The sequence below is a fragment of the Haoranjiania flava genome, from assembly GCF_025631005.1.
GTDB lineage: Bacteria > Bacteroidota > Bacteroidia > Chitinophagales > Chitinophagaceae > Haoranjiania > Haoranjiania flava.
Genome location: NZ_JAOTPL010000020.1, coordinates 1 through 51,062, shown reverse-complemented (window position 1 = coordinate 51,062; position 51,062 = coordinate 1). Strand labels below are relative to the sequence as shown.

Sequence of the window (51,062 nt, the reverse complement as noted above, 5' to 3'; positions counted from 1 at the left end):
CTTTACAGGTCATGTTCAATCCAGTTTAGCCTGGAAGTATCATAGCCCACAGACTGTGCCTTGTTGAGAAATCTTTTTATGTATTCGTCCGGCATAACTTGCTCTCTGGATAAAAGCCACAAATAATCCAGTGTTTCTCCTGCTACCAGCACATGTTTATAATCATCATCAATATCTATCACATTGTAGCCGGAATAAAATGGCCCGAAAAAAGTGACCTGTAGTTTGCCTTCATCTTTTGCACCGGCAAATTTGGCCTTGCCCTGTGCACTTTCCCATTTTCCCGTTTTTTCATTGTAACCGCTATTCACCACCGATACCATACCATTTTCTTGTAAAGCATATTCAGCAGTGGTATTGCTGAGGTTTCTTTCATGGATAAAATCGATCCTGGCAATCTCATACCATTTGCCGAGGTATTTGTGGATGTCGAATGGTTTTACGGCAACGGCATTCTTAGGAATAGTCCTCCTGGTTTTAAAATAAATGGCTGCGCCGGCAGCAATGGCTGCAAGGCTGCCTCCTGCAAGCAAGGCTATTTTTTTGTTCATATTCATTATTTGTATTTTGTTATGAAAGGTATTCAAAAATGCTATCAATAACTATGCTGCTTTCGTAGTTTCTAAACGCTATGCAGGTCTCAAATAGTTTTTTCACAACTTCTGCTCTTGGAGATACACAATCCGACCTTTGCTTCAGATATTCTTCAAACACAATCTGCACGTAGAATACATTAAGTTCGCAAGAATAGTTCTTCGTGTGTTGTGTCTGGCTTAATAGTGTTCGTTTTGTAAACGCTTTAGCCCTGTGGTTATAAATTCCATGTGCTCAAAGCAGATGCAAAGTTTCAAAAAGAAAACCTTGTGTGTTCGTGGCAAATAGTAATCTATGGTGCTTGTGTTTCAGAAGATTTATTTACCACTATGTTCACCAACAACACACTAAGCGCACAAGAATCTTCGTGCCTCGTGGCAAACTATGGCAGAGAATCCCAGTCGCTGCGCCGGTACACACCAGGAACGGCATGGTCGGCTTCTACAAAATCGTAAGAAACAAAGTTGATGCCTTTCATCTCCGTAAAAAGGTAGGTTGCTGCTTTCAGGTAAAAATCTGCTCCGGCGGAGCCCATGCCTGTTGTCAGATGTCTGCTGTCAGGTATTCTGGCATAGAGGGTATCGTTGGAAATCCTATCCATATGAATTACCACACCAGGATAATTGTCATTAAGAAAATTCACTACGGTAGATGCCTGTAAAGTATCGCGGTTAAACATTTTCAGCGCATGTATCTTCATGTCGTTGCTTGCAGAGTCATATACAATTCCCCATACAGCACGGCTTTCAGTATTTGCTGCTAATGAATCCCGGCTATCTGTACTATCTGTATTGCTGCAGGAGTTGAGGCTGCACCCCCACAGGGCACCTACAACAAACCAATAGAATAAACGTTTCATATCAAAAAATTAATAAGCTCTTGCAAACAATACACGTTCCTTGCTCGGATTGCCTGTCAACACACACTTCCCGTCTTCCTGCGGATTGTTTAAGGGTATGCACCGGATGGTAGCTTTTGTAAGCTCTTTTATTTTTTCTTCCGTCTCTGCAGTGCCATCCCAATGTGCAGCAATAAACCCGGCTTTTTCATCCAGCAACCGCACAAACTCATCCCAGTTATCGGCATTGGAAATATTCTGTTCACGGAAAGCCAGGGCTTTATCAAACATATGCTGCTGAATATTTTCCAACAGCGCTTCAATGGTTGCTACCGCATTATCCAGGCTGTAAGTTTGTTTTTCTTTGGTATCGCGCCTGGCAATCTCTATTACATTATTCTCCAGGTCGCGCACACCCAGCGCCAGCCTTACCGGCACGCCTTTTTTTTCATATTCTGCAAATTTCCAACCTGGGCGGTTGTTGTCGCTGTCGTCGTATTTTACACGAATATTTTTTGTTTTAAGCCCATGGAGTATATGATTTACTTTGGCATCGATCAGGCTTTTTTGTTCTTCATTTTTATAAATAGGAACGATCACTACCTGTAGCGGAGCTATCTTCGGAGGCAATATCAGGCCGTCATCATCACTGTGCGCCATTACCAATGCACCGATCAGGCGGGTAGAAACGCCCCAGCTGGTAGCCCATACATAATCCAGTTGATTGTTCTTGTCGCTATATTTCACATCAAAAGCTTTGGCGAAATTTTGCCCGAGGAAATGCGAGGTGCCTGCCTGCAAGGCCTTGCCATCCTGCATCAGAGCTTCAATGCAATAGGTATCTTCAGCGCCTGCAAACCTTTCACTGGCAGTTTTCACGCCTTTGATCACCGGCACGGCCATATATTTTTCTGCAAATTCAGCATAGACATCCAGCATTTTTAAAGTTTCTTCCAGCGCCTCTTCCTTTGTTGCATGCGCTGTGTGTCCTTCCTGCCATAAAAATTCTGCCGTTCTCAGGAACAGCCTTGTGCGCATTTCCCAGCGTACTACGTTGGCCCATTGGTTTACCAGGATGGGCAGGTCGCGGTAAGATTGTATCCAGCCTTTGTAAGTATTCCAGATAATGGCTTCGGAAGTAGGGCGTACCACCAGCTCTTCTTCCAGCTTTGCTTCCGGATCAACAATTAGTTTGCCTTTATTTTCGGGATCATTTTTCAAACGGTAATGAGTAACAATGGCACATTCTTTAGCAAAGCCTTCAGCATTTTTTTCTTCTGCTTCAAACAAGCTTTTGGGTACAAACAGCGGAAAATAAGCATTCACATGGCCGGTGTCTTTAAACATCTTGTCGAGCGCATCGCGCATATTTTCCCACAGCCCGAATCCGTACGGCTTGATGACCATACAACCCCTCACAGCAGAATAGTCTGCCAATTCCCCTTTGATAATTAAATCGTTATACCATTGAGAATAATCCACTTGCCGCGATGTAATTTCTTTACTCATTTTGCGTATATTTGTTGTAATATTGTATTGTAGCGTTTGCAATTATTTAACAAATAATTAATGGTTTGAAATAAATTTACCATTTCTTTTATAGTCAAATAAATGCACGCAAAAGTAATAACTTTGAGAATAATTAAAAATTTTATCAATCAACAATAAAAATTTAATACAAACGCGATATGAAAACTAAATTATTAACTTTAGGTATTGCTGCTCTTCTTTTAGGCGGATGTACTGTAACCTACCAGGCGCCTCCCGATGTAGCACAGGAGAGGAGGGATTCCCGTTATTATGACGATGAGGAATACGCAAGGGAAGATTACGATGCAGAAGACCTGAACCAGGAAGAGCCTACAATAACCTTCAACGACGGATACTACAATAATAGTTATGTATACAATCCATACTACTACGGTTCCAGCTTTTACGCTGGCAATCCTTTCTGGGGACTGGGACTATACTCCGGCTGGGGCTGGGGTTGGGGCGGATTTTCTCCCTGGAGCGTGGGCATAGGCTACGGCTGGGGCGGCTACTATGGTTTCGGCAGCCTGTACTACGGCTGGGGCGGCGGATTCGGATGGCCAGGCTACTATGGTTATAACCCTTACGGTTACGGATACTATCCTTATGGCGGCTATGGCGGCTATTATTATCCTTATGTGATCAATAATTACGGCCCCAGAACTTACAGAGGCACTTCAGGCAGGACTTACACACCCAGCAGAAGCTACAGTGACGATGTGAATGTAAGAAACCTGCGCGGCGCTACTACCAGCAGTTCAAGAAACTATACGCCTTCAAGGACTTATGAATCTGCTAACAACAATGCACCTTCCAGGAGCTACACACCATCAAGAAGTTATACCCCTGCAAGCAGCAACGCGCCTTCCAGAAGCTATACGCCATCCAGGAGCTACACGCCTTCTACCAACAGCAGCGCGCCTTCCAGGAGCTATACACCTTCAAGAAGCTACACCCCTTCAACTTCATCCTCTTCATCAGGAGGTGGCTACTCAGGGGGCAGCAGCGGCGGTTCCAGGAGCTATACACCAAGCAGATAAATTATTTTACAAAATTCAAAAAATCTGTCGTCTTACAAGATGGCAGATTTTTTTATGTCTTTGCGGGCAAAATACAACTCCCTGCGGATATGCTCCACGGGCACGTTCCGTATCTTGCTTTCCAGCCAGGATTTTATATCCAGGTACATAAACGACCTGGTTTCCAGCTTATCATTTTCCAGCGCTTCCAGCTTTTCCTTCAGTTCCCCGAATGCTGCAATGATATTGCTGCGCGGAATATTAAATGACTGTTTCAGGAAAAAGAAGATCTCTTTTTCCACCATGCTCAGGTTATTCATTTTATACATAAACCTGTATACTGATTTAAGCAGGTATTCTATCAGCCTGTAATTACCCAGTTCAAAATGCGCTATCAGGTGCAGCAACCGCGCATAACATTGCAGGTCGGTTCGGAGGTCATAATTTTCATTGATGATCTTATTGAGGTAAAGTATGGCATTTTCATTATCGCCGCTGCCAAAATACAGGCAGGCTATTTTATAATAAAATACAAGGATCCGGTGCTTATCAAGGTGAAGTTTAAACCTGTTGAGTTTGCGGTTGATCTCCGGCACCATTTCCACACCCTGCAAAAACGTGCCTTCCAGGAAATGCTTGTTTATCCTGGCTGTATACAGGTACACAAAAGTCTTTACTTTAAGATTGATGTTGGATCGAGGGATTTTGTTGCTGCTGAATTCTTCAAAGACGTTGAGTATTTCTATGAATTTATGGTAGTTATTTGTATCAAAATGGGCGTTCAGCAGGTTATGAAAAGCCTTCAGGTAATGATCAGGCTCCGCAAGCTGCATCGCGGGCTCATCCTGGAATAAGTTGAACCATTTCTGCGAATAGCGGTAAAACATAGGCAGATGCTGCAGTATAAAGTAGTACCAGCCATGTGCCTGGTAGTAATACATTTTTTCATAGAAATTAAGTTCTGCTTCAGAGCTTACGGGAAGATTGTTTTTAAAAAACTCTTCTAACGATGCAACATCTGCCGCATTGCGTGCATGCCCTCTTTTGATATACCAGCTGTACATGTTCAAAGCAAGGTTGGATAGTGCACCCTGCAAATGAATATGCCTGGCAGTCTCGGTCACTTCACGCGTAAGCATATCGGCCCTGTGTTCCATACTCCGGGTAATATGCAGCGACTCAATATTTTTTTCAAAATTAAGTATTTGTATCAGGTCGAAACTAAGATGATAACTGATAGCAATAGTTTTGGCCTTGTTCAGGACCTTCAGGCTTTGGATGTACAATCCTTTGTTGTAGTAGATATGTGCATTGTGTATTAATTCTGTTACGGATACGGAAATGTCATTATCCTCATTTAATATACGCAAAGATGCCAGTACCTGTTTGGTGAGGTGTGCTTTAAGATTAGAGAGCTGGTGCTTTTTTATATTGCTATTTTTCCTGATCAGCGCAGCCTCATCGTAGTTCTCCATTTTGTCAATAGCATCAAAAAGTTGCATAATGATGAAGTGCTCACTGCCTGAAACACGCTTCATATACAGCTTAAAATTGCGTTTTTCACTTTTCTCCAATGATTTTATGAGGTGGAAAAGATCATCGTTTTTGGCGTTGGGCATCGTAGTTTAATTTCGATAAAAGTACGATAAATAGTACGTTTGAAAAAATTATACCTGTCTTTTAAACGGAAAGTTTGTAAATTTTCGGTTTTACGGCTATGTTTTATTTATCTATATTTGACATTGAACAAAACTATCGGAATGAATACGGAGAAAATTTACATTTTTGACACTACACTGAGAGATGGAGAGCAGGTACCCGGTTGTAAACTTAACAAGGATGAAAAAATCCGCCTGGCATTGCATTTAGAGGCTCTGGGTGTAGACATAATCGAAGCAGGCTTTCCGATCTCCAGCCCAGGTGACTTTGATTCTGTGGAATCAATCTCCCGGGTAGTAAAAGAAACGACGGTTTGCGGCTTGACACGCGCTGTGCAAAAAGATATAGAAGTTGCCGCAGAGGCCCTCAAACATGCCAAACGCCCAAGGATACATACCGGTATCGGTTCTTCTGACAATCATATCAAATACAAATTCAACACCACGCGGGAAGATATTTTAGAGCGCGCAGTAAAAGCCACCGTACTTGCCAGGAATTTTGTACCCGATGTAGAATTCTATGCAGAAGATGCAGGCCGGGCTGATCTGGCGTTTCTTGCAAAACTTATTGAAGCGGTAATTAATGCAGGTGCAACGGTGGTAAATATCCCGGATACTACCGGTTATTGCCTTCCGCACCAATATGCAAATAAAATATCTTACCTGGTAAATAATGTACCAAACATTGATAAGGCAATTATTTCCTGCCATTGCCACAACGATCTGGGCCTTGCTACAGCCAATTCACTGGCAGGCATTATTGCAGGCGCCAGGCAGATTGAGTGTACTATTAACGGTATCGGTGAGCGTGCAGGCAATACTTCACTCGAAGAAGTAGTGATGGCCATCAAAAAACATAAAGAGCTTAATTTCCACACTTCCATACAGCATACAAAACTCTATGAAATGAGCAGGGAAGTGTCCGAGACCATGCGTATGGTGGTGCAGCCCAACAAGGCAATCGTAGGCGATAATGCCTTCGCACATTCATCAGGCATTCACCAGGATGGTTTCCTGAAAGAAGCCTCCACCTATGAAGTAATTGCTCCTGAAGAAGTAGGCGCTGACACTTCCAAAATAGTTTTAACTGCCCGCAGCGGCAGAAGTGCACTGGCATACCGGTTTAAAAAGATCGGCTATGACTTTGACAGGGACCAGGTAGATGCATTGTATAAAAAGTTCCTGGAAGTTGCAGACAGCAAGAAAGAAGTGCAGGACGAGGATTTAAAGTTAATGGCAGAAGAGATTACTGAAAGCATTGCATACAAGAATTGAGAGCTATTTAAAATAAAACTTTATTGAATGACGTTATTTGATAAGATCTGGGAAAAACATGTAATAAAAGAAATTGAAGGAGGACCGTCAGTCCTATACATTGACAGGCATTTTATTCATGAAGTTACCAGCCCGCAGGCATTCAAAGGGCTGGAGAAAAGAGGCCTGCCTGTATTCAGGCCGCAGCAGGTGGTAGCAACCGCCGACCACAATGTACCTACGCTCCACCAGGAATTGCCCATCAGGGAAGAACTGAGCCGTATACAGGTTGAGACGCTGAAGGAAAATTGCGCCAAGTTTGGCATAGAACTATATGGGCTGGGGCATCCTTTCCAGGGAATTGTACATGTAATAGGGCCTGAACTGGGAGTAACACAGCCCGGCTGCACCTATGTTTGCGGCGACAGCCACACCAGTACCCACGGAGCATTTGGCAGCATTGCATTTGGTATAGGCACAAGCGAAGTGGAGATGGTACTGGCAACGCAATGCCTTCTTCAGAGCCGTCCGAAACTGATGCGCATAAATGTTGACGGCGAGTTGGGAAAAGGAGTTACTTCAAAAGACATTATTCTCTACATCATTTCAAAAATATCTGCAAGCGGTGCCACCGGTTATTTTGTTGAGTTTGCAGGATCTTCCATACGTAACTTAAGCATGGAAGCACGGATGACCATTTGCAACATGAGCATAGAAATGGGCGCACGCGGCGGTATGATAGCGCCGGATGAAGTCACTTTTGATTATATCAAAGGAAGGAAATTTGCACCATCCGGAGAAGCGTGGGAAAAGAAACTGGCTGAATGGAAGGAGCTTTATTCAGATGAAGATGCCCGGTTCGATAAGGAATATTTCTTCAAGGCCGAAGACATAGAACCCATGATCACTTACGGAACAAATCCCGGCATGGGCGTTGGCATCACAGGAAGCGTACCGGCTATCAACGAGGTTGAAGAAAAAGACAGGACTTCTTTTGAAAAATCCATAGCATATATGGGTTTCCATGCGGGTGAAACATTAAAAGACCACCCTATAGATTACGTGTTCATAGGCAGTTGCACCAACAGCCGTATTGAAGATCTGCGCACAGTAGCGGAGTTTGTAAAAGGCAGAAAGAAGGCAGCGCATGTCACCGTTTGGGTAGTGCCGGGCAGCAAGCAGGTGGAAGCACAGGCAAAAGCAGAAGGCATTGATGAAATACTTGAGGCGGCAGGTTTCCAGTTTCGCCAACCCGGTTGCAGTGCCTGCCTGGGCATGAATGAAGATAAAATACCGGCCGGTAAATATTGCGTATCTACCAGCAACAGGAATTTTGAAGGGAGGCAGGGGCAGAATGCCAGAACAATGCTTGCAAGCCCTTTAACAGCAGCAGCTGCGGCTATTACTGGTAAGGTTACAGATGTAAGAGAGCTGGTATAATGTTTCCAGATTAGTAAATAATAACATTTGTAGGCGTATAATTAAAAAAGAGGCGTATCTTTATAAAAATGATAAGTAATGACCACAAAATTAAACCTTACTATACAAGAAGATACAGCAATGCGCATTAAACAATATGCGGCAAAAAGAAAAACATCTGTATCGAAAATAGCCGAAGAATATTTTTCTTCACTGATCAGGAAAGAAGCAAAGTATAGGTCGGGCAAGAAATCTTTTGTGGAGAAATATGGCGGATGCATTAATGATATTTCCATTGTTGATATCAACAGAGCGCACGAGGATTATTTAAAAGAAAAGTATGGCGTATAATCTATTTTTAGATATAAATATCATTGTGGATGCTTACCTCGCAGAAAGGCAGGGGAATAACGATGCGTGGACAATCATTTCGGCAGGTGAAGTAGGAGTATTCAATTTATTTTTATCTGAATCAGTGATTAATACTACGGCATATCTTACAAGTAAAAGCATAAAAGCAGATATGTTTAAAAAAGGAATCAACGAAATGCTTTCCTTTATTACAGTGCTTCCCTGCTCAAACGAAACAGTCATCAAAGCATATCACACTGCAAAAAATGATCTGGAAAAGGCGGTATTATACCAAATAGCATTGGACAATAAGATGGATTATTTCGTTACTTCTGATTTAAAAGATTATAAAAAAATAGCACACCCGCTGTTGCCGGTGATCAGCGCAAAAAAGATGGTGGAATTGTTGGAGAATTAATTAAAGTAAAATATTGTATGGGAATTATTTTGAATAAGCAGGAAGAAAGCAAGGGAGGCACCAGCGTGCAATACAATCAAAGAAAAACTATCAGGTCTGGTGCAGTTCCTATTGAACTGGAAAACATTGATACAGACCAGATCATACCGGCGCGCTTCCTGAAAGCTACAAGCAGAGAGGGCTTCGGTAAAAACCTTTTTCGCGACTGGCGTTATGAAAATGATGATGAGTCTCAACAGGTAGCTTCATTTCCTTTAAACAACAAAATCTATTCAGGAAAAATATTGATAGCCGGAAAGAATTTCGGCTGCGGATCTTCGCGCGAGCATGCTGCATGGGCTATAAAAGATTATGGTTTTGATGTGGTAGTGAGCAGCTTCTTCGCCGATATTTTTAAAAATAATGCTCTGAACAATTTTATAGTGCCGGTAACCGTTTCAGAAGAATTTTTACAGCATATCTTTGAGGAGCTGAAAAAAGATCCGGCTACTGAAATTGAGGTGGATATTAAAAAACAAACTATCACGGTGATCCCTACCGGCAAACAGGAGTTTTTCGAGATCAATGAATATAAAAAAACCTGCCTGATCAACGGCTTCGACGATATAGACTATTTACTGAATATGCGGGATGAGATTGAGGAGTTTGAAAAGAAATATAATAATCAGTGATTTGCGCCGAATCTATAACACTAAAAGCAGGCGAAGAATATCTGCTGCAGAATGTTTCTTTCCGGTTAAATGACAGAGAACATTTAATCATAACAGGCAGCTCCGGAAGCGGAAAAACAATACTGGCAAAGGTTTTAGCAGGTAAAATATTTGCATCAGGCTCTTTGAAATTGGTATTTTCGGGCAATAAGAAAAAAGTTTTTGTTGAGCAGAGGATGACATTAAAAAACAAAAGCAATACCACCGATGGTTACTACCAGCAGCGTTACAACAGTTATGATAATGAGGATAGTGATACTGTTTCAGAATCGCTGGTGAAAGTGAAAAATGATAAGCCAAGAATTAATTTTCTTTCAGATCAATTCAATGTGCAGTATATTCTTGACAAGCCATTACTGCAACTATCAAGTGGTGAACACAAACGTTTCCAGTTAATGAAAGCTTTGCTTGAAGAGGCACAGTTGCTTATTTTTGATGAACCTTTCACCGGCCTGGATGTAGAGAGCAGAAAAAATTTAGGCGCAATTTTGAAGCAAATAGGCAAATATGCCCAGCTCATCATTATAGCAGGCGCTCACTTCGAATACCTGGATGTGTTTACACATGTGTTGGAGTTAAAAGGAGGAAAAGTAAATTTTTTCAGGCGTAAGGAAGATTATACTTTTAAAACGCACATCAGTGAAAAATCACGCTTTGATCTTTCAGAACTGCCATTATCTAAAAACAGTAAAGAATTTGCTATAGCTGTACAAATGACAAATGTAAGTGTGAAGTATGGTGAAAAACAAATCCTGGATTCTATTCACTGGTTGGTGAAGAAAGGCGAACGTTGGCTGGTGAGCGGAAGGAATGGTTCAGGGAAATCTACTTTACTGAGTCTGATCAATGGCGATAACCCACAGGCTTATGCAAATGATATTATTTTGTTTGACAGGAAAAGAGGCACAGGAGAAAGCATTTGGGATATAAAAAAGAATATCGGTTTTATGTCATCGGAGTTATACGCCTACTTTGACAAAAGTATCACGTGTTTTGAAACTGTTGCATCCGGGTTCTTTGACACCATTGGCTTATATAGAAAATTAACTGAAGAACAAATTGGTTTAGTTCATAAATGGCTCAATATTTTGTATATGCAGCATGATGCCTTAAAAACATTGTCTTCAGTATCTCAGGGTAAACAAAGACTGCTTTTATTAGCGAGAGCTTTAGTAAAAGACCCGCCTTTGTTAATGCTGGATGAACCATGCCAGGGACTGGACAGCCGGCAAACCAAAGCCTTTGTGAACCTGGTTGATGAGATAGCCGGAAATACTGATAAAACAATTATTTACGTGAGCCACTACGATGAGGAAATACCTGATTGTATAAAATATACATTAAGCTTAAATTAAAAAAATAGCTGCTTTGTGCAGCAATTATATGGAAAAGAAAATAACAGTCATCTGCGGAGACGGAATCGGTCCGGAGGTTACCAAGCAATCAATAAAAGTGTTGAATGCTGTTGCTGAGCAGTTCAACCATAAATTTAATTACGATCAGCAGATAATGGGCGCCTGCGCTATTGATAAAACCGGCGATCCGCTTCCACAGGCCACAATAGACAGTTGCAAAAACAGCGATGCCGTATTGTTTGGCGCCATAGGCCATCCTAAATACGATAATGACCCCCATGCAAAAGTGAGGCCTGAACAGGGTTTGCTGCGCATCAGGAAGGAGCTGCAGCTTTATGCAAACATACGCCCCATAAGCACGTACCCTACATTGCAACACTTATCGCCATTGAAACCTGACAGGCTTCAAGATGTTGACCTTGTTATATACCGCGAGCTTACGGGAGGAATTTATTTTGGCGAGAAAACATTGAGTGATGATAAAAATACAGCTTCAGACCTCTGTTTGTATACCAAAGCTGAAATAGAGCGGGTAGCTCACCTGGCGTTTAACCACGCTATGAACAGAAAGAAAAAAATAACACTGGTTGATAAGGCAAATGTTTTGGAAACATCGCGCTTGTGGAGAAAAGTAGTGCAGGAAATTGCACAGCAATATCCTGAAGTAGCTGTTGATTATATGTTTGTTGACAATGCATCTATGCAGCTGATCATTAAGCCCAAACAATTTGATGTAATTCTTACAGAAAATATGTTCGGAGATATTATCAGCGATGAAGCAAGTGTGCTCAGCGGTTCTATTGGCCTGCTGCCCTCATCTTCAATAGGTTCGGGCACCGCTTTGTTTGAGCCCATCCACGGATCATATCCGCAGGGTGCAGGCAAGGATATTGCCAACCCCGTAGGATCGGTTTTATCTGCAGCTATGATGCTGGATTATTTTGAGATGTATGAAGAAGCGGCGCTTGTGAGAAGAGCAGTAAGCTGGGCATTGGAACATGGCTTTGTAAGCCAGGATATTGACTCGGTAAATTATTACTCCACTTCTGTGATCGGTGACCTCATGAAGGATTTTATAGAGCAGAAAGCGCCATCAGAGATCAATAAAAAGTACGTGGTACTGGGCAAATCAACCATCATTTAAATTAATAAGCAGAACAAATATTTTCATGTCAGAATTAAACAAATATTCCAAAACATTCACACAGGACGAAACACAGCCCGCAACATTGGCACAGCTATATGGCATAGGCCTTACAGATGAAGATTTACAAAAGGCGCAGGTAGGCATCGTAAGCATGGGCTACGACGGCAACACCTGCAACATGCACCTGAATGATCTTGCCAAAGTGATCAAAGATGGTGTGTGGAAGAATGATCTCGTGGGCCTGATATTCCATACAATAGGCGTAAGCGATGGTATGAGCAACGGAACACCCGGCATGCGCTACTCGCTCATCAGCCGCGATGTGATCGCAGACAGTATTGAAGCCGTATGCGGCGCGCAATATTATGATGGGCTGATAGCTGTACCGGGCTGCGATAAAAACATGCCGGGCTCCCTGATCGCGATGGGGAGGCTCAACCGCCCGTCCATCATGGTTTACGGCGGCACAATTGCTCCCGGGCATTACCAGGGCCAGGACCTTAATATTGTTTCTGCGTTTGAAGCGCTGGGACAAAAGATTGCGGGCGACATTACACCGGAAGATTTTATTCAGATAGTAAAACATTCCTGCCCGGGCGCAGGAGCATGTGGCGGTATGTATACCGCTAACACTATGGCCGCTGCCATTGAAGCTTTAGGCATGTCATTGCCTTACTCATCTTCCAACCCGGCCATCAGCGAAGAAAAAAGAAGGGAATGTGAAGATGCAGGAAGAGCCATAAAATTATTACTCGAAAAGGATATAAAACCGCGCGACATCATGACCAGGGCTGCATTTGAAAATGCACTGGTAACGATCATGGTTTTGGGCGGAAGTACCAACGCTGTGCTGCACCTGATAGCTATGGCTAAAGCGGTAGACATTGTTTTAACGCAGGACGATGTGCAAAATGTAAGCAACCGCATCCCCGTGCTGGCTGACTTTAAACCCAGCGGAAAATATTTAATGCAGGACCTGCACAATAGCGGCGGCCTGCCGGTAGTGATGAAATATTTATTGGGCAAAGGCTTGCTGGATGGCTCCTGCCTGACGGTTACAGGAAAAACATTGGCAGATAACCTGGCAGAAGTACCCGATCTTGACTTTGAAAAGCAAGACATTATTTATCCCCTGGAAAAGCCCATCAAAGCTACGGGCCACCTGCAGATACTATACGGCAACCTTGCGGAAAACGGCAGTGTAGCCAAAATATCCGGTAAAGAAGGCGAACGATTTGAAGGTACGGCAAGAGTTTTTGACGGCGAACAGAACCTGATCAAAGGCATTGAAAGCGGGCGTGTAAGAAAAGGCGATGTGGTAGTGATCATCAACGAAGGTCCCAAAGGCGCACCGGGTATGCCGGAAATGCTGAAGCCCACAAGCGCCATTATCGGTGCAGGCTTGGGCAAGTCTGTTGCTTTGATTACCGACGGAAGGTTCAGCGGCGGCACACATGGTTTCGTTGTAGGCCATATTACACCAGAAGCTTTCGAGGGCGGCCTGATAGGACTTGTACAGGATGATGACATCATTGAAATAGATGCAGTGAATAATACGATCACTTTGAAAGTTAGCGAAGAAGAAATTGCTAAACGCAAAGCTGCATGGCAGCAACCCGAACTGAAAGTTAAAAGCGGTCTTTTATATAAATACGCGAAAACAGTGGCGCCGGCTGATAAAGGATGCGTTACTGATGATTTTTAAATAAACAAAATGAGTGAAACAAATCTGCAATACCCGATCGGCACATTTGAGCCAAAGCCTTTTTCAAATACATTGAAAGAGAAAATGCTTTCGGACCTGGCGGCATTGCCCGCGTTGATGGAAATGGCTGTCAAAGACCTGGATGAGTACCAGCTAAACACACCATACAGGCATGGCGGATGGTCGCCTGCTCAGTTCGTGCATCACATGGCAGACAGCAGCATTAATTATTATACAAGGTGTAAATTTGCTCTGGCACAGGACAACCCCACAATTACCCCGTTTGACCAGGATGCATGGATAACGCTGAACGATGCCGCCGTACCCGTAAATGTCTCGCTCACATTATTGCATGCCTTACACAATAAATGGGAAAAGCTGTTAACCGGTCTGAGTGATAAGGATTGGATGCGTACCGTAGTTTATCCAGACCGGGAAAAGCCTGTAAAGCTTTGGAACCTTGTATCAGTGAGCGTTTGGCATGGCAAACATCATACACAACAGATAGTTGCATTCAGAGAGAGTAAAAATTGGTAATTAAAAAAAATAAAATAAAATAAAAAATGGCAGAGTTAAGCGGTTCACAGGCAGTTCTTGAAGCATTACTTGCCGAAGATATAAGTACAATCTTCGGTTACCCGGGAGGTGCAATCATGCCTATTTATGATGCGTTGTATGATTACAACACAAAGATCAAACATATTTTAGTCCGTCATGAACAGGGCGCTATTCATGCAGCCCAGGGTTATGCAAGAGCTTCCGGCAAGGTAGGCGTAGTGTTTGCCACCAGCGGACCTGGCGCAACCAACCTGGTCACAGGTATTGCAGACGCTATGATTGACAGTACACCTCTTGTCTGTATTACAGGCCAGGTATTTGCCAGCCTGCTGGGCACCGATGCCTTCCAGGAGACTGATGTGGTAAACATTACAACGCCTATTACAAAATGGAATCACCAGATAACCCAGGCAGATGAGATACCTTCCGTTTTAGCGAAAGCGTTTCACATTGCTCAAACAGGGCGCCCCGGGCCGGTGCTGATTGATATTACCAAAAATGCACAGATAGAAAAATTTGAATGCCCGCCTTACGAGAGATGTAGCCGCATAAGAAGCTACAGGCCCAAACCATTGGTGCGCAAAGAATATATAGAGCGTGCTGCACAGGTGATCAACGAAGCTAAAAAACCATTTGTGATCTTCGGGCAGGGAGTAATTTTGGGTGAGGCAGAAAAAGAATTTAAAGAGTTTATTGAAAAAGCAGATATTCCTGCCGGCTGGACGATCCTGGGTGAGAGCGCTTTACCATCAGACCACAAGCTCAATGTAGGCATGCTGGGTATGCATGGCAACTATGCGCCGAATGTGCAAACCAATTCCTGCGATGTGTTGATAGCAGTGGGTATGCGTTTCGATGACCGCGTTACCGGCAGGCTGGATAAATATGCCAAACAGGCACAAATCATTCACCTGGATATTGATCCTGCTGAAATTGATAAGAATGTAAAAACAACCGTACCGGTGTGGGGAGATTGTAAAGAAACATTGCCCATGCTTACGGAGCTGATTGTGAAAAGAGATCATAGCGCCTGGCTGAATGAATTCCGTGAACTGGAAAAAGAAGAGATAAAAGAAGTGATACACCCGGAAATGAACCCGTCAACCGAGATCATGTCTATGGGTGAGGTGATCAAGGAACTTAACAACCTTACAAACGGGGATGCTATATTGGTTACAGACGTTGGCCAGCACCAGATGGTTACCTGCCGGTACGCAAAATATACACAATCAAGAAGCAATATTACATCAGGCGGATTGGGCACCATGGGCTTTGGATTGCCGGCTGCTATCGGCGCCGCAGTAGGCGCGCCGGACAGAACCGTGATAGGTATTGTAGGCGATGGAGGTATACAGATGACCATACAGGAATTCGGCACCATCATGCAGGAAAAAATAAAAGTAAAAATCCTGATATTGAACAATGAATTCCTGGGAATGGTACGCCAGTGGCAACAACTTTTCAACGATAGAAGATATTCTTTCGTTGACATTCAAAGCCCCAATTACCAGACAGTTGCCGAAGGCTACGGCATTGCTTCCAGGAAAATCAGCGACAGGAAAGATTTGCGTGAAGGTTTACAGGAAATGCTGGATGCGGAAGATGCTTACGTGCTGGAAGTGATGGTAGGGAAGGAAAACAATGTATTCCCGATGGTTCCGCAAGGCAACAGCGTAAGCGAAATCAGGTTGAAATAAATTAATTTAAGATGTAAGGATTTATGAATGATGAACAGATCAGACTTGCATAACAGAACAAAAAAATTTCACTTAGAGGTTATTAATTTGTTGAAACGCTACCCGAAAATGCTGTTGCATGAATTAGCGGGGCAGTTGTTAGCTTCAGCAGGAGTAAGAGCAGAGCCACAGCGTGTGCTAAATCCATTGATGATTTTATGAATAGCCATAGCGTCCTTCACCTAAAACAGAAGCAAATGAACTGACAGCTATCTTGGCACAGATCAGTAAAACAGCAAAATATAAGCGCAAAAACTCGTAAATTAAATCATACATTACAAATCATACATCATACATCACAAATCATAACTCACAAATAAAATGGGCACTAAAAAAGAATATACAATCACGATATTTACTGAAAACCAGATCGGATTGTTGAGCCGTATCTCCATCATGTTTTCAAGGAGAAAAATAAACGTGGAAAGCCTGAACGTATCTCCCACAGAGATTGAAGGCATTTCAAGGTTTACCATTGTAATTGAAGAAACAGAAGACCTCATCCGCAAGATATGCCGGCAGATAGAAAAGCAGGTAGAAGTGCTGAAGGCTTATTACAATACCAATGATGAGATCGTTTGGCAGGAACTGGCCCTGTACAAAGTACCAACCAGCGTGATCGCTGAAAAAGCTACGGTAGAAAGGTTACTGCGCGAATGTGGCGCACAGGCAGTAGTGATCCGCAACGACTATACTGTTTTTGAAAACGTAGGCCACCATGAAGAAATAGACAAACTGCTGAAAGCTTTAGCGCCATTCGGCCTGATAGAATTTGTAAGAAGCGCCAGGGTTGCCATCATTAAAAACAGCGAAGGCTTCCATGCCAAATTGAAAGAATTTGAAGCGGAGGCCCCATCACCGGAAGTAATTGAAAACGAATTCCTCGATCAGAACGAAGAAGTATTCACCATGTAAAAAAATCATCATGATGCATACTTTACAATTGATCAGAGTACTGAGAAAGAGTTTTACTGCGCTGATAAACGAACTAACCATTGAGCAATTAAACACCGTTCCTGCCGGTTTTACTAACAACATTGCCTGGAACTACGGGCACATTGCCATAGCAACAGAAGCTATTTTTTATATACGCACCGGCGTGCAGCCGGATAGGCAAATAGTATTTTCCGAAAAATATAAAAACGGCAGCAGGCCCGATGCATTTATAGGCCGCGAAGAGATTGAGCAGCTTAAAACACTGATGAATACTTTACCTGACCAGGTAGAGCAGGACTATCGCCAGGGTTTGTTTTCGCATATAAGTCTTTGTAAGTTCACTACGTTCGCTACGGAGGCTGCTAATTTTGAGGAACTCACACAGGTGATTTTAATGCACGAAACATTGCATTACGGATATTGTAAAGCTATAAAAAGATTAGTGTAAAATCAGATAACATCATCTATTAACAAAAACAAGAACACAATATGGCAAAATTAAATTTCGGCGGCGTTGAAGAAAATGTAGTAACCCGCGAAGAATTCCCGCTCTCAAAAGCACAGGAAGTACTGAAAGGTGAAACTGTAGCCGTGATCGGCTACGGCGTTCAGGGTCCGGGTCAGGCGCTGAATCAGAAAGACAATGGCATCAACGTTATCGTGGGCCAGCGTAAAAACTCAAAAAGTTGGGATAAAGCCGTGGCCGACGGCTTTGTACCGGGCGAAACACTTTTTGAAATAGAAGAAGCTTTGGAAAGAGGCACCATCATCTGCTACCTGCTGAGCGATGCTGCGCAGATAGAACTATGGCCCACTGTACAAAAGCACCTGACTGCCGGTAAAGCCTTGTATTTCTCACACGGCTTCGGCATTACATTTAATGAGCAGACAGGCATTGTACCACCCGCTGATGTAGACGTGATACTTGTAGCCCCTAAAGGTTCAGGCACATCTCTTCGCCGCATGTTCCTGCAGGGACGCGGGCTAAACAGCAGCTTTGCTATATACCAGGACGCTACCGGCAGAGCTAAAGAAAGAGCCATCGCTTTAGGTATTGCTGTAGGTAGCGGATATTTATTTGAAACAGATTTCAAAAGAGAGGTGTACAGCGACCTTACAGGCGAGCGCGGCACGCTGATGGGCGCTATACAGGGTATCTTTGCTGCGCAATATGAAGTGTTACGCTCAAAAGGTCATACTCCTTCCGAAGCGTTCAACGAAACTGTAGAAGAACTGACGCAATCGCTGATGCCGTTAGTAGCCGAAAACGGCATGGACTGGATGTACGCCAACTGCTCTACCACTGCACAGCGCGGCGCACTGGACTGGTGGAAAAAATTCAAGGATGCAACCCAGCCTGTTTTTGAAGAGCTTTACGAAAGCGTGGCCAGCGGCAAAGAATCACAGCGCTCCATAGACAGCAACTCACAGGCAGACTACCGCGATAAACTCAATGCAGAATTACAGGAGCTGCAGCAGAGTGAAATGTGGCAGGCCGGGAAAACAGTAAGAAGTTTAAGGCCGGAAAATAATTAATTTCTATAGAATGTTTTGAATTACCTTTAAAATTCAAAACATTCTTTTTTAAAATAGTCCGAGATAACATGTTTGATACGTTAATGGAATTAAATGTAAACATTGCAGATGCGGCAGTACGGTTGAAAGATGTGGTAAGGCATACACCGCTGCAATTCAACAGGAATCTTTCAACGAGGTACGAGTGTAAGGTTTATTTAAAAAGAGAAGACTTGCAGGTTGTGCGCTCTTATAAATTGCGCGGTGCTTACAACATGATGCGCTCCCTGCCGGAAGGCGCAACCAGGAACGGCGTTGTATGCGCAAGCGCAGGCAACCACGCCCAGGGTTTTGCTTACAGCTGCAAAGCGTTAGGCATCAAAGGTGTGGTATTTATGCCCGGCATTACTCCCAAACAAAAGATCAACCAGACAAAAATGTTTGGCGGTGAAAATATTGAAGTGATCCTGCACGGGGAAAATTTCGACGATTGCGCCATTGCTGCCAAGAAATACACCATAGAACACCAGATGAGTTTTATACCGCCGTTTGACCATGAAAAAGTTATAGAAGGGCAGGGTACAATTGGCAAGGAAATACTGGAAGACATAGAACACGTAGACTATATTTTTATTCCTGTAGGCGGCGGAGGCCTGCTGGCAGGGGTTGGCTCGTATGTAAAGCAGCATTCACGCGATACACAGATCATAGCGGTGGAGCCTTCCGGCGCTCCTTCACTTACCGCTGCCTTTAAAGCCGGCGGCCCGATAACATTGGATCAGGTCGACAGTTTTGTAGATGGCGCAGCCGTAAAAAGAGTAGGAGACCTCAACTACATTGTAGCTAAAGAAGTAACGGATGAAATACAGCTGGTGCAGGAAGGCAAAGTATGCTCAACCATTCTTGAACTATACAATAAGGACGCAATTGTAGCTGAGCCTGCCGGGGCTTTGTCAATAGCAGCTCTGGACGATTTCCGCGACAGGATCAAAGGTAAAAATGTAGTTTGTATTGTCAGCGGCAGCAACAACGATATTGACCGCATGCCTGAGATCAAGGAGCGCTCGCTGCAATTTGAAGGGCTGAAACATTATTTTCTCATACGTTTTGCACAAAAACCCGGATCCCTGCGCCAGTTTTTAAATGATGTCTTAGGGCCGAATGATGATATTGCACGCTTTGAATACATCCACAAAGTGAATAAAGAATACGGCCCGGCACTGGTTGGCCTCGAACTGCTCAACAAAGCTGATTATCCGCCACTCATCGAGCGGATGCTGAAATACAATTTAGACTTTACAGAGCTTAACAAAAGCGATATGCTGTTTGAATATTTGGTGTAAGTTATTCTTTTTCGCTCATCAAATAAGCCTTGATAAAGCCATCCAGCTCGCCATCCATGACAGGTTGTATATTTCCTGTTTCAAAATCTGTACGGTGGTCTTTGATCATTTTGTATGGATGAAAGACATAGGATCGTATCTGGCTGCCCCATTCAATTTTTTTCTTCGACGAATTAGCCTCTTCTTTCAGCGCTTCACGCTTGCGCAGCTCCTCTTCGTATAACCGGCTTTTAAGCATGATCATTGCCTTTTCCCGGTTGCCCAACTGTGTTCTTTCTGTCTGGCATATCACTACAATTCCTGTAGGAATGTGTGTAAGCATTACTTTGGTTTCTACTTTGTTTACATTTTGCCCGCCGGCGCCGCCGCTGCGTGCGGTTTCCATTTTAATGTCGTTTTCATGGATGTTGATTTCAATGGAATCATCTACCAACGGGTAAACAAATACTGAAGCAAAAGATGTGTGCCTTCTGGCATTGCTGTCAAAAGGAGAGATGCGCACCAGGCGGTGCACACCGCTTTCAGATTTTAAGAAGCCATAAGCAAACGGGCCATCAAATTGTAAGGTGGCAGATTTAATGCCTGCTTCATCACCACCCTGGTATTCAAGCTCTGTGACTTTCCATCCCTGTTTTTCACCATACATGCGGTACATACGCAAGAGCATTTCCGCCCAATCCTGGCTCTCAGTTCCGCCTGCTCCCGGCGTGATCTGCAATACGGCCGGCATTTCATCTTCCGGCTGGTTCAGCGTGCTTTTAAACTCTGCATCTTCCAGTTTTTCCAAAGCTGTTCGGTAAGCCGCAGCAGTCTCTTCTTCTGTAGCTTCATTTTCCTTCCAGAACTCAAAGAGTGTGGCAAAATCTTCTACAGCCGTTTGTGTTTCCGTGTACAGCTTCAGCCAGTTTTCATTGGTCTGAATATCTTTCATGGTTTGGGTAGCCCGTTCATTATCGTCCCAAAAACCGGCAGACAAAGAGAGCTGCCTGTCTATTTGTATTTTTGACTGTCTGTTATCGACGTCAAAGAAACCTCCTCAGGACACTCAAACGGTCCTTTATATCATTTAAATGCTCAATAGTCATAATGCTGCGAAATTAAGGAGTTATAGGGAATATCAATACAGTATCAACAATTATGTTTTATTAAAGCATCTTCAGAATTATAGCTGACTATACATTCAGGGAATTACTGTGGATGCGCAATTGTGGTGTTCCGGGAAATATTTCCTTGCAACAGTTATTCCATATAAAAAGTGTAGAAGGCTGCCGCTTTCTACACTTGTATACTGCTATGTGTTGAATTTATTTCAACGCAGCCTTTACTTTCTCTGCTTCTGCAAGATGATGCTCAAGTACAGGAATTTTTCCGGCAGCAAAAGCCTTCAGATCAGCGTCTTTTCCTTTCTGCGCCTGGTCCTTAAAATCTTCAATATCTTCCTTATGGTCTTCTACCATTAAAGCCATATAGTCGCGGTCAAATTCCGCACCTTTCTTTTTAGCAAATTCATCATATTTTCTTTGCTTATCATCATCCAAAGCCTGAGGAAGCGTGATATTCTTTTTTTGCGCAAGAGCTTTTAATTCTTCATTGGCTTTGGTATGGTCTGTTACCATCATTGCACCGAAATCCTTTACTGCTTGTGATGAGGCATTGGTTTTAGCCAATTCACCAAACTTCACTTCCATAAGTCCGCCGAGCGCTGCATCTACGGCGAAGTCTGAGTCATCTTCCATTGCTGTATTGTCTAACGCCACTTCATTCTGTTCTGTTGCAGAATCTTTGCTATCATTATCATTATTGTTGGCAGCATTATCACAAGCGGCAAACATGCCTGCCATGGTAATCACAAAAAATAGTTTTTTCATAGTATTTGAGTTTTAGTTATTCTAACTGCATCAATTTATAAGCCAAGAGTTCGGACCAATTGTATTTGTATCTGTTTTACTTACCAGCCTCACGCAACAATTCATCAATCTTAACAAAGCGGTAACCTTTATTTTTCAGATAGGTAATAAGCTTTGGCAGGTACGTATAAAATTTATCGGTTCTTTGAGGATTGCTGCCAATATGTGAGAGTAAAATAAAGCCATTCATTTTATTCGCATTTTCATAGGCTATAATATTGTCAAATATAACTGCTGAGCTACGGTAGTTTTTAGCATCCGGTGTGGTGTAATCCGCATGGGACAAGGTTCCCGGGGTAAAGTTGACCAGGGTCAAACCCATTTCATCCGTCCAGCCTGCGATGGCCCGGTTGTACCATTCATAAGGCGGCAGAAAATACAATGCTTCTTTTTTTTCTATGCCGAATGCTTTCATCTTAGCATAATTAGCCAAAAGGTCTTTTGTAAATTCTTCTTTGGTCACCAGCAGGCTGTCTCTATTTTGCCAGTCGTTGTACAGCAAATGTTTATCAGAATGTGCGCCAAGATAATGGCCCTGCAATTTTAATTTTTTTATGGCGGGGGCAAATGCAGGATTTGCATAGAAATTACCCGTTAAAAAGAACGAAGCTTTTATTTCTGCTTTTTGTAAAGTGTTTATGATAGGCTGTGCCCCGTCTGCAAATTCATCGCCCGTGAATACCAGCGCTATTTGTTTGGTAGCAGTGTCGCCGCGTATGATGGCGCCATGCTTATCTATGGCTTTTTTTTTACAGGTTGGTTTTGATTTTCCATGGCAGCCAGCAGGTAGATCAGTGAGGCGGTACCATCCATGGTAGGCTCATTTGTACTGTAATCGCCATAGTCATCATGGTAAACAGCCAGGTCGCTTTGAAAATCTGCATACTCATCTTCATCAACCAGCCTGATGCCTATCAGGTTCTTATAGATGTTGGTATACACAGGCCCGTCAACAAGGCCCCCGTCTACAGGCATATTCCCGATCTTTGAAAAAGCTGCATGCGGATCTACCGGCGTATCACCCCATGCTGGTAAACCATACACCATGCTGGTGCCCCAGGGATTGCAGCCAAAGAGCCAGTCAAGGTTTGCCTGCATCAGTTCATCATATGCCGTGTCGTTTGTAAGATCTTTGTACCACAGGCATTGGATGGCAAATGAGGTAGTAAGGTTATTGCTGCACCAGATAAATGGAATGCCCCTGTAGAATGCATTGTTTTTAGCTTTCTTCCAAACCAGCTCTATGCCTTGCCTGTAGTAGCCTGCCATTTCTTTTTTATTGGCGGCATTGTATTTCCCCAGCGCATAATGCCCTACGTTAATAAAAGGATACCATTGGTAATGTTTAGCTGTGTCTTTGCCCAGCCAGGGTGTAATTTTTTCCTGCCTGCCGAAGTGCAATGATTCGTTTTTATACCGTGCTTGCTTTGTAAGCGAATACAGTTCTGCGGCAGCCAGGTGCATGTCATCAACATAATTGTCCTCTGCATAAATGTAGGGCGATACTACGGAGGCTGTCTGGTGCACACCCGGTTGCTTCACGCCCATTTCGTAAGCCGTAAAAGCCTTGTTGTATAAGGATTTGGCGTAATCCGGGTCAATATCTTTGAATACCTTATAGCCCAATGCAAAGGCGCCGGTAAACTTACCGGCCGTTGATGCCACACCTTTGGTTTCATTCAAAAGGTCTTTACGCATCTGTGGCTTGCCTGAACAGAAATACACCGGCCTTTCAAAGCCCCTTCCATAAAAAGTATCTTCTTTGGGAATGCGCATACCGCGGTGGTCGCGGTCATCAGCGATCTGGTTGAATAACCAGTCATCTTTAGGATGCATTTTTTTCAGCCAGTCCATGCCCCACCTGGCAGCATCTAACACATCGGGGATATTGTTTTTTCCTTCCAGGCCGTTTGCCTGGTGCGCATCACCGAATACATTGGGAAAATCTCGGTAGGCTGCCAGCAGGTGAAACGCAGCATTGGCGGAAGTTGTGGAATATTGCAGGTAATCAGAGGCATCGTGCCAGCCGCCCACAACATCTATGCGTGTACTATCCGGCATAGGGCCGTACAAAGTGTAGCCGTCATGTGTATGGCAGGAATCTTTGGTGTAAGGATTAAAGCCGCATTGCTGTTGCCGCATGTACCTGAGCGTAAAGTCTGCAGTGCCTTTGTATACATCTTTATGAATTTTAAAGCTTGGCGACACCGCATTGCCTGCTCTCAGGAAATAAACACCGGAAGTTTTATACTTAGTAAAGTCTAACCGCAGTGTATGTGCAAAAGGCCCGTATGCGCCGAATTTCTTACCGGTACTGTGTCTAAAAACTACTTTCTTTGTTGCCGAGTCAATCAGCTCAAACGCAGCAGGCACCACGTTTTCCTTAGTTCCCCATACAGCTACTTTGATACCATTTGGCTGATAACCCAATTGGTTGATACGAATTACAGACTGAGAAAAAACTGTTGCAGATAACAGCAGCAGAATGCAGGTGAGCGCTCTTTTTAAACACATGATGCAGGTATTTGTTGTAAGTAATAATTTTGTGTTTAAAGATAGTCAAAACTTACTTTAAAAACTATAGGTATTATTCCGTACAACTTCATCGTTTTGCACTGTAAAATTTTTCTACAATATATGGGTAAAAAAAATAGTAATTAATTACAATTCTTCACATCGCTGAGCAGTAACCGCTGGCTCGATTCGTTTGCAGGCACAGCTACGTCATTAGACGGTATATAGTTTACGGTGCCTTTATCCGCCGGTACAAAGATGCGTACTTTCATCTGGCTGTAACCAGATGGCAGATAAGCTATCCAGAAGCCGCCGGGATGCAGGCCCCATGTGCCATAGTTAATGGTAGACCTTTGGGTGTTCACACCCGCAAGCATGGCAAATCTTTCCAGCTCATTGTAATTATAACTTGCTGAATTAAAGAATTGCCGCATTTTATTTTCTGCTTCCAACACCAGTTGTACGGGCTTTGGCAGATTCATTTTTACTTCAGACATTACATTGTCAGGAACAAAGTCAAGCCCCATATTGCTCAGGCTCAATATTTCTTTAGGGGAAAGTAATTGCGCTGCCACCAGCTTTAATTCAGGGCTGATATTTTTGAAATTAGCTTTAGATATAATTGCCCACAGCAGCATTTGCACATCTGCCTGGGAGATATTCTGCTTTTTATACCAGTTTTTTACAATTTTATCTACAATATCTTTTTTAGGCCCTTTCAACGGAGCATATAAATATCCATCGCCTTTTCCGGGGGCGTAAGTGCCTGCCTGGAGACAAAAGCTTTTTACCCTGAGCTCATAATAACCGGGACGCAGTACAAAACCATTTTCTGAAAATTCCGCATGGCAAAGATCAGTGTATTGTTCATCTGCGCCGAAGCCCGGATCTTTGATATTGCGCACATCGCAATCGCCGAAGTTGGTAGTGATGGCCTGGGTTGTAATGAGATTATTTACCTTATTGCCTGCCAGCGAGGTGGCTGTTTCCACCGCTTTGTCTTTTACCCTGCCTTTAAGCATGTCTAAAATCTGTGCATCGGACCGAAGAAAAAACAGTGATAGGCATAGCACTGCCAGTAATTTTCTCATAAGAAATAGTTTGGGTAAAAATATACATTTTTGATAATTGGTCAAAAAAAATAATATTAAAAAAATAATGAAATTTAATACTTATCGCTTAGAATAGCCAAGAAGCTGAATTGCTTATCCACTTGAATGCTGAATTTTTGTAGCATACCGTGAAACGTTGCTGTTTGTCTTAATTACACAAGTAACAGTTTAAAACAATAGCGGCTAACTTGATAGCGTTGATGTGTGTATTTTGTATTTGTTTTTTAGTTGCCACAACTATACAAATCATGTCACCTACACAACCCTTGCTCTCGGGTCTATCCAACCGTAGAGAATGTCTGCCAGGATGTTGATCACCACGAAGAAAGTGGCTGTGAACAATACGCTGCCCATTACTACCGGGAAGTCAAGGTTTTCCAAGGCGTCCACAGTGATTTTGCCAATACCTTTCCAGTTAAAAATATACTCTATAAAAAAAGCGCCGGCAAGCAGTTCGGCAAACCAGCCTGTAATAGCCGTTACAACTGGGTTTAAGGCATTGGGCAACGCATGCTTCACAATCACATCTCTCTTGCTCAGTCCCTTGGCATAGGCCGTACGGATATAATCTTTGCTTAAGACATCCAGCATGGAACTCCTGGTGAGCTGCACAATGATCGCCAGCGGCCTTATGCCCAGTGTGACAGCGGGCAGTACCAGGTTTTTTAACTGTAACTGCCTGCCATGTATCGGGTGGTATTCATACAAGCTTCCCGTCATAAACAAGCCGGTATATTCATTCAGCAAAAAACCGAAAATGTAGGCTATGACAATGCCTATAAAAAATGAAGGTGCCGAAATGCCCAGCACACTTGTAAACACTGCGCTCGTGTCCAGCCAGGTGCCATGCTTTACTGCCGACAGCACGCCCAGCGACACGCCGACAATCGTGGCGAACAGCATGGCGGATAAAGCAAGCACCACAGTGCCGGGCAAAGCTTCAAACAACAGATCAATCACCGGCCTTTTGGTCTGGTAAGACCTGCGCAGGTAAGGCACCTTGATGCCAACTTTTGTTTCCTTACCCATAAAAATGCCTTTGATCTGCTTGGTTTTGATATCTTCTTCTGAATGAATACCGATAGGAGAAACATCGTTGAGATACATAGCCAGTTGCTGCCACTTAGGCTTATCGAGTCCCAGCTCTTTGCGCACATGCTGAATCGTGGCGCTGTCGCCGGTCTGGCCAAGTACAAGACGCGCCGGATCGCCGAATCCCTGAAACAGGAAAAACACGATCACTACTACGCCCAGCAGTACGAGTATGCCGTAAAATATCTTATTGAATAAGAAGGTGAGCACAGTATTAGTTTTTACAATCTACTGAAATGTTCACATCAACCAGGTCGCTGATGTAGTACAACAGTTCATCATTCATCTCCACGCCCCCTTTGGCTGTAAACAGGTCAACTTCGCAATCACTCTTTTCGTCATAGACCTTGAATTTTAAAGCAGCTTTGCCGGGATAGCGCGTTATATTCTCTTCCATAAAATCTATAAATTCCCGGCTGATGGCTTCTGCTTTCATCTGCAATTCTACTGAGTTGGTGAACTGGTTTTTTACAGACTCCAGCAACATGATGTTGTTGATCTTAAATTCATATTGCCCGGTGTTGAACCGCTGTTTAAAATGCCCGCAAATGTAGAGCGTTTGTCCTTTTTCAACATAATGCTTAAATTTTACATAGTCATCGCTCCACAGCATCAACTCTGTATTGCCGGTATAGTCTTCTAAGGTTATTGATCCAAACTCCCGTCCTGTGCGGGTTACGCGATGCTGGGCATCAGTTACCAGGCCTGCAAGGCGCAAGGTAGCATTGGTGTTGGGAATGGTTTCCGTATCGTCTTTTATCTTTTTAAATTCATCTATAGGAAGTATATTAAAATGGTTGAGCTCAAACTTAAATTTATCAAGCGGATGCCCGCTGATGTAAATGCCGGTCACTTCTTTCTCGTAATCCAGCTTTTCCATAAGGCTCCAGGGCGTGCAGGGCAATATTTTGGGCAATGCCACTTCAGGCATACCTAAATCACCGAACAGTGAATTAGACACCTGTTCCAGGCTTGACTGGTACACATTTCCAAACCGCACAATGCGCTCAATATTGTTGCTGTTTTCATTGGGCTGGGTGGAAAAATACTGTGCCCTGTGGTATTCGGGAAAACAATCAAAAGCGCCGGAATAGATGAGGCTTTCAATAGATTTCTTGTTGACCGTACGCTGGTTTACCCTTTTTATAAAATCAAAAATATCTTTGTACGGGCCGTTCTTTTTTCTTTCTTCCAAAATGCTGTCAATGGCGGCATCACCCACGCCTTTTACCCCGCCGAAGCCAAAGCGTATCTCTCCCTTTTTATTTACGGAAAACCCTTTATGCGATTCATTGATATCGCAGCTCAAAACCCGGATGCCCATTCGCTTACACTCTTCCATGTAGAAAGTGATCTTATCAATTGCGCCGGCATGATTGAGCACGGCAGCCATGTATTCAGAAGGGTAGTGTGCTTTTAAATATCCTGTCTGGTAAGCTACGTAGGCATAACAGGTGGCATGCGACTTGTTAAACGCGTATTGTGCAAACTCCTTCCAGTCATCCCATATCTTTTTCAGGATTTTTTCCGGATGACCTTTGGCTTTCGCCCCTTCAATAAACTGGGTCTCCATCTTGTTCAGCACGTCTATCTGTTTTTTACCCATAGCCTTGCGAAGTACGTCTGCATTGCCTTTGGTAAATCCTGCAAGCTTCTGCGACAGCAGCATCACCTGTTCCTGGTACACAGTGATACCGTAAGTATCATTGAGGTATTCCTCCATTTCAGGCAGGTCATATTGTACCTTTTCCAGGCCGTTTTTTCGTTTGATAAAATTTGGGATGTACTTCAGCGGGCCGGGGCGGTATAAAGCGTTCATCGCAATCAGGTCGCCGAATACGTCTGGCTTAAGATCGCGCAGGTGTTTCTGCATGCCGGGGCTTTCAAACTGAAATGTAGCATTGGTTTCGCCGCGCTGGTAGAGTTCATAGGTTTTCTGGTCATCCAACGGTATTGCATCAATATCAATTTCCACGCCGTGGTTTTCTTTGATCAGCGCCAATGCAGTTTTCAGGATAGATAAATTCTTCAAACCCAGGAAATCCATCTTGATTACGCCTGCATCTTCTATGGTGCTACCCTCAAACTGGGTCACCCAAAGATCGGAATCTTTGGCTGTAGCTACCGGAATAAGCCCTGTAAGGTCTTCCGGTGCAATGATGATGCCTGCCGCGTGTATGCCGGTGTTCCTCACTTTCCCTTCCAGCCTTTCAGCTTCGTGCAATACATCGGACTGCAAACCGGGTGTTTTATAAATTTCCCTTATTTTTTTAATTCTCTCTATCTCATCTGCCTGGTAGCCTTCTTTAGATTCAAGAGATTTCTCGCCGTCTTTTTCTTCGCTTTTATAAATAGGAGCGTGCAACACCCGGCGCAGTTTTGTGCCTGGCCTTTCAGGAACCAGCTTAGCCAGTGCGTTAGAGTCTGGCAGCGGCAGATCCATTACCCGTGCCACATCTTTAATGCTCATTTTGGCAGCCATAGTACCGTAGGTGATGATCTGTGCCACCTGTTGCTTGGAATATTTATCTATCACATACTCTATGACCCGCTGCCTGCCTTCATCATCAAAATCGGTATCAATATCCGGCATGGACAAACGGTCGGGATTGAGGAAGCGCTCAAACAGCAGGTTGTATTTGATGGGATCAATATTGGTAATGCCAATGCAATAAGCCACCACACTGCCCGCTGCGGAGCCGCGCCCCGGACCTACGAAAACACCCATATCTTTACCGGCTTTGATGAAATCCATCACAATAAGGAAGTAGCCTGCAAAGCCCATATTCCTGATCACATCCAGCTCAAAGTCAATACGCTCGCGTATTTCAGGGGTTATTTCCGAATAACGTGTTTTAGCGCCTTCAAAAGTAAGGTAATGCAGGTAGCTCCACTGGTTCAGTTTAGTGTCGGCGGTAGTCTGAAAATCTTTGGGAATAGGGAAGTTGGGCAGCAGGATATCTTTTTTCAATTGCAGCGGTTTTATCCTGTCTACGATCATCTGGGTGTTGTCGAGCGATTGCGGTATATCTTTAAAAAGCTGCTCCATTTCACGCTTTGTTTTAAAATAAAACTGGTCGTTGGGAAATTTAAACCGCCTTGCTTTGAGTTGAATATCATCATTCACAAAATCGTCATATCCGGGGGTGGATTGCTTTTCACCGGTATTGATGCAGAGCAGGATATCATGCGCATTGGCGTCTTCCTGGTCTGTATAGTGGCTGTCATTGGAGCAGATCACAGGCACATTGTACTTCTTAGAAAACTCCAGCAATACATTATTGATCTTTTCCTGCTCGGGAATGTTGTGGCGCTGTAATTCTATAAAATAATCCTCACCAAAAAGATCGAGCCACCATTTAAATTCCTTTTCCGCTTCTTCAAGGCTTTTGTATAAAATAGCCTGTGGCACGTACGCACCGATACAGCAGGTAGTAGCTATGAGGCCTTCATGGTATTTTTCTATCAGTTGCTTATCTACACGCGGGTATTTGCTGTACATGCCTTCGATATAGCCCAGCGAGGTAAGCTTTACCAGGTTGTGATAGCCGGTTTCATCCTTGGCAAGCATCACCTGGTGGTAACGTTTATCTTTCTGATCTTTAGAAAATGTCTTCTGAAAACGGTTTTCCACCACATACAATTCACAGCCTACAATAGGCTTGATTAAGGGTTCTTTTATTTCTTTGCCTTCGGGGGTTTTACCAATCACTTTTGTGCGTTTCCAGGCTTCGGCTACAAAGTTAAATGCGCCAAACATATTGCCGTGGTCAGTAAGCGCAAGCGCAGGCATGCCGTCTTTTTCAGCCTTTTTGAAAAGGCTTGTAATAGACGCTGCTCCGTCGAGTAAAGAATATTCTGTATGAACGTGTAGGTGTGAAAACTGCATAATTATCCTCTTGAAATATGTTTCTCAAAGCAAACGAAAATACGAAATTAGAAAGTATTGGCGGTAAGTTTATTGTTGAATGATATATTGATAAATTTTCTACATGTAACGTTTTAAGTTATTGCTACGAAGGTGCCATTCATTTTCAATTCGTTTTTACCCTACATTTGTAAGTAAACAAACGACCTTGCAGGAAATATCAGGAAAAACTATCTGGATCACGGGAGCTTCATCCGGCATCGGTGAAGCCACTGCCTATCAAATGGCTGAGGAAGGTGTAAAGCTTATTCTCACAGCCACCAATACACAAAAATTACTGGCAGTACAGCACAGGTGTACAAAGCTGGGCGCTGACTGTGCCATACTTCCACATGACTTGTCCAATACAGATAATATTCATATGCTTGCAACGCAGGCAATGGCTTTGTTTGGCAGCATTGATATTTTGTTTCTGAATGCAGGCATCAGCCAGCGCGCTAAGGCGCTGGATACTGATGATGTAGTAGACCAGAAAATCATGCAGGTAAATTATTTTGCACCCGTAAAGATCGCAAAGACGATACTGCCGGCAATGATTGCGCATGGTGGCGGCACCATAGCGGTAACCACCAGTATTTCGGGTAAATTCGGCTTTCCGCTGCGCTCATCCTATGCAGCTTCCAAGTTTGCGCTGTATGGATTTTTTGAAACGGTGCAGGCAGAATATTACGACAACAATATCCGTGTAGTATTTATCTGCCCGGGAAGGGTGCGTACCAATATTTCTTACAATGCCCTCGAAGCAAACGGCACAAAGCATGCACAATTAGATGAAGGACAGGCATCAGGCATAACTGCAGAGAAAGCTGCCAGGCAAATTGTTTCAGCCATCAGGCATCAGAAACGCGAAGTCCTGATAGGCGGCAAAGAACTGCTGATGGTGTACATCAAGCGTTTTTTCCCTGCTTGGGCGTCCAGGCTGGTAAGAAAGATCAGGGCTACCTGACAACAAGGGCGTGTTAAAATAAGAGTTTCCTTTTTTATTGTAAAATACATTACTTTTAACGCGCATTACAACTAAAAACAGCAGAACTTTTTTTCACGCATCATGAAGGATTATATAATCAGTGGAATACAGCAGATAGGTATTGGCGTTGAGGACCTCAAAGAAGCATGGAAATATTACATTGACGTATTCAACATGGACATCCGTGTGCTGGAAGATAATACGGTAGCTGAATTGATGCTTCCCTACACGGGCAATGTGCCGCAAAAACGCCATGCCGTGATAGCCATCAACATGCAAGGCGGCGGCGGCTTTGAAGTATGGCAATACTCCGAACGCAAGCCGCAGAAAGCAGCATTCGATATTCAAACAGGAGACCTCGGAATATTTGCTGCAAAGATCAAGAGCCGAGATGTAGCAAAATCCTTTGAAGAATTCTCTAAAAACAAACAGGTGAAAATTGCCGGGAGCATTTGCAAATCCATAGACGGGAATAACACTTTTTTTCTTCAAGACCCTTTCGGGAACTTTTTCCAGGTAGTGCAGGATGACTATATTTTTCGTGATGAAAAACATACTACCGGCGGTGTAGCAGGCGCCATCATTGGCGTTACAGATATTGACAAAGCCGTAAAGGTGTATACCGGCATACTGGGCTATGATAAAATACTGGCCGATGAAACAGGCGTCTTTGACGACATCAAAGCTTTGCCATCCGGCAGCCAGAAGTACCGCAGAAGGTTACTGACGCATAGCCAGCCCAGAAAAGGAGCTTTGAGTAAATTGATGGGGCCGTCTTACATTGAATTGATAGAAGCAAAAGACCGTAAGCCGCAAAGCATCTATGCAGGCCGCTTCTGGGGCGATCCCGGCTTTATCCATCTCTGCTTTGATATAACTAACATGGATGCGCTGCGTGAAAAATGCAAAAGTCATGGCTACGCTTTCACGGCAGACAGCGCCAGCAACTTTAAAAACGGTGAGTCTTTTGACATGGGTGAAGCTGCCGGGCAGTTTGCCTACATAGAAGATACTGACGGCACGTTGATAGAGTTGGTAGAAACCCACAAAATTCCTATCTCTAAAAAATTAGGCTTAAGCTTAAACCTGAAAAAGAGAGATGCTCTCAAACCATTGCCCGGATGGATGCTGAAAGCTTTGCGCTTCGGACGCGTGAAAGCAGAGCAGCTATAATCTGATCATTCATTGCTTGGCGCAATAAACCTCCTACTTAAGTTATTTTGTTGCAACCGGGTTATCTCAAAACATTTATCAGGCTTTCCTTCATCTTTAGGATTGTTACAAGCCTGCTTCCACAAGCATTTGTATATGGAGTGTAAGAATGCAGTATAAAAAAAAACAACTTGCCTGTATTGCCATAGTTGTTTATGCCTTAGCTATATATATTAAGTATTTTTCTATATACGTTCCGAAGACGGATAACTGTAATGGCAAGAATTTGCCAGAAGTAATAATATTGGGATGTTGTTGCTGGTTAAATCCGCCATGAGCACATAAATCACCTAACCTGCCGCGCCTGTTGCATTATTTTGTACACAATCAATGTCCTTGTCTGTATCAATTTGAACCGGCAACATCATCCGTTACAATGGTAAAGCGTGCAGCAATGAAGATTTTAGAAATTTGATTATTAAATGGATCAGATAGGGGTTTTTAAATTTTGTACCATTCTGAATAATTTTCTGTATTGTTATTATTAAAAATAATATTTGAATAAATTTGTTACTTTTATCCAATAAATTGAAATAAAAATTTAATTTTGTTAAATTAAATTAATTATAATATTACTTTATGAAAACGAAATTACCTTTTTTACTCTTGTTTATTTTTTGCCTGGTTGCAGCCATTATCCCGATACATACAAACGGGAATGGCGCAGACATTGTTGCTTCTGATGTAGCGTGGCTGCTATCTGCAACGGGACTTGTATTTTTAATGACCCCCGGGTTATCATTTTTTTATGGGGGTATGGTGCGCAGAAAAAATATTATTTCTACCATGCTACAAAGCTTCATCTGTTTGGGAGTAATTACTATTATCTATTTTATTGTAGGATTCAGCCTGTGTTTCGGAGACAGCTTTAAAGGGATTATTGGAAATCCGCTTACTTTTATGTTTCTGAGAAATGTTGGTCTTGATGTACATCCAGTATTGGCGCCTACTATACCATTCTTGCTTTTTGCATTGTTCCAGTTAAAATTTGCCATCATCACACCTGCACTTATCACCGGCAGTTTTGCAGAAAGAGTGAACTTTAAGGCGTATGTTTTATTCATCTCTTTATTTACCATATTTATCTATACTCCTCTGGCACATGCTACCTGGCACCCGGAAGGTATATTCCGTAAATGGGGAGTGCTGGATTTTGCAGGCGGTACTGTAGTACATATGAGCGCCGGCTATGCTGCTCTGGTAGGCGCTATGTTTTTAGGCAGACGGAAAGAATTTGAGAAGAACAGGCATTATGAGCCGGTAAATATTCCGTATGTATTGTTGGGAACGGGCATGTTGTGGTTCGGATGGTTCGGCTTTAACGGCGGCTCTGCATTAGGTGCTAATGCAACTGCCGTGCAGGCTTTTGCCACAACTATGGCTGCTTCCGCTGCAGCCATGATGGGCTGGGTAGCTTTAGAAATGTTCAAAGGAAATAAGCCCTCTGCCATGGGAGCCTGCATAGCTGCTGTGGTAGGCTTAGTAGCCATCACTCCGGGCTGTGCATACGTGACGGTGCCGCAGGCATTGTTCATTGGTTTTATAACGGCGGTTATCAGCAACTTTGCGGTAAAGTTTAAAAATAAATCCAACCTCGATGATACGCTGGATGTATTTCCCTGTCATGGTTTAGGAGGCATAATAGGCATGCTGCTTACTGCTGTATTTGCCAAAGATGTAGGCTTAATATATGGGGAGACTACCACTTTTTTATATCACCTGCTGGCGCTGGCAATAGCTTCTTTATTTGCATTTTTTGGTTCTTATCTCTTGTTTAAGGTAACTGACTTCTTCATCCCGGTGCGTGTTTCGCTTGATGCTGAAGAAGACGGGCTGGATTTTTCCCAGCATGGAGAAAGATACAAACCCAAAAGGAGGCTGGATGCTTATTTGTAAACCAACTATTTATTCATCTCCTCTTCAAGCAGTGTAAGGCATTTAGCTATATCAACACCTTTGCCCATAACGCCGCGGAAAATATCTCCTTTCATTTTTACACGCTCACAAGCATTGTGTATATGAAAGTCTGTGGGGGATAAACCTTTCCTTACTTCCCCCCATTCAAGCGGCATAGAAACCGAAGCCCCGGGCTTCGGCCGTACGCTGTAAATGCTTGCGATCGTTTGGCCGCTGCGGTTCTGAAGATAATCGATATAGATTTTGTTGTTGCCGCGCTTCTTCAGGTTTCTTTCCAATGTTGTAAATTTCGGTAAACGCTTTTGCACCAGGTCTGCAATAATGTGTGCGAAGTCTTTTACCTGGTCATAAGTATATTTAGCGCCCATAGGCACAAACACATGCAAGCCTGTGCTGCCAGAAGTTTTGCAGTAAGCATCAACTTTACAGATATCCAGTATTTCCTTGGTTGCCTGCGCAGTTTCTATCACCTGCTCAAACGTATTTTTATCCGCAGGATCAATATCTATGATCATGTAATCCGGATGATCAATCTTCTTTATGCGGCTGTTCCAGGGATTTAGTTCAATGCAGCCTAAGTTATTTAAGTAGGCGAGGGTAGCTTTGTCGTTACAAAGGATATATTCCAGCTCTTTATCATTAGATGCTGAATAAACATTTACAGTCTTTACCCAGTCAGGCGCTCCTGCGCCTGCATCCTTATGATAAAAGCTAAGCTCCTTAATACCGTTGGGAAAGCGGTGGAGCGACTGCGGCCTGTCTTTCAGGTATGGCAAAATGTAAGCGCTCATATCCTGGTAATAATCTATCAGATCGCCTTTTGTGTAGCCCTCATCAGGCCAGTACACTTTTGACTGGTTGGTAAGCTTTACCTGCTTACCACCGATACTTTTAATAACATCACCTTCCGTATGATTTGATTTTTTCACAGGCTTCGATTTTTTGGGTGCAGGTTCTGGTTGTGTGCTATCACTGTTATCCACCTCCGAGGCTGATTTATCTATGCGTAAACCCATGTAAACAGGGTGCCGGTATATATGCTCATCAGTGATCTCCGTATATTTTATATTGCAGACCAGCTCAGGCTTTAACCAGGTGGCCGGCATGTTTGTCTTTGGCTTTTTCGCAAAGGGGCAATCTTTTGTTATCAGTGGCTGCAAACGGGCGTACATTTCTTTCAGAGTAGCCTGGTTAAATCCTGTACCTGTATGCCCGGTGTAGACGAGCTCGCCATTTTCATACCTCCCTAATATCAAAGCGCCGAAAGCCTTCCGGCTGCCGCGTGGTTCGGTGAATCCTGCGATTACAGCTTCTGTAATATTGTGGTATTTTATCTTCAGCCATTGCCTGGTTCTTATGCCTCTTGTATATTCCCCGGATTTCATTTTTGCGATTATTCCTTCCAGGTTATTTTCCTTGATAGCTTCGAAAAAGCCGATGCCGTCATTCTCCACATGATCGCAATATTTTATATGCTCGCCTTCAACCAGCGCATCTTTCAGCAATTCTTTGCGTTGCAGCAAAGTAAGGGATTCTGTACTGTGGCCATTGAGATAAAGGATATCAAATACATGGTAGATGAGCGGTGTGGCAGAATGATCGTTATAATGCTGCAGGCTTTGAAAGGATGGTTTGTCATTGTCGTAAGCCACAATTTCGCCATCCAGGATCATTTCGTGCTGCTGTGATTTCAGTTCTTCTGTTATAGGCGCATATTTATTAGCGAAAGACAGGCCGTTGCGCGAATAAAATCTAAACGTGCTACCGGTTTCTGCTATAGCACGGTAACCATCCCATTTTATTTCAAATACCCATTCATCATCCGAAAAAGGTTCTTCTGTAAGCGTTGCCAGCATTGGCTTTACGTAATCCTTAAGTTTTTTTTCTCCGGAAATGTAGGGTGCATGATTGGTTACTCTGCGTTTGGATTCAACAGGTTTTTTGCTCGTATCCTCCTTTTCAGCAGGTAGAATTTTATTGGCTGATTTCTTTTTTTTCCCGGCTACCAGTTGGGTTACCTTGGAATTCTTTTTGGTAAAATCTTCAGCAGAATATTTCCCTGTTACAGCAAATGCATCTTTATGCTTTATCAGCAGCCAGGCATTATCATCCTGGGGGTTCTTGATTTTTACCAGTGCGAATTCGCCCTTTAATTTATTGCCTTTCAATACGATTTTGAGCGAGCCCGTTTTTAATTCATTCAATAATATCTTATCGTCTGCTAAGCCTGTTTTTTTATGCAAAGGTTCATAAAAGCCTTCGTCCCATATTTCAACTTCTCCTGCGCCGTAGTTACCCTGAGGGATGGTTCCTTCGAATGTGCGGTAGCTATAGGGATGGTCTTCAACCATCATGGCAAGCCGTTTATCTGCGGGGTTCAGGGAAGGGCCTTTCGGCACAGCCCAGCTTTTTAAAACGCCTTCCATTTCCAGTCGGAAATCATAGTGCAGCCTGGAGGCAGCGTGGCGCTGCACCACAAACCTAAGTTTACCGGAGGTTTTGTTCCTGGTACCTTTAGGCTCGGCAGTTTGCTTAAAATCCCGTTTTTTATTGTACTCTTCCAGCGACATCACGAGGCTGTTTTTCTTTTACCGGTAGATTCAAGGCTGGCTTTCAATTGCGACATCAGGTCAATAGTTTTTGAAGTGGCAGGCGCCGCTTTGGAGGCTTTGATCTTCTTGCCTTTAGCCTTGCTTTCAATGATCTTTAAAAGCTCTTCGCTATAGGTATCCGTATATTGCGAGGGATCAAATTTTTCAGAAAGTTGTTGTATCAAAGCCTCTGCCATCTTCAGCTCTGCAGGTTTTACCTCTTTTTTGGCAGGCAATTTCAGCTCATCATAATTCCTGATCTCGTTGGAAAAACGCAGGCGGTTCAGCACCAGTATATCTTCATTGTACGGCCTGATGAGGCCGATCAATTCCTTATCGCGCAATACAAATGTACCTACGCCTGCCATACCCGTTTTTACCAGCGACTGCAATAAAAGCATGTAGGCATTTTCTCCGTTCTTTTGCGGCTCCAGGAAGTAGGGCGATTCAAAATAGACACTGTCTATCTCATCTTCCTTTACGAATTGTTGTATAGAAAGCAGCTTGGTCTTTTCAGGGCTTGCTGCCTCAAAATCTGCCTCTTCTACTAAAACATACTGATCGTCTATCTTATACCCTTTTACAATATTCTCCCAAAGCACTTCCTTGCCGGTAGTTTCATTTACTCTCTTAAACTTGATGTTAGACAGGTCTTTCTTGTCGAGCATGTCAAAATCCAGCTTACTGTCTTCTACAGCAGAATATATTTTTACCGGAATATTTACCAGCCCAAAGCCAAGCGCACCGTTCCAGATTGCTTTCATAGTGATAGTTTTAATTGTGTTGAGATAATAGTTTACCTGCACAATTAATATGCCGAAGGCAGCCGCAGCATTAAATCATGACCCAATAGGCTACAAGTTGAGCGAGAATACCAATGAGTGCACCCAGATAAATTTCAGCCTGTGTATGTTCTTTTAAAAGCAGGCGCGAACTACAAACCATGCCGCACATCAGCACGGCTATAATCAAATCTACACCATAATAAGTATGGTACATAATGCAGGATATAAACATGGCTGTAGCTAAGCCTGCCATGCCCATAGCATGCATGCTCACCTTACAAAAACTGTTTAATATCAGCGCCGGAATGGTAGCAATGAAAATACCGAAGTAGAAAAACTTTAAAGACAGCGCCTGGTCCTGAAAACCTTTGGACAGGAACCACATCCACCAATAAAAGATCATAGCTGCTACATAAGGCACAATACGTTCTTTATTGCTGCGGAGATAAATGTTGGAAATAAATTTCAGCTTCCACAATAGCAATACCGTAAGGGCAGGGAAGAAGGCAGTAGTAATGAATACGCCTATGGCTCTGAGCTTCAGGTCGCCGGGCGCTGCTCCGGAGAACTCTACCCCGAAACGACCTAAAGTCCACAGATAAAAATAGGTGGGGATGAACAGCGGGTGGAAAATATACGAAAGAGCCTTAGCGCTGAACGTGAGTACAGCCGGTTGAGGATCAGCAGGATGTGTAATGTGTTGTTTATCCATTACAATGTCTTTCTTAACCTGGCTACCGGCAGATTGAGCTGCTCGCGGTATTTGGCAACAGTACGCCGGGCAATGTTGTAGCCCTTTTCCTGCAAGATTTCAGTAAGCAATTCATCGCTGTAAGGCTTTTGTTTGTCTTCGCCTTCTATTACTTCAGTAAGTATTTTCTTTACTTCACGGGTGCTTACTTCCTCGCCGCTACTGGTGCTCAGCGACTCGCTGAAGAAAAATTTAAGGCGGTATGTACCAAATTCCGTTTGTACAAACTTGCTGTTAGCAACGCGGCTGATAGTAGAAATGTCGAGTTCAGTGATCTCTGCCACATCTTTCAGGATCATCGGCCGCAGCAGGGTTTCATCGCCGGTGAGAAAGAATGCTTCCTGGTAATTCATAATAGCATTCATAGTGCTCAAAAGCGTGTGCTGCCTTTGTTTGATCATATCGATAAACCACTTGGCGGCATCAATTTTCTGCTTGATAAAAAGTACCGCCTCTTTTTGCCGCTTGTCTTTCTTGCTTCCGCGGTCGTAATCTTTCAACATATCACGGTAACCCTCGCTTACACGAAGGTCAGGTGCATTTTTAGAGTTCAGTGTAAGCTCAAGGACACCGTTATTATTAAAGATAAAAAAGTCGGGCACAATATAGCTTTCTGCTTTGTTGATAACTTCTAAAGCGCCGCCTGGCTTAGGGTTCAGCCGCACAATGATGTTTATGGCTTCCTTGAGGTCTTCTTCTGAAATATCCAGTCCGCGTATGATTTTTTCATAATGTTTCTTGGTAAATTCATCAAAATACCTGGTAAGCAACTGTACGGCAATATCATGTGTTTTAGAGTTCTTGTGTTCAGACCTGTCGAGCTGCAGCAATAAGCATTCCTGCAAGTTCCTTGCACAGATACCGGCAGGCTCAAAATGTTGAATCTTCTTTACCAGGTCTTCCAGTTCATCTACAGATGTTTCTACATTCTGCCTGAAAGCAAGATCGTCAACGATAGATTCCAAGTCTCTTCTTAAATAGCCGTCTGCATCAATGCTGCCGATGATCTGTTCTGCAATGATGTATTGGCGCGGGTCTAAAGACAGCATGCCCAGTTGGTTTTCAAGCGTCTCGTGCATACTGCTTTCTACTTTAAAGGGAATAGTCTGCTTTTCCTCTGCTTCGCCATAACCATCATCCCTGGTACGGTAGTCGGCAATTTCATCATCACCGTCGTGTATATATTCGCTGATGTCTATATTATCATATTCATCTTCACTTCCTGTCATTTCATCTTCATGGTTAGCCTCAAGTTCAGGCGCATCCTGAAATTCGTCTTTGGCATATTCGTCTTCGGCTGTATTTTCACCCTGCTCAAGCGCCGGGTTTTCTTCCAGTTCATCTTTAATGCGTTGTTCGAGGTTGGCCGTAGGCACCTGCAACAACTTCATAAGCTGGATTTGCTGTGGCGATAATTTCTGTAACTGTTTCTGTAGTAATGCTTGACTTAGAGCCATTTATGTTGATATTATATGCAATATTAAACATTTTTTTTCATAAATCAAAATAATGGCTTGATTTTTGATGCACAGTTGTGAATTATTTACTTTTAAGGAAATCTTTTGTAGTAAGTAGTTCTTAAAACAAACTCCAGGAACAATAAAACCAATCCCGTTAACAGCCAGGGCAGATATTTTTCTACAAATCTATTGTATGTAGAAACCTCCACTTTAGACTTTTCCAACTGGTTAATATGAGCATACACCATCTGTAAAGCATTCTTATCTTTTGCATAGTAATACTGTCCGCCGGTTTGCTGAGCAATACTTTTTAAAAGTGTGGCGTTGAAATCAATCTGCATATTTTGTGATACCTCTTCACCCGCTTCCGTGCGCTGGGTCACATTCATGGTACCTTTGGTACCTATACCGATGGTATATACTTTAATACCATAAGTTTTTGCAAGGCCTGTGGCAATATCCGGGGAAATAGTTCCGCCGATGTTTACGCCATCTGTAAGCAGTATCACGATCTTTGATTTTGCATCGCTTCTGCGCAGCCCGTCCACGCTGGTAGCCAGGCCTGAACCTATCGCAGTGCCTTCCTCTTCCAGGTAACCACTGCGGATAGAGGCCAGTTGCTGCAACACAATATTGTGATCTGTAGTAACAGGACAAAGGGTATAGCTCACTATGCTGAAAATAGTAATGCCAATACGGTCCCCGGGCCTGGCCATTACAAATGCTGCCGCCACCTGCTTGGCTGCCTCCAGCCGGGTAGGAGAGAAATCATTGGCATTCATACTGCCGGAAATATCCATACAAAGCATGATATCTATACCTTCGCCATTGGATTGGGAAACGGTGAATTTATCACGAGGCCGCGCCAGCGCTATAATCAGGCAGGCAAGCGCCAATATCCTCAACACAAATGGCAGGTGCCTGGTACGGGTTTTGAAAGTTTTTGCCTTCTTAATAAAATGAGTGGTTGACACTTTAAAAGTTGCCGGCTTGCGGTTCTTGCTGGCATACACGATCACCAGCAAAGGCAGTATGATTAGCAACCCCAGCATCCATGGGTAGGCAAATTCAAAATTGTAGCCCCAATCAAAATATGATAACCAGTCTCTAAACATTATTTTTTTGCCTGCTGCTTTTGGTTTTGTTCGTTAAGGATCTGTTGTTCTATTGTCTGTAAAGTTTCTTTTGCCAGGCTTGCAGCCTTATCTGCCTGCTCCTGTGAAGGCTTGTATTTGGCAAACTTTACCGCATCGTTTATCCGGTTAAGTTCATAATAAGAAGCACGGTCTTTCTCTTCCTGCAAATATCTACGCAATTTTTCGAAAGTCTCCCTTGCGGTAAGGTAATGGGTATTTGCATGCGTACGCTCATCGTAATAGGTGCGGCATATGGTATCCAGGCGTGTGAAATACTCGGTTTCTTTTTGCTGTTGTATCAGGTTTTCCTGCTGCAGTTTTTCAATCTGTTTCAATGCCCAGGATAGCGGCGGGCCTTTGATGGCGGAAGTGTAAACCGGTTTCTTTTTCCTGTTTTTGAGTAACTTCCTCACCAGTAGGATCAACAATAGTAAAATCAATACGCCAGCCAGGTAGTAAAGCCAGGTGTAATCCGTATACTTTACATCTACCACTTCCTTGATACCGTGAAAGTCCTGTAGTTGAGAAACATCTACCGAATTGACCATTAAAAAAACGGAATCTGACTGTACAGGTATTGCCAGCCCGTCCTGTGAGGTGATGGATGGTAAGATGATGGGTACGCTCCACCGGCCGGAATCGAAAGAAGTAAGAATAATGTTTTGTGCATAGCTGAATGAGTTCCCATTCTTTACAGTGTCTATCTTTTCACGCCTGATCACTTCTACATGATTGCCTGTATCCGCTACGGAAAACCATTCCGCTACCTCCATTACATCTTTATCAATGTTATCAACTTGCAGGCGCAGGTTTACCTGCTCGCCAAGGCTGATCTGTTCACGGTCTAATTTTGCGGATATATTTTGTGCAATACCAAGTTGGGATATGCATACAAACAGAAAAACAGCAAGTACACGAAGCCTGTATTTTTTGCAGGAATAAATCATATGGTTCAATAATTCCACTATTTGACTCTTGATCTTTTAATAAAAAATGTACGCAATACTTTTATAAAATCTTCTCCTGTAGATACCTGCAGCAACTCTGCGCCTGCTTTCCTGAAATTTTCTATGGCATCGGCGCTGATCTTCTGAAACTGTGTGCCGTAGCTGTTTTGCGTAAACTTGCTGTGGGTATCAATAAGCATAGTCTGTCCGGTTTCAATATCTTCAATTTCCAACAGTCCCACATCCGGCAATACGGAATCATACCTGTCAAACACCTGTATGCCGATCACTTCGTGCTTTTTAGCCATCACCCGCAGTGTTTCCAGGTAACGCTCATCTACAAAATCGCTCAGTAAAAATATAATGCTTTTGTGCTTGTTCTTGGAAATGTTATTGACGTATTCCAGCGCAGATTTTATATCGGTCTGCGCGGATGCCGGCTTGAAATTAATAAGCTCTCTCAACAAAAAAAGGCCATGCTCTCTTCCCTTCTTGCTGGGAATAAATTTTTCAATTTTATCGCTGAAGAACAGGAGGCCGACCTTATCATTATTCTTTACGGCTGAAAACGCAAGCGTAGCACATATTTCAGCTATCAGGTTTTTCTTGGATTGGCCGTTGGTGCCAAACAGGTTGCTGGCGCTGGAATCAACCATCAGGAAAATACTGATCTCTCTTTCTTCTTCGAAAAGTTTGCTGTATGTATTGTTGGTGCGGGCAGACACGTTCCAGTCTATAAAGCGGATGTCATCTCCTTCCTCGTATTCACGCACTTCTTTAAAAGACATACCTCTTCCACGAAATGCTGAATGGTATTCGCCAGTAAAGATATGGTTGGTGAGTTTTTTACTCCTGATCTCCAGTTGGCGCACCTTTTTCTGCAGTTCCTGCTCTTCGGTGAGGGGTTGTTCTTTCTCTTTATTTTTTTTAGAAAATAACATGCGTGGGTGGATTACGGTACAGGCACCACTTTAATTAATTCATCAATGATCTGTTCGGTAGTAATATTTTCTGCTTCAGCTTCGTAAGTAAGGCCTATCCTGTGTCTTAAGACATCCTTGGCAATAGATTTAATATCATCTGGTATCACGTATCCCCGGCCTTCCAGGAATGCGTGAGCTTTACCGGCCAAAGCCAGGTTAATGCTGGCTCTCGGTGAACCGCCATAGCTGATAAAATCTTTCATGCGCGGCATGCCATACTGTTCAGGGTAGCGTGTAGCAAATACAATGTCTACGATATATTTTTCAATTTTCTCATCCATGTAAATACGCCTGGTAAGGTCCCTTGCTTCACGTATTTCACTGATCTCAGCCACATGATTGGCTACGTGCGGCTCTATGTCCTGCACCTGGTGTTTAATAATTTCCTGCTCCTCTGCCTTGCTCGGATAGCCTACTACCACTTTCAGCATAAACCTGTCGAGCTGTGCTTCCGGCAGCGGGTAAGTACCTTCCTGTTCCAAAGGGTTTTGGGTGGCCAGCACCAGGAAAGGATCGTCGAGCGGGTAGGATGTTTCGCTGATGGTCACCTGTTTCTCCTGCATGGCTTCAAGCAGTGCGCTCTGTACCTTTGCGGGCGCACGGTTGATCTCGTCAGCCAGGATAAAGTTGGCAAAGATCGGCCCTTTTCTAACCCTGAAATCGTTTGTCTGCTGATGGTAGATCATGGTACCGATAAGGTCGGCCGGCAAGAGGTCAGGCGTAAATTGTATCCTGCTGAATTTTGCGTTGATCACATCGGCAAGAGATTTAATAGTGAGTGTTTTTGCCAGTCCCGGCACACCTTCAAGGAGTACGTGCCCGTTGCTCAGCAAGCCGATAAGCAAGCGGTCTATCATGTAAGACTGGCCTATAATTTTGTGGGCTACTTCTTCCTTTATTTTTTTAATAAACTGCGCCTTGGATGCTACCTGCTCATTGATCCTGACAATTTCTTCAGCACTTTGCATAGATGTCGATTGTTTTTTAGCACGTGAAAATACGAATAGGTTCGTTAATAAATAATGAAAATTAATAAAATATTGCTGCGAACATTGCTGCGTTTCCATCTGTGAAACATGTAGGCAATATTCACACCATTATCCCAGTGTGATGGAATTTGTGATGGATGATGTTTGATTGTGATTTTTGATTCAGGATTATGTCTGTGAAATTTGCTGAAAACCAGGATTGCCACGAAGAGAAGGATCCACGAAATCTCTTTGTGAAATTTTGCCTCTTTATCCACATTGGGTTAAAGAATAAAGCTGTATCCGGTGTTGTCCAAACTGTCCTTTTGCGTTACCTATGCCAAAAACAATTATAATACATTATCTTTAAAACATGTAAAATTTAAAGTCAGCATGCATAGCAATAGTTCACCCAAAAACAGCAGAGGCAATTCCATATTCAGAAAGGCTTTGCTATCAATAGCTATCATTTTTTTGATTAGCTATATTGGTTATTCGTACCTGCATCCGAACGAGATAGATACAACTGCGTTTATTTTCCAGGCAACCTCCATAATACTTATAATTGCTGCATTATTATTATCAAAAAACAGGAAGCAGGCCAAAGCAGAAAAAATCATCATCGCTTTGGTGCTGACGGCAGTCTTGTTGTTTACCTTTCTTAAATTTTTAAAGTAAAGGTTGTTCCTTAAGATGTTTTTTATAAAATCAACGTGTTTTATTTACCTTCGCTGCATGTCAAAATTCGCCCACGATACCGTTACTCCCTACCGCCATAGTGATAAAGAAAAAAAGCAACAGGTAGCGGAAATGTTTGATGATGTTGCATCGAAATACGATTTTTTGAATCGTTTCCTGAGCATGGGCATTGATCAGGGCTGGAGAAAAAAAGCCATCAGGCGCCTGACATCTATAAAGCCGCAAAGTATTCTGGATGTGGCTACAGGTACCGGAGATTTTGCCATTATGACCTATAAAATGCTGACACCCGGAAAAATTACAGGCATTGATATCTCCAAAGGTATGCTGGAGGTTGGCAGGGAAAAGGTTGCTAAAGAAAAACTTTCTGCACACATAGAAATGATGGAAGGCGACAGCGAGAACCTGCCTTTTAAAGACAACAGTTTTGATGCCGTGACCGTATCTTTCGGCGTACGTAATTTTCAGAACCTGGAGAAAGGCATTGCAGAAATGTACCGTATTTTAAGGCCGGGAGGCAAGCTGGTAATTCTTGAATTTTCACGTCCCAAAAATCCTGTATTTAAACTGCTTTATAGAATCTACATGCAGGTGGTAACACCCAATGTAGGCAAAATGATTTCAAAAAGTAAAACTGCATACCAGTATCTGAACGATTCTATTATGGTGTTCCCGGAAAGAAAAGATTTTGTAACTGTGATGGATGGCGTAGGCTTTACCGGTACATCTTATGAAGCGCTTACAATGGGTATTTGCTGTATTTATGAGGGAAGTAAGTAGAAGGAGAGGTGTAAATGAATATTAGCAGGCATTTATCTTTCCCGTTGGTATTTCACACTTTTATTCGATCCATAGAGTAATATAGTCCTTCCGTAATATATGTTTGGCGCAGTTATGCATCTTTTGGTAAATAATAACTTTCTTTTAGTTCAGACCTCAATGACTTACCCTGAAGGACATCCTGCTATTTCTTGTAGCCCACAGATTCATCTGAAATTTTATTGATGTATCTTTGCAAGATGAACGTTGCAAAGCACCAAAACATTCGTAACCTGTCTTTAAAAGCACTGGAAGATTTTTTTATAGCCATCGGTGAACAAAAGTTCCGCGCAAAACAGGTCTACGAGTGGCTCTGGCAAAAAGGCGCGCAAAGCTTTGCAGATATGTCTAACCTTTCCAAAGAACTGCGCCAGAAATTAGGATCAAATTTTACACTTCCGGCTTTAACGACAGACCTGGTACAGGAAAGCAGCGACGGCACCATCAAAAGCCGCTTCCGCACGCATGAAGGCCATCTGGTAGAAGGCGTACTGATACCGACTGATGAAAGGAAAACGGCCTGTGTATCATCGCAGATCGGCTGCAGCCTTACCTGTAAATTTTGTGCCACAGGATTTATGGAACGTAAGCGCAACCTGCATTTCGATGAGATTTACGACCAGGTAGTACTGCTGAATCAACAGAGTGAAAAGCATTACGGTCAAAAACTTTCAAACATTGTATTCATGGGCATGGGCGAGCCATTGCTTAACTATGCCAATGTAAACAAAGCCATTGAGCGTATTTCTGCGGAGGACGGCCTGTTCATGAGCCCGCGCCGCATCACCGTTTCAACAGCCGGCGTGGCAAAGATCATTAAAAAGATGGGCGATGACCGCGTACGCTACAAGCTTGCACTGTCGCTGCATGCAGCCAATGACGTTAAGCGCAATGAAATAATGCCCATCAATGAAACCAACAACATCAGGTCGCTGGCGGATGCATTGAACCATTTCTATAAGCAGACTAAAAACGAAATTACATTTGAATATATTTTGTTTGATGGCTTCAATGATACCGAACAGGATGCCAGGGAACTGGTGAAATTGTACAGGCAGGTGCCGGCAGACCTGGTAAACATTATCGAATACAATCCCATTGACGATGCGCGCTTCAGCAAACCTTCTGAAGATGTTACAGAAAAATTTGTTGCCTACCTGCAATCACACAAAGTAAACGCAAGGCTCAGGCGGAGCCGCGGTAAAGATATTGATGCCGCTTGCGGGCAATTAGCCAATAAAGCCTAAGCAAAGCTTTCCCGTTAAAAGCCTTGCATTCCCCCAAATTACAAAGCACGATCAGCAAACATAAAATAACCATAAAAATCAACAATGTATATTAATTGAAAATGAGTATTGCATCTAAAAAAATGGTTATTCCATATGGCAACTGAAAAACAAATAAATTTACACATGAAATAGCCATAAGCAAAGTTGCATACCAACCGAATGAATAAAGGTTATTCCATGTGACAACTGAAAAACAAATAAATTATATACACATGAAATAGCCATAAGCAAAGTTGCATACCAACCGAATGAATAAAGGCTATTCCATGTGACAACTGAAAAACAAATAAATTATATACACATGAAATAGCCATAAGCAAGGTTGCATACCAACCGCGAATGAATAAAGCTATTCCATGTGACCATAAAGAAAAATAAAAATATACACATGAAATAACCATAAAGATTAGGAATCTTTACCAACCGAGGATGAGTATTGAATCTAAAAAAAATGGTTATTCCATGTGGCAACTAAAAAACAAATAAATATATACACACATGAAAAATAAAGCCGGATTCGAAAAGTTCATTAACCCGCAGAGCAATGCGAAAAAGAAAGAAGCATTCCGCCAGGAAAAAAGAAAAGCAAAAGCCGACATGCGCGCATTTGGCGAGGAGCTGAGGCGCGAAAAATTCGCTAAAGACAGGGGAGAAGCGGTTTTAGGGGCAGAAGATAAAACTAAAAAATATCCCAACAGGAAAAGCACATCCACAGGTATTAAAAAATCGTACGAAGACAGGAAATTTTCAAAAGGGAAACATACGGATAATGCAGACGGAAGCAAGTTTGTTCCTAAAAAAACTTTCAGGAAGCAGGAGGAGGATAGTGAGGACCTTGCTGTAAAATGGCAGAAAAAATCGGGTAAAAAAACTGAAGAGTTCGCTGAGAAAAAACCACATGGCAGACAGGAAAAGTATGCTGATAAAAACAAAAAACACAGTGGCTATAAAAAGCACGATGAAAAGGAAGAGTTGTATGAAGAAAAGATGCCGCTGAATAAATACATAGCCCACTCAGGTGTTTGCGGCAGGAGAGAAGCCGCAGAGCTGGTAAAGCAGGGATTTGTGAAAGTGAATAACGACGTGGTTTATGAACCGGGATATAAAGTAACGGAAAAGGATACCGTTAAGCTCAAAGACAAACCTGTTTCTCTTCAGCAAAAAATGGTATATGTACTGATGAATAAACCCAAAGACCACATTACCACGATGGAAGACGACAAAGGCAGGAAAACTGTCACCGATCTTGTCAAAAGCATTCCCGAACGCATCTATCCTGTAGGCAGGCTTGACAGAAACACTACCGGCGTACTACTGCTCACCAACGACGGTGAACTGGCGCAAAAGCTTATGCACCCATCATTTGAAGCCAAAAAAATATATGAAGCTACGCTGGATAAAGCGCTTTCCAAATCAGATGCAGAAAAGATCCTTGCAGGCATTGAACTGGAAGATGGTTTTATAAAAGCAGATGCTGTTGGCTATGCCGATGCAAAAGACAAAAGGGTAGTGGGAATAGAGATTCACAGCGGCAAGAACCATATTGTAAAAAGGATATTTTATCACCTGGGTTATACCGTTACGAAACTGGACCGGGTAATGTTTGCCAACCTGACCAAGAAAAATGTAGAACGGGGGAAGTGGAGATTTTTAAATGAGAAGGAAGTACGCGCACTGAAAATGTTGAACGCAAAGAAAGCCGGTAAGTAGTATGGACATTATCTTTGAGCACCAAAATTTTATAGCCGTCAACAAAGCCGTGGGCATGTTGAGTATCCCAGACAGGGCCGGCAGCGGCCAATCGTTAAAAGAACTGCTTTTAAAAAAGTACGGTGATATTTTTACGGTACACCGCCTGGATAAATTTACCAGCGGCCTTATCATCTTCGCTAAGGATACCGGTACCCACAAAGCATTGTCTGAAAAATTCCAGTCGCGTGAAGTAGAAAAATTTTATCTCGGGCTGGTAAACGGCCATCTGCATCCTGCAGAAGGCACGGTGAACGCTGCCATTGCAGAGCATCCTGCTAAAAATGGCAAAATGGTGGTAAACGCCAAGGGTAAACCTTCACGAACAGATTATAAAACAGTTGAGGCTTTCCGCGGTTACTCACTGGTGGAATTCAATATTCATACCGGCCGCACACACCAGATACGCGTGCATACGCAGTACCTCGGCGCTTCCATTGTATGTGACGAATGGTATGGCGATGGCAAGCCCGTGTATCTCTCGCAAATAAAACGCAACTATAAATTGTCGAAACAAGAGGAAGAGGAAAGGCCTGTATTGAGCAGGCTGGCGCTGCATTCTCACCGGCTTCATTTCACTTTACACGACATAGAGTACCGGCTGGAAGCGCCGCTGCCAAAGGATCTCAGGGCCTTGCTGCAACAACTGCGCAAGCAATAATATTGTGGCCTTACAAGCCACGAAAGATTTTTCTTTTGAGAATTTGTGCCTTCTTCATGGGCATTATGGTTATATAAATCCCCTGGTACACAACGCGCACAAGAGTTATACAAGGCACACTATATGCGACTTCTTACTTCTTACTTTGGCTTGCATAAGTTTGTGAACCTTGTGGTTTCCTTGCACATTGTGGTTAAATGTATACCTGAACACAGCGCGTACAATAGGTTATACAAGGTACGCTATATTGGACTTCTTACTTTATACTTAAATAAATCACCTGATTTAACAAAATAAAAAACTCTACAGCTACAGTTTACCTAAGGCAGGCATGGAAATTGTATTTTTCATTGTATACCAAAACTTCTACTTATGGATTGCAGAGCAAACACCGTAAAGCCCGAAGTTTTTTATGAGATTCTCGCAGCATATATGAAAAACCGGACAATAGTTGATCTGATTATTGACAGGGGAGGAACCGAAAGAGTCAGCGGCTTGATAAAAGACATTTCATTGCACGACAAAATTCTGAGAACCAGGGTCACCATGTACGATGAAACAGGTTTCTATATACACCAGGTAATAGCGGTTAACGGCATATTCAGAGACGATTTTTCAGAGTGTTGACATGCATCTTGTAACATACAGGGCATAAAAAAATCCGGCTTCAAACAGGCCGGATTTTTTGTAAGCGTTAGCGTTACTGCTTGCTCTTGGTTTGCGCAGGGCGCACTTCTATCTTGCTGGGTAGTGTGCGAGGGTGCATGTGCAGCAGGTCTACTATCATCTGGCCTATGTCTTCAGGCTGTATTTTCCAGGTATCGTCTTCAGAAGGTGTATGGTGATTAAAATGCGTTGAAACCGACCCCGGCATAATGGTTGTAACCTTTATATCATATGGCCTGAGGTCCAGCATAGCTGCCTGTGTAAAGCCCACCACGCCAAACTTGGAAGCATTGTAGCCTGCACCCTTTTCAAAGAAATTGGTACCTGCCAGGCTCGCAATGGTGATGTAGTATCCTTTGGTTTTTTTGAGCTCTTCCACGGAGGCTTTCAGTGTATGAAACACACCGCTGAGGTTGGTATCTATCATCTGGTGCCACTGCTCCTCAGTGAGTTCGTCTACAGGCGCAAAATTTCCTACACCTGCGTTGGCAATCACAATATCAAGCCTGCCGAATTTTTCAATGATTTTTGCAACAGCAGCTTTTTCGTTTTCGCATTTAGATACATCTGATTCCACTGCCAAGACACTGTTATCATCAGCAGAAATTTCTTTAGCTGCTGCATCCACATCTTTATATGTTCTGCCGCTTACAGCCACTTTTACGCCCTGTTCAGCCAGTTTTTTAGCAATACCAAGTCCTATCCCTTTTGAGCCGCCGGTAATGTAGGCGACCTTCTCTTTTAAATCTTTCATGTGTGTATATTTATTTGTTTTTTCAGTTGCCACATGGAATAACCATTTTTTTTAGATTCAATATTCATT

The 51,062-nt window shown here is 43.1% G+C and carries 44 protein-coding genes; 24 read left to right on the top strand and 20 right to left on the bottom strand.

From position 1 onward, the window contains the following. Positions 1 to 2 precede the first annotated feature (2 nt). The 3 genes from OD355_RS11940 to proS form a co-directional block, all read right to left on the bottom strand. On the bottom strand, positions 3 to 551 hold the full coding sequence (locus tag OD355_RS11940) for a lipocalin family protein (protein WP_263038717.1): 549 nt from the start codon (positions 549 to 551) through the stop codon (positions 3 to 5). Between the two features lie 425 nt (positions 552 to 976). Then, positions 977 to 1,453 (bottom strand): hypothetical protein, encoded by a 477-nt coding sequence (locus tag OD355_RS11935; RefSeq protein ID WP_263038716.1) that lies wholly within the window; start codon positions 1,451 to 1,453, stop codon positions 977 to 979. 9 nt (positions 1,454 to 1,462) lie between these two features. Continuing rightward, positions 1,463 to 2,941, bottom strand: coding sequence for a proline--tRNA ligase (proS, locus tag OD355_RS11930; RefSeq protein WP_263038715.1), 1,479 nt, complete (start codon positions 2,939 to 2,941; stop codon positions 1,463 to 1,465). Between the two features lie 179 nt (positions 2,942 to 3,120). Here proS and OD355_RS11925 point away from each other — a divergent pair, with 179 nt between their 5' ends. Next, positions 3,121 to 4,002, top strand: coding sequence for a hypothetical protein (locus OD355_RS11925; RefSeq protein ID WP_263038714.1), 882 nt, complete (start codon positions 3,121 to 3,123; stop codon positions 4,000 to 4,002). Positions 4,003 to 4,034: 32 nt separating this feature from the next. Here the strand turns inward: OD355_RS11925 and OD355_RS11920 are convergent, their stop codons facing one another. Then, on the bottom strand, positions 4,035 to 5,600 hold the full coding sequence (locus OD355_RS11920; protein ID WP_263038713.1) for a hypothetical protein: 1,566 nt from the start codon (positions 5,598 to 5,600) through the stop codon (positions 4,035 to 4,037). Positions 5,601 to 5,741: 141 nt separating this feature from the next. On the opposite strand from OD355_RS11920, the gene OD355_RS11915 reads away from it, so the two are divergent. The 14 genes from OD355_RS11915 to ilvA all read left to right on the top strand — a co-directional run bounded on the left by OD355_RS11915 (position 5,742) and on the right by ilvA (position 20,086). Next, positions 5,742 to 6,914 (top strand): 2-isopropylmalate synthase, encoded by a 1,173-nt coding sequence (locus tag OD355_RS11915; RefSeq protein ID WP_263038712.1) that lies wholly within the window; start codon positions 5,742 to 5,744, stop codon positions 6,912 to 6,914. 27 nt (positions 6,915 to 6,941) lie between these two features. Further along, complete coding sequence (gene leuC / locus OD355_RS11910) at positions 6,942 to 8,333, top strand: 3-isopropylmalate dehydratase large subunit (RefSeq protein WP_263038711.1); 1,392 nt, start codon at positions 6,942 to 6,944, stop codon at positions 8,331 to 8,333. A 78-nt stretch (positions 8,334 to 8,411) separates the two neighbouring features. Further along, a complete protein-coding gene (locus tag OD355_RS11905; RefSeq protein WP_263038710.1) occupies positions 8,412 to 8,663 on the top strand; it encodes a DUF6364 family protein in 252 nt (83 codons plus the stop codon). Beyond that, positions 8,653 to 9,081: a type II toxin-antitoxin system VapC family toxin gene (locus OD355_RS11900; RefSeq protein WP_263038709.1), complete on the top strand. Its 429-nt coding sequence runs from the start codon at positions 8,653 to 8,655 to the stop codon at positions 9,079 to 9,081. The genes OD355_RS11905 and OD355_RS11900 overlap by 11 nt, the downstream gene beginning before the upstream one ends. A gap of 17 nt (positions 9,082 to 9,098) precedes the next feature. After that, positions 9,099 to 9,752: a 3-isopropylmalate dehydratase small subunit gene (gene leuD / locus OD355_RS11895; protein WP_263038708.1), complete on the top strand. Its 654-nt coding sequence runs from the start codon at positions 9,099 to 9,101 to the stop codon at positions 9,750 to 9,752. Next, positions 9,749 to 11,146, top strand: a complete 1,398-nt coding sequence (locus OD355_RS11890; protein WP_263038707.1) for an ATP-binding cassette domain-containing protein — start codon at positions 9,749 to 9,751, stop codon at positions 11,144 to 11,146. The genes leuD and OD355_RS11890 overlap by 4 nt, the downstream gene beginning before the upstream one ends. A 28-nt stretch (positions 11,147 to 11,174) precedes the next feature. After that, positions 11,175 to 12,290, top strand: coding sequence for a 3-isopropylmalate dehydrogenase (gene leuB / locus OD355_RS11885; protein ID WP_263038706.1), 1,116 nt, complete (start codon positions 11,175 to 11,177; stop codon positions 12,288 to 12,290). Positions 12,291 to 12,315: 25 nt separating this feature from the next. Beyond that, the gene (ilvD, locus tag OD355_RS11880; protein ID WP_263038705.1) at positions 12,316 to 13,998 is read left to right on the top strand and encodes a dihydroxy-acid dehydratase; all 1,683 of its coding nucleotides are present in this window, start codon (positions 12,316 to 12,318) and stop codon (positions 13,996 to 13,998) included. A gap of 9 nt (positions 13,999 to 14,007) precedes the next feature. After that, entirely contained in the window at positions 14,008 to 14,535 is a 528-nt protein-coding gene (locus tag OD355_RS11875; RefSeq protein WP_263038704.1) for a YfiT family bacillithiol transferase, read from the top strand. Between the two features lie 26 nt (positions 14,536 to 14,561). Next, positions 14,562 to 16,253 (top strand): biosynthetic-type acetolactate synthase large subunit, encoded by a 1,692-nt coding sequence (ilvB, locus tag OD355_RS11870; protein ID WP_263038703.1) that lies wholly within the window; start codon positions 14,562 to 14,564, stop codon positions 16,251 to 16,253. Between the two features lie 360 nt (positions 16,254 to 16,613). Further along, complete coding sequence (ilvN, locus tag OD355_RS11865) at positions 16,614 to 17,207, top strand: acetolactate synthase small subunit (protein WP_263038702.1); 594 nt, start codon at positions 16,614 to 16,616, stop codon at positions 17,205 to 17,207. 10 nt (positions 17,208 to 17,217) lie between these two features. Then, positions 17,218 to 17,676, top strand: coding sequence for a DinB family protein (locus OD355_RS11860; protein ID WP_263038701.1), 459 nt, complete (start codon positions 17,218 to 17,220; stop codon positions 17,674 to 17,676). A gap of 41 nt (positions 17,677 to 17,717) precedes the next feature. After that, positions 17,718 to 18,764, top strand: a complete 1,047-nt coding sequence (gene ilvC / locus OD355_RS11855) for a ketol-acid reductoisomerase (RefSeq protein WP_263038700.1) — start codon at positions 17,718 to 17,720, stop codon at positions 18,762 to 18,764. Between the two features lie 68 nt (positions 18,765 to 18,832). Then, entirely contained in the window at positions 18,833 to 20,086 is a 1,254-nt protein-coding gene (gene ilvA / locus OD355_RS11850) for a threonine ammonia-lyase IlvA (RefSeq protein WP_263038699.1), read from the top strand. Position 20,087: 1 nt separating this feature from the next. Here ilvA and prfB read toward each other — a convergent pair. The 7 genes from prfB to dnaE all read right to left on the bottom strand — a co-directional run bounded on the left by prfB (position 20,088) and on the right by dnaE (position 30,600). Next, a protein-coding gene (gene prfB, locus OD355_RS11845) for a peptide chain release factor 2 (RefSeq protein ID WP_263038698.1) occupies positions 20,088 to 21,171 on the bottom strand; the annotation gives its coding sequence in 2 pieces (ribosomal slippage) (positions 20,088 to 21,110 and positions 21,112 to 21,171; 1,083 coding nt in all). A 219-nt stretch (positions 21,172 to 21,390) separates the two neighbouring features. After that, a complete protein-coding gene (locus OD355_RS11840; protein WP_263038697.1) occupies positions 21,391 to 21,954 on the bottom strand; it encodes a DUF4142 domain-containing protein in 564 nt (187 codons plus the stop codon). 76 nt (positions 21,955 to 22,030) lie between these two features. Further along, a complete protein-coding gene (locus OD355_RS11835; RefSeq protein WP_382303498.1) occupies positions 22,031 to 22,678 on the bottom strand; it encodes a polysaccharide deacetylase family protein in 648 nt (215 codons plus the stop codon). A 50-nt stretch (positions 22,679 to 22,728) separates the two neighbouring features. Next, positions 22,729 to 24,507: a glycoside hydrolase family 9 protein gene (locus OD355_RS11830; protein WP_263038696.1), complete on the bottom strand. Its 1,779-nt coding sequence runs from the start codon at positions 24,505 to 24,507 to the stop codon at positions 22,729 to 22,731. A 143-nt stretch (positions 24,508 to 24,650) separates the two neighbouring features. Next, entirely contained in the window at positions 24,651 to 25,598 is a 948-nt protein-coding gene (locus OD355_RS11825; protein WP_263038695.1) for a hypothetical protein, read from the bottom strand. Positions 25,599 to 25,874: 276 nt separating this feature from the next. Then, entirely contained in the window at positions 25,875 to 26,921 is a 1,047-nt protein-coding gene (locus OD355_RS11820; protein WP_263038694.1) for an ABC transporter permease, read from the bottom strand. 4 nt (positions 26,922 to 26,925) lie between these two features. After that, the gene (dnaE, locus tag OD355_RS11815) at positions 26,926 to 30,600 is read right to left on the bottom strand and encodes a DNA polymerase III subunit alpha (protein WP_263038693.1); all 3,675 of its coding nucleotides are present in this window, start codon (positions 30,598 to 30,600) and stop codon (positions 26,926 to 26,928) included. A 187-nt stretch (positions 30,601 to 30,787) separates the two neighbouring features. On the opposite strand from dnaE, the gene OD355_RS11810 reads away from it, so the two are divergent. From OD355_RS11810 to OD355_RS11800, 3 genes are all read left to right on the top strand, one after another. Beyond that, positions 30,788 to 31,585: an SDR family oxidoreductase gene (locus OD355_RS11810; protein WP_263038692.1), complete on the top strand. Its 798-nt coding sequence runs from the start codon at positions 30,788 to 30,790 to the stop codon at positions 31,583 to 31,585. Between the two features lie 102 nt (positions 31,586 to 31,687). After that, positions 31,688 to 32,779 (top strand): VOC family protein, encoded by a 1,092-nt coding sequence (locus OD355_RS11805; protein ID WP_263038691.1) that lies wholly within the window; start codon positions 31,688 to 31,690, stop codon positions 32,777 to 32,779. Between the two features lie 618 nt (positions 32,780 to 33,397). After that, positions 33,398 to 34,714, top strand: coding sequence for an ammonium transporter (locus OD355_RS11800; protein WP_263038690.1), 1,317 nt, complete (start codon positions 33,398 to 33,400; stop codon positions 34,712 to 34,714). A 5-nt stretch (positions 34,715 to 34,719) separates the two neighbouring features. Here the strand turns inward: OD355_RS11800 and ligD are convergent, their stop codons facing one another. The 8 genes from ligD to OD355_RS11760 all read right to left on the bottom strand — a co-directional run bounded on the left by ligD (position 34,720) and on the right by OD355_RS11760 (position 44,356). Beyond that, complete coding sequence (gene ligD, locus OD355_RS11795; protein ID WP_263038689.1) at positions 34,720 to 37,305, bottom strand: DNA ligase D; 2,586 nt, start codon at positions 37,303 to 37,305, stop codon at positions 34,720 to 34,722. Continuing rightward, the gene (gene ku / locus OD355_RS11790) at positions 37,305 to 38,090 is read right to left on the bottom strand and encodes a non-homologous end joining protein Ku (protein ID WP_263038688.1); all 786 of its coding nucleotides are present in this window, start codon (positions 38,088 to 38,090) and stop codon (positions 37,305 to 37,307) included. Before ku ends, ligD begins: the two co-directional genes overlap by 1 nt. A gap of 70 nt (positions 38,091 to 38,160) precedes the next feature. Beyond that, positions 38,161 to 38,823: a phosphatase PAP2 family protein gene (locus OD355_RS11785; RefSeq protein ID WP_263038687.1), complete on the bottom strand. Its 663-nt coding sequence runs from the start codon at positions 38,821 to 38,823 to the stop codon at positions 38,161 to 38,163. Then, positions 38,823 to 40,319, bottom strand: a complete 1,497-nt coding sequence (gene rpoN / locus OD355_RS11780; RefSeq protein ID WP_263038686.1) for an RNA polymerase factor sigma-54 — start codon at positions 40,317 to 40,319, stop codon at positions 38,823 to 38,825. Before rpoN ends, OD355_RS11785 begins: the two co-directional genes overlap by 1 nt. 92 nt (positions 40,320 to 40,411) lie before the next feature. Beyond that, positions 40,412 to 41,437, bottom strand: a complete 1,026-nt coding sequence (locus OD355_RS11775; RefSeq protein ID WP_263038685.1) for a vWA domain-containing protein — start codon at positions 41,435 to 41,437, stop codon at positions 40,412 to 40,414. After that, positions 41,437 to 42,405 carry a hypothetical protein gene (locus OD355_RS11770; protein ID WP_263038684.1) on the bottom strand — a complete coding sequence of 323 codons (969 nt, stop codon included), beginning with the start codon at positions 42,403 to 42,405 and terminating at the stop codon, positions 41,437 to 41,439. Before OD355_RS11770 ends, OD355_RS11775 begins: the two co-directional genes overlap by 1 nt. 17 nt (positions 42,406 to 42,422) lie before the next feature. Beyond that, positions 42,423 to 43,346: a DUF58 domain-containing protein gene (locus OD355_RS11765; protein WP_263038683.1), complete on the bottom strand. Its 924-nt coding sequence runs from the start codon at positions 43,344 to 43,346 to the stop codon at positions 42,423 to 42,425. An 11-nt stretch (positions 43,347 to 43,357) separates the two neighbouring features. Beyond that, positions 43,358 to 44,356 carry an AAA family ATPase gene (locus OD355_RS11760; RefSeq protein ID WP_263038682.1) on the bottom strand — a complete coding sequence of 333 codons (999 nt, stop codon included), beginning with the start codon at positions 44,354 to 44,356 and terminating at the stop codon, positions 43,358 to 43,360. Between the two features lie 393 nt (positions 44,357 to 44,749). Between OD355_RS11760 and OD355_RS11755 the strand changes: the two genes are divergently transcribed. From OD355_RS11755 to OD355_RS11730, 6 genes are all read left to right on the top strand, one after another. Beyond that, on the top strand, positions 44,750 to 45,034 hold the full coding sequence (locus OD355_RS11755; protein ID WP_263038681.1) for a hypothetical protein: 285 nt from the start codon (positions 44,750 to 44,752) through the stop codon (positions 45,032 to 45,034). A 57-nt stretch (positions 45,035 to 45,091) separates the two neighbouring features. Beyond that, a complete protein-coding gene (gene ubiE, locus OD355_RS11750) occupies positions 45,092 to 45,835 on the top strand; it encodes a bifunctional demethylmenaquinone methyltransferase/2-methoxy-6-polyprenyl-1,4-benzoquinol methylase UbiE (protein ID WP_263038680.1) in 744 nt (247 codons plus the stop codon). Positions 45,836 to 46,074: 239 nt separating this feature from the next. Further along, positions 46,075 to 47,121, top strand: coding sequence for a 23S rRNA (adenine(2503)-C(2))-methyltransferase RlmN (gene rlmN, locus OD355_RS11745; RefSeq protein ID WP_263038679.1), 1,047 nt, complete (start codon positions 46,075 to 46,077; stop codon positions 47,119 to 47,121). Positions 47,122 to 47,661: 540 nt separating this feature from the next. Further along, positions 47,662 to 48,873, top strand: a complete 1,212-nt coding sequence (locus tag OD355_RS11740; protein ID WP_263038678.1) for a pseudouridine synthase — start codon at positions 47,662 to 47,664, stop codon at positions 48,871 to 48,873. A gap of 1 nt (position 48,874) precedes the next feature. Then, on the top strand, positions 48,875 to 49,573 hold the full coding sequence (locus tag OD355_RS11735; protein WP_263038677.1) for an RluA family pseudouridine synthase: 699 nt from the start codon (positions 48,875 to 48,877) through the stop codon (positions 49,571 to 49,573). Positions 49,574 to 49,945: 372 nt separating this feature from the next. Then, a complete protein-coding gene (locus tag OD355_RS11730) occupies positions 49,946 to 50,200 on the top strand; it encodes a hypothetical protein (protein WP_263038676.1) in 255 nt (84 codons plus the stop codon). A gap of 73 nt (positions 50,201 to 50,273) precedes the next feature. Here OD355_RS11730 and OD355_RS11725 read toward each other — a convergent pair whose 3' ends face one another. Next, complete coding sequence (locus OD355_RS11725) at positions 50,274 to 50,993, bottom strand: SDR family oxidoreductase (RefSeq protein WP_263038675.1); 720 nt, start codon at positions 50,991 to 50,993, stop codon at positions 50,274 to 50,276. Positions 50,994 to 51,062: the final 69 nt, after the last annotated feature.

Coding starts and splice junctions, on each gene's coding strand:
- OD355_RS11725 (WP_263038675.1), bottom strand. CDS start 50,993: ATGAAAGATTTAAAAGAGAAGGTCGCCTACATTACCGGCGGCTCAAAA.
- OD355_RS11800 (WP_263038690.1), top strand. CDS start 33,398: ATGAAAACGAAATTACCTTTTTTACTCTTGTTTATTTTTTGCCTGGTT.
- OD355_RS11920 (WP_263038713.1), bottom strand. CDS start 5,600: ATGCCCAACGCCAAAAACGATGATCTTTTCCACCTCATAAAATCATTG.
- ilvC (WP_263038700.1), top strand. CDS start 17,718: ATGGCAAAATTAAATTTCGGCGGCGTTGAAGAAAATGTAGTAACCCGC.
- OD355_RS11805 (WP_263038691.1), top strand. CDS start 31,688: ATGAAGGATTATATAATCAGTGGAATACAGCAGATAGGTATTGGCGTT.
- OD355_RS11755 (WP_263038681.1), top strand. CDS start 44,750: ATGCATAGCAATAGTTCACCCAAAAACAGCAGAGGCAATTCCATATTC.
- ligD (WP_263038689.1), bottom strand. CDS start 37,305: ATGTCGCTGGAAGAGTACAATAAAAAACGGGATTTTAAGCAAACTGCC.
- OD355_RS11925 (WP_263038714.1), top strand. CDS start 3,121: ATGAAAACTAAATTATTAACTTTAGGTATTGCTGCTCTTCTTTTAGGC.
- ku (WP_263038688.1), bottom strand. CDS start 38,090: ATGAAAGCAATCTGGAACGGTGCGCTTGGCTTTGGGCTGGTAAATATT.
- OD355_RS11830 (WP_263038696.1), bottom strand. CDS start 24,507: ATGTGTTTAAAAAGAGCGCTCACCTGCATTCTGCTGCTGTTATCTGCA.
- leuC (WP_263038711.1), top strand. CDS start 6,942: ATGACGTTATTTGATAAGATCTGGGAAAAACATGTAATAAAAGAAATT.
- OD355_RS11940 (WP_263038717.1), bottom strand. CDS start 551: ATGAACAAAAAAATAGCCTTGCTTGCAGGAGGCAGCCTTGCAGCCATT.
- proS (WP_263038715.1), bottom strand. CDS start 2,941: ATGAGTAAAGAAATTACATCGCGGCAAGTGGATTATTCTCAATGGTAT.
- rlmN (WP_263038679.1), top strand. CDS start 46,075: ATGAACGTTGCAAAGCACCAAAACATTCGTAACCTGTCTTTAAAAGCA.
- OD355_RS11785 (WP_263038687.1), bottom strand. CDS start 38,823: ATGGATAAACAACACATTACACATCCTGCTGATCCTCAACCGGCTGTA.
- OD355_RS11775 (WP_263038685.1), bottom strand. CDS start 41,437: ATGTTTAGAGACTGGTTATCATATTTTGATTGGGGCTACAATTTTGAA.
- OD355_RS11825 (WP_263038695.1), bottom strand. CDS start 25,598: ATGAGAAAATTACTGGCAGTGCTATGCCTATCACTGTTTTTTCTTCGG.
- OD355_RS11735 (WP_263038677.1), top strand. CDS start 48,875: ATGGACATTATCTTTGAGCACCAAAATTTTATAGCCGTCAACAAAGCC.
- OD355_RS11935 (WP_263038716.1), bottom strand. CDS start 1,453: ATGAAACGTTTATTCTATTGGTTTGTTGTAGGTGCCCTGTGGGGGTGC.
- rpoN (WP_263038686.1), bottom strand. CDS start 40,319: ATGGCTCTAAGTCAAGCATTACTACAGAAACAGTTACAGAAATTATCG.
- OD355_RS11770 (WP_263038684.1), bottom strand. CDS start 42,405: ATGATTTATTCCTGCAAAAAATACAGGCTTCGTGTACTTGCTGTTTTT.
- OD355_RS11740 (WP_263038678.1), top strand. CDS start 47,662: ATGAAAAATAAAGCCGGATTCGAAAAGTTCATTAACCCGCAGAGCAAT.
- leuB (WP_263038706.1), top strand. CDS start 11,175: ATGGAAAAGAAAATAACAGTCATCTGCGGAGACGGAATCGGTCCGGAG.
- ilvN (WP_263038702.1), top strand. CDS start 16,614: ATGGGCACTAAAAAAGAATATACAATCACGATATTTACTGAAAACCAG.
- dnaE (WP_263038693.1), bottom strand. CDS start 30,600: ATGCAGTTTTCACACCTACACGTTCATACAGAATATTCTTTACTCGAC.
- leuD (WP_263038708.1), top strand. CDS start 9,099: ATGGGAATTATTTTGAATAAGCAGGAAGAAAGCAAGGGAGGCACCAGC.
- OD355_RS11730 (WP_263038676.1), top strand. CDS start 49,946: ATGGATTGCAGAGCAAACACCGTAAAGCCCGAAGTTTTTTATGAGATT.
- OD355_RS11915 (WP_263038712.1), top strand. CDS start 5,742: ATGAATACGGAGAAAATTTACATTTTTGACACTACACTGAGAGATGGA.
- ilvA (WP_263038699.1), top strand. CDS start 18,833: ATGTTTGATACGTTAATGGAATTAAATGTAAACATTGCAGATGCGGCA.
- OD355_RS11905 (WP_263038710.1), top strand. CDS start 8,412: ATGACCACAAAATTAAACCTTACTATACAAGAAGATACAGCAATGCGC.
- OD355_RS11760 (WP_263038682.1), bottom strand. CDS start 44,356: ATGCAAAGTGCTGAAGAAATTGTCAGGATCAATGAGCAGGTAGCATCC.
- ilvB (WP_263038703.1), top strand. CDS start 14,562: ATGGCAGAGTTAAGCGGTTCACAGGCAGTTCTTGAAGCATTACTTGCC.
- OD355_RS11765 (WP_263038683.1), bottom strand. CDS start 43,346: ATGTTATTTTCTAAAAAAAATAAAGAGAAAGAACAACCCCTCACCGAA.
- OD355_RS11875 (WP_263038704.1), top strand. CDS start 14,008: ATGAGTGAAACAAATCTGCAATACCCGATCGGCACATTTGAGCCAAAG.
- OD355_RS11900 (WP_263038709.1), top strand. CDS start 8,653: ATGGCGTATAATCTATTTTTAGATATAAATATCATTGTGGATGCTTAC.
- ubiE (WP_263038680.1), top strand. CDS start 45,092: ATGTCAAAATTCGCCCACGATACCGTTACTCCCTACCGCCATAGTGAT.
- ilvD (WP_263038705.1), top strand. CDS start 12,316: ATGTCAGAATTAAACAAATATTCCAAAACATTCACACAGGACGAAACA.
- OD355_RS11840 (WP_263038697.1), bottom strand. CDS start 21,954: ATGAAAAAACTATTTTTTGTGATTACCATGGCAGGCATGTTTGCCGCT.
- OD355_RS11860 (WP_263038701.1), top strand. CDS start 17,218: ATGATGCATACTTTACAATTGATCAGAGTACTGAGAAAGAGTTTTACT.